This window comes from Serratia sp. M24T3 (assembly GCF_000257645.1).
In the GTDB taxonomy this organism is placed as follows: domain Bacteria; phylum Pseudomonadota; class Gammaproteobacteria; order Enterobacterales; family Enterobacteriaceae; genus Rouxiella.
The window spans coordinates 1-49427 of record NZ_AJHJ01000036.1 but is presented as its reverse complement, the minus strand read 5'-3'; the positions used below and the strand labels follow the sequence as shown (position 1 = coordinate 49427).

Genomic DNA, 49427 nt, shown 5'->3' with positions numbered 1-49427 from the left:
ACTTACCTGTGTAAGCTTCTGGGGATGAACTCGCTTGCTGCCTTGCTCTAATTCGAAATCTCTGCGCTTTGGCAACAGTTTGATCTTTCGAGCTACAGCGGCGTTCGCCTCCCTCGTTCACCCCAGTCACTGACCTGTGTAAGCTCCTGAGGATGAACTTGCTTGCTGCCTTGCTCTAACTCGAAATCTCTGCGCTTTGGCAACAGTTTGATCTTTCGAGCTACAGCGGCGTTCGCCTCCCTCGTTCACCCCAGTCACTGACCTGTGTAAGCTCCTGGGGATGAACTTGGTTGCTGCCTTGCTCTCACTCGAAATCTCTGCGCTTTTGGTGTTGAGAATGAAAATACTCCAAACCTGAGTGACTTATTTCTAAAAGTCGCTCGGGTTTTTGTTTTTAAGCATCTTCAAATCTGACTATCAGATTTATAAGAGACTCAAGCTCTTTGTGCATTTAATAGTGCTGCAAGATCATTAATTTAGCGCTTACAAAGCTGACTGTTGCTATTTAGTTAAAAATAACCCGCATTTTTGTGCGTGAAACGTCCATTTCACGGCAGTTTCACGCACTTTTCATTTAATTAAAGCGCAAAGTTGGCATTGATTGCTCAAATATCATACGTATCATGTGGTGATTTTTTAGCTAAATCCAGTGAATTTTACTGCCCAGCGTTTCAAATCCAGTTTAAGATTCTGCTTTTAGGATCGAGACTTGCCTTCATGCACTATAAAAGCGTACCTTAACGCCGCTGCACTCGCATTCCCCCTGCATAAAAAAGTCATTTTCATATCGTCAGGCAACTTCCTCAAGTTTATGCCGAGTGCCAGCAGCGGACACTTTTATTCATTTTGCACAGGCATCACGACATCATCATGAGTCATCAGTTAAAAACCAAAGATATTCTGGCATTGGGCTTTATGACCTTTGCCTTATTTGTCGGTGCGGGAAATATCATTTTCCCTCCGATGGTAGGATTACAGGCCGGTCACCACGTATGGTGGGCCGCACTCGGTTTTATGATCACTGCCGTCGGTCTACCGGTGATGACCGTGATTGCTCTTGCTCGTGTCGGTGGCGGTATTGATGCGCTGAGCACCCCAATTGGTCGCAAGGCCGGTCTGTTATTGGCGACCGTCTGCTACCTGGCCGTTGGTCCGCTTTTCGCCACGCCGCGTACCGCAACGGTTTCTTTTGAAGTTGGGATTGCACCGTTAACCGGTGACGGCGCAACTCCGCTCTTGGTGTACAGCCTGATTTACTTCGTGCTGGTGATCGGAATTTCGCTTTATCCGGGCCGCCTGCTCGATACTGTAGGCCATATTCTGGCGCCGCTGAAAATTGTTGCGCTGGCAATCCTGGGTATTGCTGCCGTGCTGTGGCCTGCCGGTCAACCGCTGCCAGCCACTCAGGCTTACGAAACCCAGCCGTTCTCCAACGGTTTCGTGAATGGTTATCTGACTATGGATACGCTGGGCGCATTGGTGTTCGGTATTGTCATCGTTAACGCAGCACGTTCTCGCGGAGTAAGCGACGCCAAGCTGTTGACTCGCTACACTGTTTTAGCCGGTTTGATTGCCGGTCTGGGCCTGCTGCTGGTTTACCTGAGCCTGTTCAAGCTCGGCGTTAACACTGCATCGCTGGTGCCACAGGCGCAAAATGGTGCTGTTATTCTGCACACCTACGTACAGCAGACCTTTGGCGGTGTCGGTAGCTTCTTCCTGGCAGCGCTTATCTTCATCGCCTGTATGGTGACTGCGGTTGGCCTGACCTGCGCCTGCGCCGAGTTCTTCTCGCAATATCTGCCGCTGTCTTACAAGACGCTGGTATTTATTCTGGGCCTGTTCTCGATGCTGGTTTCTAACCTTGGCCTGAGCCACCTGATTCAGATTTCAATCCCGATTCTGACCGCTATTTATCCACCGTGCATCGCCTTGGTTGTTCTGAGCTTTACCCTGCGCTGGTGGAATAGCACCGCCCGTATTATCGCGCCGGTGATGCTGGTCAGCCTGATTTTCGGTATTATTGACGGTATCAAAAGCTCCAACTTTGCTGCCAGCCTGCCGGAATGGACTGCTCATTTGCCGCTGGCCGAGCAAGGTTTGTCCTGGCTTCCACCGTCAGTCTTGATGCTGCTGCTGGTTGGGATTTACGACAAAGTGAGTGGTGCGCGCAGCGTTACAGCACACCAGTAATGAAAACGCCAGAAAGGTGCCCTCGGTGAGTGGCACCCGCGTTGATTAAGCATTCGCCAATCAGGGCCACGGACTCGTTTCCGTGGCTTTTTCGTTGGCAGAGGATAGCGGCGACCATTCCGTTATCTCGTTTTTAGACCGCGCTTTATGATTTGGAATTTTTAAATGCAACAATCTCTAGATACACAGTCGGCCGAGAAACCCTCGACTTCGCTTAAACGCGGATTAAGTACCCGACACATTCGCTTTATGGCTCTCGGCTCGGCGATTGGTACCGGCCTGTTTTACGGTTCGGCAGATGCGATAAAAATGGCGGGGCCAAGCGTGCTGCTCGCCTACCTCATTGGCGGGATTATTGCCTTCATCATCATGCGTGCGCTGGGAGAGATGTCGGTAAACAACCCACAGACAGGCTCGTTTTCACGCTATGCACAAGACTATTTAGGACCATTGGCAGGCTATATCACCGGCTGGACCTACTGCTTTGAAATTTTGATCGTTGGTATCGCCGACGTGACAGCGTTCGGCATCTACATGGGCGTCTGGTTCCCCGACGTGCCGCACTGGATGTGGGTTCTGAGCGTGGTGCTTATCATCGGCGGCATTAATATGATGAGCGTTAAAGTGTTCGGCGAGCTGGAATTCTGGTTCTCGTTCTTCAAAGTATTGACCATCATCGTGATGATCCTCGCCGGTTTAGGCATCATCATCTGGGGCATTGGCAACGGCGGACATCCGACCGGCATAAGCAACCTGTGGAGTCACGGCGGCTTCTTTAGTCATGGTTTGATGGGCACCATTCTTTCACTGCAACTGGTGATGTTTGCCTATGGCGGCATCGAGATTATCGGTATTACTGCCGGCGAGGCCGAGGATCCAAAAACCACCATTCCAAAAGCCATTAACTCTGTGCCTTGGCGTATTCTGGTGTTCTACATGGGCACGCTGTTTGTGATCATGTCCATTTTCCCATGGAATCTGGTGGGTACTCAGGGCAGCCCGTTTGTTCTGACTTTCCAGCACATGGGCATTGCCGCTGCTGCAACTATTCTTAATTTTGTAGTGATTACTGCTTCGCTTTCAGCTATTAACGCCGATATCTTTGGCGTCGGCCGCATGCTGCACGGCATGGCCAATCAGGGGCAGGCACCAAAAGTGTTTGCTAAAGTATCCCGTCGCGGCACGCCATTTATGACCGTGATTGTGATGATGGTTGCCCTGCTGATTGCGGTATATCTGAACTACATCATGCCGGAAAACGTGTTCCTGGTCATTGCCTCACTTGCGACCTTTGCCACCGTTTGGGTATGGATTATGATCCTCTTCTCGCAGATTGGTTTCCGCCTCAAGTTAAGCCGCAAACAGATTTCTGAGCTGGAATTCCCGATGCGCGGCGGCATCTTCACCTCGATTGTTGCTATCATTTTCCTGTTCTTTATCATCGGGCTGATTGGCTACTTCCCGGATACCCGCATGTCATTGTATGTTGGGGGAGTATGGATTCTTGCACTGGTGGTCAGCTATTGGATTAAAACCCGCAGGCAGGCCTGATAAGCAATAACCTGCAGCAATAAGAAAGGGAGGTAAGCAAGCGCTCACCTCCCTTTTGATTTCTATTCACTTAATTACTTTATGGGCGAGTATCTCGGTCAACAAGATACACTTTTACAAATGCTCATTATTAGGGGAAACGTTCCGATGAGGCCGTAGCGGCGTTTTTGCCGCCGAAGCGCCTCGCGGGACGGTCGACCCGAGTATCTCGGTCAACAAGGTTTAAATATTAATAACCTTTTGCCGCCCCGGCAGGACGACGAACGTCATTGGCGCCGTAAAGATAGCCCTCACGCACCTTGCCAGATACCGCCGCGTCATTGCCCGAACTTTGCGGAGTAACCCCCACCGCACCCGGCAGGCCTACCATAATCAGCTCCGCCGCGCCCCATGGCGTCTGCTCAACCATTTTGTAACCCATCTTCTGCAACAAATTCAAACTGTCAGCCGACACACCGCGCTGCTCGTAATACACTTCATCCGGCAACCACTGATGGTGAATACGCGGCGCATTTACTGCTTCCTGCGGAGGCATGCCGAAATCGATCACATTCAACGCGGTTTCCAGCGTAATAGTGATGATACGAGACCCCCCCGGCGACCCCAGAACCATAAAGGTTTTGCCGTCTTTAGTGATTAAACTCGGGCTCATCGACGATAGTGGGCGCTTACCGGGGGCGATGGCATTTTTACTGCCCTGCACCAGCCCGTACATGTTTTTCTCGCCGACCTTGCTGGTAAAATCGTCCATCTCATCATTCAAGAAGAACCCTGTACCCGGAGCAATCTCGATGGAACCAAACAGCCCATTGATTGTATAAGTGGTCGAAACTGCATTGCCGTCTTTGTCGACAATAGAATAATGCGTGGTTTCCGGTTTTTCGTGCGGCTCCATACCAGGCTGAACCTGCGAAGAAGGTGTGGCCTTGTCAGCTTCGATTTTCTTACGGATATCAGCAGCGTAGCTCTTGCTCAACAAACGATCCACAGGATTGTCAACAAACGCCGGATCGCCAAGGAAGGTGTTGCGATCCATATAAGCATGGCGCATTGCCTCAGTCAGATAATGAATAGACGCCGCCGAGTTAAAGCCCATGCTCTTCAGGTCATAACCTTCAAGAATATTCAGCGTTTCACACATCGTCACACCGCCCGAGCTTGGCGGAGGCGCAGAAACAAACTTGTAGCCACGGTAACTGCAGGTTACTGGCGCGGTTTCAGTCACCTTATAGTTGGCAAAATCAGCCGCGGTGATAATACCGCCGCCTTTTTTCGAGGCCGCTTCGACCGCAGCAGGAATTTTACCCTTATAGAAAGCATCAGGGCCGTGCTTAGAAATTGCCTCAAGCGTCTTGGCCAGATCCATTTGCACCAGCTTGTCGCCCGGTTGCAGCGGAGTGCCGTCCTTGCGCAGGAAGATTTTCGCCACGTCGGGCTGGTCTTTAAACTTTGCGGTCTTGGTGTCGAGAATGTCGGTGTCGGCGCGAGTCAGCACAAAACCATCGCGAGCCAGCTTGATTGCCGGAGCCATTACCTGAGCGCGAGTCAGCTTGCCGTAAGCGCGCTGAGCGTGATCCAGACCCATCACCGTACCCGGTACGCCTACCGCCAGATAACCATACAGACTGGCACCTTTTTTGATATTACCCTGTGCGTCGAGATACATATTGGCGCTGGCCGCAGCGGGCGCCATCTCGCGGAAATTGATGAAAGTGTCTTTGCCGTTGGCCAGATGCACCGTCATGAAGCCACCGCCGCCAATGTTGCCACAGCATGGGTTGACCACCGCCTCGGCGTAGCCCACCGCTACTGCGGCATCAATCGCGTTACCGCCTTTCTTGAGAATATCGACGCCCACCTGAGAGGCGAGGTATTGGGAGGTCACCACCATGCCGTTTTTGGCTTCTACCGCCGGGTTAGAGGCGGCATATAGAGAACCGCTGACTAGCAGCGCGGCCAAGGTCAGAGGTACGGTTAACGGCTTCGTCCATTGTTTTAAAAACATAAAAGCTCCTGGTTACACCCTGTAGTGTGATTTTTTGTCGCGTTAATAATGCAAAGCGCAGGCCATTTATTGAAACAAAAATTCAAATGCTGCAATAACATACATCAGCTTAGATGTTATTTAACATATGAGATACAAAGGCAGGCAGGAGTATGAGCTTGGTCGAAAAAAAATTGCGTTGGAGAGAGGGTTTAAAGATGCGAGGCAAAAAAAAACGGCCAGCATAGGCTGACCGTCGGGCAATTCTGTTTTAGCTAACGCCAATAATCAAATGTGATTACAGGTTGATAGCATGCTCAGACAGGTATGCAGCAACGCCGTCTGGTGATGCGCTCATGCCTTTTTTGCCTTTTTCCCACTGTGCAGGACAAACTTCGCCGTGCTCTTCGTGGAATTGCAGCGCGTCAACCATACGCAGCATTTCGTCGATGTTACGGCCCAGCGGCAGGTCGTTAACAACCTGGTGGCGCACGATACCTTTATCATCGATCAGGAAAGAACCACGCAGAGCAACACCAGCGTCTGGGTGTTCGATGCCGTAGGCTTTCTGGATTTCACGTTTGATATCAGCAACCATCGCGTATTTCACTTTGCCGATGCCGCCGTTTTCAACAGGGGTGTTACGCCATGCATTGTGAACAAACTCAGAGTCAAAAGAGATACCGACTACTTCAACGCCTTTTGACTGGAAGTCTTCGTAACGCTTGTCGAAAGCGATCAGCTCAGATGGGCACACGAAAGTGAAGTCCATTGGCCAGAAGAAAACAACGGTAGCTTTACCCGCAGTGTGTTTTTTAAAGTTGAAGTTTTCAACAACTTCGCCGCTGCCAAGAACAGCTGCTGCGGTAAAATCTGGGGCCGGACGAGTTACCAGAACCATAAAAACTCCTTTCTAGTATTAGGTAAATGGAGGGATTATCAAATCGCAGCCAGTATAAGTGCAACGACTAGGGGAATAAACCCCATGGGACCAATCGATCAGATAGCATTCGGCTATCAAATGTGATCTAGATCTGCTTATTCTTGGCCTGTTGCATCATTTGCGGGTAAAACTGCCAGAACTGTCGCTCTAAATGCTCGTATTGGAGACTAACGTCGTAAAACGAGCCAGCGAGAGCCGCCAGTCGTGGCCGCCGATTGGCCATACCTTGTAACACATCGCCTATGAAGGGGAGTTCGGCATAACGCTCCATCCATCGTTGAGGCCAAAGATAGGTATTGAGACTTTGAAATCGCTCGGGAGTTTCTGCCAGATGAGGTTCAATCGTTTCACGACACTGATTGATAAACACTGCCAGCGGCATCTCCGGGCAAAGCTTGTCCCAGTGCAGCGACAGGAAGTGATCCCAAACGACGTCGAGCGTTATGGAGGACACTCGTCGAAATTCGGGGCGGAAAAAGTCACGGGCAACTTTTACTTCCGGCAGTGAATCGGTCATCACGTCAACTCGCCGATGCATGCGTATTCCGCTGACTACAGCAGCAGAATACAGGCCCTCGGGATTGCCGCGAACGAAATCCGCCATCAGGTTGCCCATCAGCGAACTGTCGGCCAGTTTGGCCAGATGAAGGTGTGCGAGAAAATTCATTTGCGCAGTATAACGCCTTTATGCCGCAAGTTGCAGCGCCATTGGCTTCGCTGTCCACTTAACGTACCGTCAGGAAGCATCATTTATTAAGGGTAAAACTTGCAGCCACAACGCGCGCACTCTAGACTAAGCCGCCTGTTTTTTTATCCTGCGTGCAGCCGTTCGCGGCAAAAAGCGGGATAAACGATTTTATATCTTAAGTTTAAGTGGAAATATCAGCTATGCGTGTTGCCGATTTTACGTTCGAACTCCCCGAGTCCCTGATTGCCCGCTATCCGCAGAGTCAGCGCAGCGGTTGTCGTTTATTGTCTCTGGACGGGCCGACCGGCGAACTGACTCATGGTATTTTCACCGACGTTTTAGACAAGCTGAACCCGGGCGATCTGCTGGTATTCAACAATACCCGCGTTATTCCTGCCCGCGTATTTGGTCGCAAGGCTAGCGGTGGCAAAATTGAAGTGCTGGTTGAGCGCGTGCTGGATTCAAAACGCGTGCTGGCCCACGTGCGAGCCTCCAAATCACCTAAGCCGGGAGCAGAATTGCTGCTGGGCGACGCCGAAAACATCAAGGCGACCATGGTGGCGCGTCACGATACTTTGTTCGAGCTGGAATTCAATGAAGACCGCGATGTCTTTACTCTACTCGACGAGATCGGCCATATGCCGTTGCCTCCTTATATTGATCGTCCTGACGAAGACGCCGACCGCGAGCTGTATCAAACAGTTTACAGCGAACGCCTGGGGGCAGTTGCTGCACCAACGGCGGGACTGCATTTTGATCAGCCGCTGATGGATGCGTTGCAGGAAAAAGGCATCGAATTTGCGTTTGTGACCCTGCACGTTGGCGCAGGCACCTTCCAGCCGGTACGTGTCGATACTATCGAAGAGCACGTAATGCACGCCGAATACGCCGAAGTACCGCAGGAAGTCGTGGATGCGGTAATCGCCTGTAAAGCGCGCGGTAATCGCGTGGTGGCGGTGGGAACCACCTCGGTTCGTTCGCTGGAAAGCGCGGCCAAGGCCTGTAAAGAAGGGCTGATTGCGCCATTCTTTGGTGACACCAGCATCTTTATTTTCCCTGGCTATGAATATGATGTGATCGACGTGCTTATCACTAATTTCCATCTGCCTGAATCGACGCTGATTATGCTGGTCTCGGCTTTTGCCGGTTATAAAAATACTATCAACGCCTATCATCAGGCGGTGGCAGAGCAGTATCGTTTCTTTAGTTATGGTGATGCGATGTTTATCCACCGTAACCTACTGGCTTCACAGGAAATTGTGGGACAGTAATTTTTGCTGGCTCTTATCGTCCAGGGCCTTACTTTTCAGGTTTAACCTGAATCTTACCAAGCATTGGACTGTTTTTCCGGTGTGGAGAATTGATTGAAAATGAAGTACGAACTATCTACCACTGATGGCCGCGCACGTCGCGGTCGTTTGGTGTTCGAGCGCGGTGTTGTTGAAACTCCAGCCTTTATGCCCGTGGGTACTTACGGCACCGTAAAAGGGATGACCCCGGAAGAAGTCAAAGAAACCGGCGCGCAAATCCTGCTCGGTAACACTTTCCACCTGTGGCTGCGCCCTGGGCAGGAGATCATGAAACTGCACGGCGATCTGCACGATTTCATGAATTGGCATGGCCCGATCCTCACCGATTCAGGCGGCTTTCAGGTGTTCAGTCTGGGAGCGATGCGCAAGATCAAAGAAGAGGGCGTGCATTTCCGCAATCCTATCAACGGCGATCCGGTATTTCTTAGTCCCGAGAAATCCATGGAGATCCAAAACGATCTCGGCTCGGATATCGTGATGATTTTTGACGAATGTACGCCTTATCCTGCCGATTGGGATTACGCTAAGCGTTCGATGGAAATGTCACTGCGTTGGGCCAGGCGCAGCCGCGACCGCCACGACGAACTGAAAAATAACAACGCCTTATTCGGAATTATTCAGGGCAGCGTTTACGAAGATTTACGAGATGTATCGATAAAAGGGCTGGTAGATATTGGCTTTGATGGTTACGCTGTGGGCGGTTTGGCTGTCGGCGAACCAAAAGAAGACATGCATCGTATTCTTGAGCACGTTTGTCCGCAGATTCCAGAGGACAAACCTCGTTATCTGATGGGCGTCGGAAAACCGGAAGACCTGGTTGAAGGCGTTCGTCGCGGCGTTGATATGTTCGACTGCGTTATGCCGACGCGTAACGCGCGTAACGGCCATCTTTTTGTGACCGACGGCGTGGTGAAAATCCGCAATGCCAAGCATAAAGATGATACCTCGACGCTGGATGAGCACTGTGATTGCTATACGTGTCGCAATTATAGCCGTGCCTACTTGCATCATCTCGACCGTTGCAACGAAATACTGGGTGCGCGCTTAAATACGATCCACAACCTGCGTTATTATCAGCGTTTGATGGCCGGTTTACGCCAGGCTATCGAAGAAGGTAAGTTAGAGCAGTTTGTGGCCGATTTTTACGAGCGACAAGGCAAGGCAGTTCCGCCTTTAAACTTCTGATTTTGCAAAAATTAAACGTGGCTCTAAGTCATGTTCAATAATGCGAAATCAAAGATTTTTGTGTTTCAATAACTTGTTTTATAACAACAATGAGGGAATTTAAATGAGTCTTTTCATTTCTGATGCCGTCGCAGCAACTGGCGCCACGTCACAGGGAAGTCCTTACTCTCTGGTTATCATGCTGGTGGTATTTGGTCTGATTTTCTATTTCATGATCCTGCGCCCGCAGCAAAAGCGTTCTAAAGAGCACAAAAAACTGATGGACTCCATCGGTAAAGGTGATGAAGTCATGACAACCGGCGGCCTGATCGGTCGTGTGAGCAAAGTAGCTGATACCGGTTACGTTGTTATCGCACTGAACGAGACCACCGAAGTAATGATCAAGCGTGACTTCGTAGCTGCCGTTCTGCCGAAAGGTACGATGAAGGCGCTTTAATTTTTGATTTTCCCGAAGGGAACTGCCGTGTTAAACCGTTATCCTTTGTGGAAGTATCTGATGCTGATCTTCGTGATCATCGTCGGTCTGCTATATGCGCTTCCCAACCTTTATGGTGAGGATCCGGCTGTTCAAATTACTGGCGCCCGAGGTTCGGACGCCAGTGTTGCAACGCTGGACCAAGTCAGAGATCTACTGAATAAAGATAAACTTGTCAGCAAGTCCATTGCGCTGGAAAACGGCTCAATCCTTGCTCGCTTCAACGACACCGACGTTCAGCTGCGCGCCCGCGATGCTCTGACCGCGGCGCTGGGCGACAAATTTGTTATCGCATTGAACCTGGCTCCTGCGACGCCTTCCTGGCTGACCATGCTGGGTGCCGAGCCTATGAAACTGGGTCTCGACCTGCGCGGCGGCGTGCACTTCCTGATGGAAGTCGACATGGACACTGCGCTGGGCAAACTGCAAGAACAGACCATGGACAACATGCGTAGCGACCTTCGTGACCAGAGCATTCCTTATGCCACGGTTCGCAAGGCTGATAACTACGGCGTTGTACTGAGTTTCCGTGATTCTGCTACCCGCGACAAAGCCTCAAGCTACCTTTCGCCGCGCCATCGTGATCTGGTATTCAGCAACAGCGGTGACACCGATCTTCGTGTCGTGATGACTGACGATCGCATCAGCGAGGCCAAAGAATACGCAGTACAGCAGAACATCAATATTCTGCGTAACCGTGTGAACCAGCTGGGTGTTGCCGAGCCAGTGGTACAGCGTCAGGGTTCTGACCGTATCGTGGTAGAGCTGCCAGGTATTCAGGACACCGCTCGCGCCAAAGAAATTCTGGGTGCAACCGCAACGCTGGAATTCCGCCTGGTTAACACCAACGTTGATGCGACAGCGGCGGCCAGCGGACGTGTTCCTGGCGACAGCGAAGTCAAGAATATGCAGGATGGACAGCCAGTTGTGCTGTACAAGCGCGTGATTCTGACCGGTGACCACATTACCGATTCCACCTCGAGTCAGGACGAATATAACCAACCACAGGTTAATATTTCCCTCGACAGCGCGGGTGGTAACATTATGTCCAACTTCACCAAGGACAACATCGGCAAGCCGATGGCGACCCTGTTTGTGGAGTATAAGGACAGCGGTAAGAAAGATGCCAATGGCCGTGCGATTCTGGCCAAGCAGGAACAGGTTATTAACGTCGCGACCATTCAGTCTCGTCTGGGTAACAGCTTCCGTATTACCGGTGTGAACGATCCAAACCAGGCTCGCCAGCTGTCTCTGCTGCTGCGTGCCGGTGCGCTGATTGCGCCAATTCAGATTGTTGAAGAACGGACCATTGGTCCAACCATGGGAGCTCAAAACATCTCTCAGGGTCTTGAAGCCTGTCTGTTTGGCCTGCTGGCATCGATTCTGTTTATGGTGGTGTTCTACCGTAAGTTTGGTTTGATTGCGACTTCGGCACTGATCGTTAACCTGGTACTGATTGTCGGGATTATGTCCCTGCTTCCGGGTGCAACGCTGACCATGCCAGGTATTGCAGGTATCGTACTGACGCTGGCGGTGGCGGTTGACGCCAACGTACTGATTAACGAGCGTATCAAGGAAGAGCTGCGTAACGGGCGTTCCGTTCAGCAGGCGATCCACGAAGGCTACAGCGGTGCGTTCTCCAGTATCGTCGATGCAAACATCACGACGTTGATCACGGCAATTATTCTGTATGCGGTCGGTACGGGATCGATTAAAGGTTTTGCAATCACCACGGCTATCGGTGTTGCGACCTCTATGTTTACGTCGATCGTCGGTACTCGTGCCATCGTCAACATGCTTTACGGCGGCAAACGCATCAAAAAGCTGTCTATCTGAGGAGTGCGTTGTGGCACAGCAAGAATATACTGTTGAACAACTAAACTACGGCCGTAAAGTCATCGACTTTATGCGCTGGGACAACGTGGCCTTTTGTCTTTCAGGCCTGTTGTTAATCGCCTCCGTGCTGATTATGGGTGTTCGCGGGTTTAACTGGGGTCTGGACTTTACCGGTGGTACGGTCATTGAAATTACCCTGTCTCAGCCTGCCAATCTCGATGATATGCGCGGTTCGCTGGAGAAGGCCGGGTTCCAGGATCCGATCGTCCAGAACTTTGGCAGCAGCCGCGACGTGGTAGTTCGTTTACCACCACCGAAGTCTGACACTGCCGGTCAGGAATTAGGTAACAAGGTTATCAGCCTGATTAACGCCGATGTCGATAAAACCGCTACCGTTAAACGTATCGAGTTTGTTGGTCCAAGCGTGGGGAGCGATCTGGCACAGGCTGGAGGCATGGCGCTGTTGATTGCGCTGATTTGTATCCTGATTTATGTCGGTTTCCGTTTTGAGTGGCGTTTGGCGCTGGGTGCCGTATTGGCATTGGCGCATGACGTTGTCATCACCATGGGCGTGCTGGCACTGTTCAAGATTGAAATTGATTTAACCATCGTCGCCTCTTTGATGTCAGTTATTGGTTATTCACTGAACGACAGTATCGTGGTATCGGACCGTATTCGTGAAAACTTCCGCAAGATTCGTCGCGGTAACTCTTACGAAATCATGAACGTGTCGCTGACCCAGACGCTAAGCCGTACCATCATGACCTCAGCGACCACGCTGATGGTGGTGTTGATGCTCTACATCTTCGGGGGGCCTCTGCTTGCAGGGTTCTCACTGACCATGTTGATTGGTGTCTCAATCGGTACTGTCTCTTCAATCTATGTCGCATCCGCCCTGGCTCTGAAGCTGGGTATGAAGCGCGAACATATGTTGCAGCAGAAGGTCGAGAAGGAAGGGGCGGATCAACCGTCTATCCTGCCTTGAGCCTGATCGGGTGCTCTCTGTAGCGCCCGATTAAGTGAAAAAACCTTATGGAAAAGGCCTCACAGTATTTAGCTGTGAGGCCTTTTTTTACGCCTGCGATCTGCTCTGGATGCTACAAGTGAAGTTACTTCTGTGCGCTAATCGGCGTCAGCTGATGCAGGTGGACAAAGCCCAGCGTTTCAGGAGTGACATGGCTAAACCGCACTTCGGTCGTTTGCTCGCTTGAAGGCAACAGACGCGGTGTAACGGTAATAATTTGAGATTGCATATCCACAGTCAGCGGTTTGCCGGTGACCTGATCCAGCTGTCCCCACTCAACGACTGCGCTAAACGACGGCAGCGGTTTGCCAGAGGTAGCCTTGATTTTCAATATCGCGCTGGTGCCGGTGCTGTCTGGCGAAACTGAGTCCAACTCGAGACTCAACTGACCGAATTCAGTATTCAGCAAGGCTGCCGTTTTAGCCTGTGGCAACAAATAAACGCCGCTGGTGGATTGGCGGTTCAGCAAGGTCTGACGTTCCAGTGCGCCAGCAAGATCCGTCAGCCTGTCGAGTTTCTGATTAAGCTGGCTGACTTCGCTAGTCAGTGCTGGCGTGGCAGGTTTCTGCTGGGCGCAACCCGCCAAACCAAGCAGGGCGGTAACGGCGAAAATAGCGCGAGAATAGGAAGTCATTGACCTGATGTCCTTATAGGTTTTATGAAGAATTAATGCCCAAGTTTATCATGATAGTGCGTTGGTTATCTGACAGCCTTTGTTGTCGGGTCAGTTCGCGGTAAACTACTGTCCAGATAATATCCGAGCAGGAAGTTCTATGCATTGTCCATTTTGTGCAGCCGTTGACACCAAGGTTATCGATTCACGTCTGGTAGGCGATGGATCACAGGTCCGCCGTCGTCGCCAGTGTCTGGTGTGCAGCGAACGTTTCACCACTTTCGAAGTGGCAGAACTGGTTATGCCTCGCGTGATCAAAAGCAATGAAGTCCGTGAGCCATTCAACGAAGACAAACTGCGTAGCGGTTTTTTAAAAGCACTCGAGAAACGCCCTGTCAGTTCCGACGACGTGGAAATGGCGATCAGCCATATTAAATCGCAGCTTCGCGCCACCGGTGAACGTGAAGTTCCCGCCAAAATGATTGGCAATTTGGTGATGGATGCTTTGAAAGGGCTGGATAAAGTGGCGTATATACGTTTTGCGTCGGTGTACCGCAGTTTTGAAGATATCCGTGAGTTCGGTGAAGAAATTGCCCGGCTTCAGGACTAACACTTCTTTCTAACTCCACAGGGAAGGCCATGTTCAGCGACGATTACTACATGGCGCGAGCTTTTGAGCTTGCGCGCAAGGGACGCTTTACCACCACTCCAAATCCTAACGTAGGCTGTGTGATAGTTCGCGACGGCGAGATAGTCGGCGAAGGTTATCATATCAAAGCCGGAGGACCGCACGCCGAGGTTCATGCCCTGCGCATGGCCGGTGAGCAGGCTCGCGGCGCAACTGCCTATGTGACGCTGGAACCCTGTAGCCATCATGGCCGCACGCCGCCCTGTGCTGATGCTTTGCTCAATGCCGGTATTATCCGTGTCGTGGCCGCAATGCAGGACCCAAATCCCGAGGTCGCCGGTCGTGGTCTTTATCGCCTCAGGCAGGCAGGAGTAGAAGTCAGCAATGGTTTAATGCTTAGCCAGGCCGAAGCGGTGAATCTCGGCTTCCTGAAACGTATGCGCACTGGTTTCCCTTACGTGCAGCTTAAGATGGCCGCCTCGCTTGATGGCAGAACCGCAATGGCCTCGGGGGAAAGTCAGTGGATTACTTCCGCTGCCGCGCGTCAGGACGTTCAGCGTTTTCGCGCCGCCAGCTCGGCGATTCTGAGTTCCAGCGCTACCGTCCTGGCCGACGATCCGTCATTAACTGTGCGCTGGAGCGAGCTAGATCAAGATACGCAGGATCAATACAACCAGGCGTTGTCAGCGATTGGCAGTACCGCACCTGATGATCTTCGCCAACCGCTGCGGGTGATTGTCGATAGCAAAAACCGGGTAACCCCGCAGCACAAATTGGTGCATCAGCCGGGCGAGACCCTGCTGGCCCGTTTGCAGGCCGACGGGCAGAGCTGGCCAGAAAATCTCCGGCAGCTCGTGGTGCCAGCAACCGCCGACAACCGCGTTGATCTGGTAATCCTGATGATGCAGCTGGCTAAACAGCAGGTGAATTCTGTCTGGGTCGAAGCCGGATCAGAGCTGGCAGGTGCGCTGTTGCAGGCCGGTTTAGTCGATGAGCTTATTATCTACATGGCACCAAAGTTGCTGGGTGATAACGGTCGTGCGCTTTGTGTATTACCTGGGCTGGAAAGCCTGACCGATGCTCCGGCCTTTGAATTCAGTGATGTCAGGCAGGTCGGCCCGGATCTGCGTTTGCGTATGAAACCGGTCTATTAAGAGCTGAAGAACGGCCAATATTTGGTACTGTCTGAGCAGGTTTACAAAACCGTGTGTCCAGGCAGGTGAATAATATGATAGAATCCGCCCCCCTGCGGCTAAGCATGGGCTGGGTCGATGCTTTAACTTAAAAGCTTTGTCATAAAAAACATAACGATTTAACCCATTCTAAGGAAACTTTATGAACGTTATTGAAGGTGTTGTAGCAACTCCTAACGCGAAAGTAGCCATCGCGATTGCCCGTTTTAACAATTTCATCAACGACAGCCTGCTTTCCGGCGCGATTGATGCGTTGAAACGTATTGGCCAGGTTGCAGACGACAACATCACCGTTGTATGGGTTCCTGGTGCTTATGAGCTGCCTCTCGCGGCTCGCGCGTTGGCTAACAGCAAGAAATATGATGCTGTTATCGCGCTGGGCACCGTTATCCGTGGGGGTACCGCCCATTTTGAATTCGTTGCTGGCGAATGCAGCTCTGGCCTGTCCAGCGTTGCGATGAACAGTGAAATCCCGGTTGCCTTTGGTGTGCTGACAACAGAAAGCATTGAACAAGCCATCGAACGCGCGGGAACCAAAGCCGGTAATAAAGGTGCAGAAGCTGCCCTGACCGCGCTTGAAATGATCAATGTTATCAAGGCCATCAAGGCCTGAATCTAGTTAAGGGGAATTCCGTGAAACCTGCTGCTCGTCGCCGCGCCCGTGAATGTGCCGTACAGGCGCTTTACTCTTGGCAGTTGTCTAAAAACGACATCGCCGATGTTGAATTACAGTTCCTGACCGAGCAGGATGTCAAAGATGTCGACATTACCTATTTCCGTGAGCTGCTGTCAGGTGTTGCCACCTCGGCCGACAAGCTCGACGCGCTGATGGCTCCGTATTTGTCTCGTCAGCTCGAAGAATTGGGTCAGGTTGAACGTGCGATCTTGCGTCTGGCTCTTTTTGAGCTGAGCAAGCGCCAGGACGTCCCTTACAAAGTGGCTATCAACGAAGCAATCGAATTGGCGAAAACCTTCGGTGCCGAAGACAGCCACAAGTTTGTTAACGGTGTGCTGGATAAAGCAGGCCCGCACATTCGTAAGAAGTAACGTTCCTTGTTAAAGAACGCGTTTCATTAAGGCCGGATCTCCGGCCTTAATGCATTGTGAAACGCAGGATCGTCAATTTTTGGAATAATACTATGGCATGCGGCGAATTTGATTTAATTGCGCGCTATTTTAATCGCTACAGAACGGCTCGTCAGGACGTTCAGTTAGGCATTGGCGACGATTGCGCCCTGCTGACTGTTGCCGACAAACAGCAGATAGCGGTGAGTACTGACACCCTTGTCGAAGGCATACACTTCCTAAAAACGATTTCACCTGCCGACCTCGGCTATAAAGCACTGGCGGTCAATCTCAGTGATTTAGCCGCTATGGGGGCAGATCCTGCCTGGGTTTCCCTGGCGTTAACATTGCCGGAAGTGAATACCGACTGGTTAGAGGCGTTTAGTGACAGCCTGTTTGAGCAGCTTGATTATTATGGCATGCAGCTGATTGGCGGCGACACCACGCGCGGTCCGTTGAGTATGACTTTAACGATTCAGGGGCTTATCCCCGCAGGTCGCGCCTTGTTGCGTAGCGGCGCAAAGGTAGGGGACTGGATCTATGTCACCGGGACTTTGGGTGACAGCGCGGCGGGTCTGGCTATCTTGCAGGACCGCCTTATCATTGATGACGAAAAGGCCTCTGAGGTATTGTGCAAGCGCCATCTCCGTCCCAAGCCGCGTGTGTTACAGGGACAGGCGCTGCGCCAACTTGCCACTTCGGCGATTGATATTTCCGATGGCCTGATTTCCGACCTTAGACACGTTCTCAAGGCCAGCGAATGCGGTGCACGTCTGGATCTCGATTTGCTGCCATACTCCTCTGAGTTGCAACAGCACGTCGAGCCGGAGCAGGCGCTGAAGTGGGCGCTTACCGGGGGGGAGGATTATGAGCTGTGCTTCACGGTTCCAGAAATCAATCGCGGGGCATTAGACGTTGCCTTGGGCCATTTAGGCGCGCAGTTTACCTGTATCGGCCAAATCGCACCGCTTTCTGAAGGCATCAAATATCAGCGTTCAGGCGAGACCATTGAGCTTGAATGGCAGGGATTCGATCATTTCGCACAGGAGAATGGCTCGTGACCATCGAGAACAATACCCGCGGTAATGCAGGAAACAAAAAACGGCCGATGCGCCACAAAGGCAGAACAGGTAACGATGCTGCCGATATGGCGGCGGCGAAGAAGCGACTTGACTTGCGTAATCCGTGGCACCTGCTGGCAACTGGCTTCGGCAGCGGATTATTTCCAGTCGGACCAGGCACCGCAGGCTCTATCGCCGCGATCCCTTTCTGGATAGTGCTGACTTATCTGCCGTGGCAGGTCTATTCGCTGGTGGTAATGTTCTCCATCTGTATCGGGGTTTATCTCTGCCGCCAGACGGCAAAAGATATGCGCGTACACGATCACGGCAGTATCGTGTGGGACGAATTTGTCGGCATGTGGATAACCCTGATGGCGTTGCCGACCAATGACTGGCAGTGGGTAGTTATCGGCTTCGTGGTGTTCCGTATTTTAGATATCTGGAAGCCGTGGCCTATCCGCTGGTTTGACCGCAACGTGCAGGGCGGCATGGGTATCATGATTGATGACGTAGTGGCCGGGGTATTTGGCGCGGCGATTATCTATCTGATTGGTCATCACTGGCCGACCGGGCTGTTCTGATAGATGTAAATGTGATCCGATTGGCAAAGCCAATCCGCGATTCGAGCATTCTAAGCTAGACCACGAAAAAACGGGCGTCAGGGAGAATATCCCGACGCCCGTTTTATATTTCAGCAACTTATCAGATTACTTCACAGTTCCCGTAGCAAAAATCAGGAAAAAATCAGGTGACTTCAGGGAAACTGCCTTACTTGAAGCCGGTGGCCTGATGAGGAACATAGGCCATTTCCAACTCGGCAATCTCTTCAATGCTCAATCTGATATCCAGAGCGGCAATCGCATCTTCTAGGTGCCCAGCCCGCGAGGCGCCAATAATCGGCGCAGTCACCGCCGGTTTGCTCAAGATCCACGCCAGCGCAATTTGCGCGCGCGGCACATTGTGGTCTTCGGCGATTTTAGCCACGCGTTCGGCAATTTTGGCATCTGCCTCTTCGGTTTCACCATAAAGTGCCGGGATCACCTCGTCAGAAACCGAGCGTGCAGTCGTTTCACCCCAAGGACGAGTCAGGCGGCCGCGCGCCAATGGGCTCCACGGCAACACAGCAATATTCTTTTCCAGGCAAAGCGGGTGCATCTCTTTTTCTTCTTCGCGTTGGATCAGGTTGTACTGGTCCTGCATTGAGACAAACGGGGCAAAGCCGTGCTGTTTCTGCAAATCCAGCGCCTGTTTAAACTGTGAGGCGTGCATGGAAGAAGCGCCTATAAAGCGCGCCTTGCCGGCGGTAACCACTTCATTCAATGCCTCTAACGTTTCCTCGATCGGCGTTTCATAATCCCAACGATGGATTTGCAGCAAATCTACATAATCGGTGCCGAGGCGGTTCAGGCTGTCATCGATAGATTGTAGAATCGAGGCGCGAGAAAGGCCCCCTTTGAGGTTCGACAGCGGGAAAAATACCTTGGTTGCCAGCACGAACTGGTCGCGTGGCAGAAATTCGCGCAGTACTTTGCCGACGATTTCTTCGCTGCTGCCGTCAGAATAGCTGTTGGCAGTATCGAAAAAGTTAATTCCGGCGTCGACAGCCTGCTTAATCAGTGGGCGGCTGCTCTCTTCGGGCAGTGTCCAGGCGTGTTTCCCCCGCGATGGCTCACCATAGGTCATACAGCCGAGGCACAGGCGTGACACTTTCAGCCCGGTAGTTCCTAATTGGGTATATTGCATGATTTCTCCGGCATCAGCTTATTGAACAGAAGTTCGCTATCTCCGCGACGAGCGCAAAGTGAACTTCTTAAAAACGTGGGTAACGTTAACTGTAGCTCAGTCTGGAACGGGAAAATGTAGCTGAAGAGGACTGGAGAGATAAATCCCCCTTTTTGCTAAAGAAAAAGGGGGAGACAAGGCAGATTACTGTGGAATATCAGGCAAGCCAGTCATTGATTTGACGCTCGATACCGGCGGCATCAAGACCCAAATCGCTGCGCACTTCTTCCTGTGTGCCCTGAGGCACAAACAGGTCAGGCAGGCCGATGTTAAGCACTGGAACCCTAACGCGTTTCGACATTAGCAATTCGTTCACGCCGCTGCCCGCACCGCCCATAATGGCGTTTTCTTCAACCGTAACCAGTGAGTCATGGCTGGCAGCCAGAGACAGAATTAACTCGTTATCCAGAGGTTTCACAAAGCGCATATCAACCAGCGTTGCGTTGAGATTCTCTGCTGCCGCTTTGGCTTCTGGCAGTAAAGTACCGAAGTTGAGAATAGCTATTTTTTCGCCTTCGCGACGCACCACGCCCTTACCGATTGGCAAGGAAATCAGCGGCTCGCAGGTCGCGCCAGTGCCGGTACCGCGCGGATAACGCACGGCAACCGGGCCCTGATTGTGGTGATAACCGGTATGCAGCATCTGGCGACATTCGTTTTCATCACTTGGCGTCATGATAATCATATTCGGAATACAGCGCAGGAACGACAGGTCGAACGCACCCTGGTGAGTTTGCCCGTCAGCGCCGACAATGCCACCACGGTCGATGGCAAACAGCACCGGCAGGTTCTGAATGGCCACGTCATGGATGACCTGATCGTAGGCGCGTTGCAGGAAGGTAGAATAAATCGCCACCACCGGCTTGTAACCGCCAATCGCCAGACCTGCGGCGAAGGTAACTGCGTGCTGTTCGGCAATCGCGACGTCAAAGTACTGCTGCGGGTAAGTTTTTGAGAATTTGACCATCCCCGAACCTTCGCGCATTGCAGGCGTGACGGCCATCAGCTTGCTGTCACCCGCTGCGGTTTCGCACAGCCAGTCACCAAACACTTTCGAATAGCTCGGCAGACCTTCTTTGCTTTTTGGCAACGTGCCGCTGGCCGGATCGAATTTTGGCACCGCGTGGAAACTGATGGGATCGTTTTCTGCCGGCGCGTAGCCTTTGCCCTTGCGGGTCATGACGTGCAGCAGCTGTGGACCTTGCAGGTCGCGCATGTTTTTCAGGGTTTGCGCCAGCGCCACCACGTCGTGTCCGTCAACCGGGCCGATGTAGTTAAAGCCCAGCTCTTCAAACAGCGTACCCGGCACGACCATGCCTTTCAAATGCTCTTCGGTGCGGCGGATCAGTTCCTTGATTGGCGGAACGCCTGACAACACTTTTTTGCTGCCTTCACGCAGGCGGGAATAAAGTTTGCCCGACAGCAGCTGCGCCAGGTGATTATTCAGCGCACCAACGTTTTCGGAAATCGACATCTCGTTATCGTTGAGCACCACCAGCATATCGGATTTGATATCACCGGCGTGGTTCATCGCTTCAAACGCCATACCGGCAGTGATGGCACCGTCGCCAATGACGCAGATAGTACGGCGGCCTTTGCCTTCACGCTCGGCGGCAACGGCCATGCCCAGACCGGCGCTTATCGAGGTCGAAGAGTGGCCGACAGAAAGCACGTCGTACTCGCTTTCATCACGCCACGGGAACGGATGCAGACCATTTTTTTGACGAATTGTAGAAATTCTGTCACGGCGACCGGTCAGAATTTTGTGCGGATAGGCCTGATGCCCTACGTCCCAGATCAAATGATCAAAAGGTGTGTTGTAGACGTAATGCATGGCAACCGTCAGCTCAACGGTACCCAGACCGGAAGCAAAATGTCCGCTGGACTTACTGACGCTGTCCAGCAGGTACTGGCGCAGCTCGTCGCAAAGCTTGGGTAAGCTTTCTTTAGGAAGCGAGCGGAGTTCCCGAGGGTTCTCCGCCAGTGCCAGCGTTGGGTATTTGGCTATATCAAGACTCATTGGTTACTCATATAAGAGGCTCATCCAATTAATTTGGAAATATCGCGACGACAGCGTTTGGGGCAAATCAGCTATCACGCTCGATAACAAAGCGGGCTAACGCCAGCAATGGGGCCGTGTTGTAAGAATGTGTGGCCAGCTCATCCAGGGCGGCTACGGCTTCCAGATAAAGGTCTTTGGCCTTGGCCTGTGCGCCTTCCAGACCCAAAAGGGCAGGGTAGGTGCTTTTACCAAGCTGTTGATCCGCGCCTTGGCGTTTGCCCAGCGTTTGGGTATCGCCAATAACATCCAGAATATCGTCCTGTACCTGGAAGGCGAGACCAATGGCCTCAGCATAGCGGTCAAGCATTGGCAGTGCATCGCGCCCTGGTTTACCGGCAGCCAGTGCACCAATGCGCACGGCTGCACGGATCAGTGCGCCGGTTTTATGACGATGGATTAGCTCCAGCGCATTTAAATCAATCTGTTGGCCTTCTGCGGCGAGGTCCAGGGCCTGTCCGGCACACATTCCGGCGACGCCACTGGCTCGAGCCAACTCAGAAATCATCGACAGGCGATCGTTAACCGCCACGTCGGGCATTTCGACATCCGCCAGTATGGAAAACGCCAGCGTTTGCAGCGCATCACCGGCCAAAACGGCGTTGGCCTCACCAAATTTGATGTGGCAGGTTGGTTGTCCGCGGCGCAGGTCATCGTCGTCCATGGCCGGAAGATCGTCATGAATCAAAGAATAGGCGTGAATGCATTCAATGGCGGCGGCAGGCGCGTCCAGATTGCTCGGATTCAGACCAAAAAGTTGTCCACTGGCATACACTAAATAAGGGCGTAGTCGTTTTCCGCCCAGCAGCGAACCGTGGCGCATCGCCTGAACCAGCGGTGTATCGGCAAAAGGCAACACCGTCATGTAGGCTTCAAGCACGCCATCGACACGTTGTTGCATGTCGCGGAGCTGATGGCTGAAGCTTTTCGCTTCGAATTGTTGTTCTGTTTGGGACATCAGGTATTACTCAGCTTCCGGTGTAAAAGGTTGCAAAGGGGCGTCATTATCGCTGTCGAGCAGAATTTGTACCCGCTGTTCAGCCTGCTGTAATTTTTGCTGCCCCTGACGAGCAAGCTGTACGCCCTGTTCAAACTCATTCAGCGCGTCTTCCAGTGGCAGTTCCCCTGATTCAAGGCGTGCGACGATTTGTTCAAGTTCAGCCAATGCAGTTTCGAAATTGGCAGGTGGTGCAGCTTTTTTTGGCATAATTCTCTTTCAATATCGAAGGTCGGGGAGTCGTAAGCTCTTTTCAGAAACCTATGACGCGAATAACCGGACAGTATGATGCATCCTTTTGCGCGCAAAGTACCCGATTAAAGTGCTATACTTCGCGCCGCAGAATCTATTGGTAAGGGCAGTTTCGTTGAAGCATACCTTTACCAATAGTAGATTCTAGATCCTTATTCATACACTTACGACCCAGTATTCTCACCAGCCAACAAAAGAATGCCATGAAGTTTATCATTAAATTGTTTCCAGAAATCACCATCAAGAGCCAATCTGTGCGTTTGCGCTTCATTAAGATACTTGCAAGCAGCATTCGTAACGTTGTGAAGCCTAGCGATGAGACTTTGGCCGTGGTTCGCCATTGGGATCATATCGAAGTTCGCAGCAAAGACGAAAGCAAACATGATCAGATTGTTGAAATGCTTTGCCGAATTCCAGGTATTAATCACGTACTCGAGGTTGAAGACCGTCCGTACAACGATGTGCACCACATCTTTGAGCAGACTCTTGAAGCCTATCGTGAAGAGCTGGAAGGCAAAACCTTCTGCGTGCGCGTTAAACGCCGCGGCAAGCACAGCTTCAGCTCTGGTGACGTTGAACGCTACGTCGGTGGCGGTCTAAATCAGAATATTGCCTCGGCGTCAGTGAATCTCACTAACCCTGAAGTAACCGTTAAGCTTGAAATCAACGACGACCAGCTGGTCCTGATTAAGAGTCGCTATAAAGGCCTGAGCGGATACCCAATCGGCACCCAGGAAGACGTGCTGTCGCTGATTTCCGGCGGTTTTGACTCGGGTGTTTCCAGCTACATGCTGATGCGTCGCGGCAGCCGTGTACATTATTGCTTCTTCAATCTCGGCGGTTCGGCCCATGAAATTGGTGTAAAACAGGTCGCTTATTATCTGTGGAACCGTTTTGGCAGTTCGCATCGGGTACGTTTTATCGCCATTGATTTTGAGCCAGTGGTGGGTGAAATCCTCGAGAAAATCGAAGACGGCCAGATGGGCGTGGTATTAAAACGCATGATGGTTCGTGCCGCTTCGACCATTGCCGAGCGCTACGGCGTGCAGGCGTTGGTGACCGGTGAAGCCTTGGGTCAGGTATCCAGCCAGACGCTGTCGAACCTGCGCCTGATTGACAATGCCACCGACACCCTGATTCTTCGCCCGCTGATTTCTCATGACAAGCAGCACATCATCGATATTGCGCGTGAAATCGGCACCGAAGACTTTGCTAAAACTATGCCAGAATACTGCGGTGTGATTTCCAAAAGCCCGACGGTCAAGGCAATTAAAGCCAAGATTGAAGCGGAAGAACAACAGTTTGATTTCTCGATTCTGGAAAAAGTTATTTCCGAAGCCAGAAATCAGGACATCCGCACCATTGCCGAAGAAACCGAGCAGGAAGTTGCCGAAGTTGAAACCGTGGCTGAATTTGCTGCAACCGATGTGGTGCTGGATATCCGTGCCCCTGACGAGCAGGAAGAGAAGCCTCTGCAGCTTGAAGGCGTTGAGGTTGAGGTGTTGCCGTTTTATAAACTCGGCGGCGTGTTTGGCTCGTTCGACCAGAGCAAAACCTACCTGCTGTACTGCGATCGCGGTGTAATGAGTCGCTTGCAGGCGCTGTATCTGCACGAGCAAGGCTATAAAAACGTTAAGGTTTATCGCCCTTAGTCGTTAAGCATTGCGCATGAAAAAGGGATTGCTTCGGCAGTCCCTTTTTTACTTAAGTGGCCGCTTATTTATTGGCTGACTGCATTTTGGAAATTTCTTCTTTAGCTTTTTCCAACTGGCTGACGAACTGCGGATTACTGTGCAATCTAGCCACGACAGCCGATGAAACCACCCGCGCCGCGTCCACATCGCTTTGCCAATGATACCCGCAAATTACTCGGCTTTGCCCCAGTTCAAAACCGCGCTTGAGGATCTCGTTCTGGCGCAGCGGGTTGATCTCGGCCAGCACCAGAGCGATCGACCAACCAATTGCAGTATGACCTGATGGATAAGAGCCGTTTTTGGCTAATTTACTTTCATCTTCCGGGCGGCAGGTCGGCTCATGAAAGAAAGCGAACGGGCGAATACGGTTGTACTTTTCCTTCGCCGATTTGGTGGCGTAATCGCCCGCATCTTCTTTCATCGTTGAAATCAGTTCATAGGTCGCAGGCGTATTTTTTGCATCAATATCAAAGCCAAAAGGCTTCGAGAAGTTTTTAGTCACGTTATCGGCAGTGGAGTCGGCATCGCTGTAGGCAATTTCGCCGCGTGGCGTATTGCGCAAATATTTTCCCTGCTCATAAGCAGCCTTATCGGCCAGAAACGCCACACTGTCAAAAGCGGGAGGCGGCGGCAGAAGCTGCACGCTGTCTGCTGTGTCTTGCAGTGTGAGGTAATGTTTATCTGCTGAATGAGCGTAACCGGTTAATACTAAACTGATTAATAAGGCAGAGGTTAATTTCTTCACGCTTGATTTCCCTATGGTGATTGCAATGAGTTCTATTACTTTATGAAATATTTAGACATAAAATCATAACAACCACTGATAGGACTGCAACGAGCATGGCACGCTATTGTGACCACGGTCGCGCAAAGCTCTGAGTTGCCTCAAAACTTTGGCGACTGGGGAAAAGCCAGTGCATTAACTAATTTGCGTAAGCGTATCCCTGACAAGATCAAGGTTCATAGTTAACAGTCGAGTTCTTACCTGATCCATTGGGGTAGGGATTGCTGCATGCAACTCTGCAAATTTTGAGGATTCATAGATTTTATCCATTCGCCTAGTTAATTTTGCTACTGCAACAGCGGCGCACTTACTGTCTGGATATTTAACTATTTTATCTAACGATCTGAGTGCCTTATTACATTTTTTATTGAACGCAGAAGTATTGCTTTCGAGCATTTTTGACGCGCTTTTTAATCCATTGATTTGTTTAACCATTTGTTGGGCAGTGCTTTGGTTTGTGGGATTGGCACTCGGAGGCTGATTAACATGAGAGGGATAAAACACCGCATTGGCGGTAGAGGGCTTTATTGATGTCATCGGGTTCTCGGCTCAAAAATGAGATTTTAGAGCCGTTGCAACGCAAAAACTTATACTTTTCGCTTAAATCTAGTAAGAAACGAAAGCGAAGCAATTAGTCTTGATAGTTGTGTACCCCTGGATACAGCACTAACTGTGAGGCAACCTCGGCGGCTTTTTCTTTACCTATCAACAGGTCAATCATCTTAAGGGCAAATTCGATAGCAGTTCCTGGCCCCTGACTGGTCAACAGATTAACCCGAGGATCAAACATCACGCGTTTTTCCATCCATTTATTGACAGAAATTTTGTCTTTCAACGAAGGAGAGCCGGTCATATTCGCCACCGGAAAAAGATCGTGATATTCAAGAACCAGACCCGGAGCCGCGCATATTGCTGCTACCAACTTGCCCGTCACGTTGAGATGACGGACTTTTTCTACTAATAGCGGACTATCGCGAAAGCATTCTGCGCCTTTCAGGCCGCCGGGTAACACGATGACGTCAAAATCTTCATCAGCTACATCCACTAGCGCCACATCGGCGAGTATTTTTACTCCGCGCGAACACAGAATCTCAAGATTGCCATCCCCGGCAACGCTGGCGGTCGTGACGTTGACACCGGCGCGCACCAGCAGGTCTATCGCCGTGACGGCTTCCAGTTCTTCACTGCCAGGTGCCAGACATACCAGAGCCGAAACGCTCATAATCATTTTCCTTTCTTTTAATTTTTTCAAATAAAGCGGTGTTAACTGGCAGTTGCAGGCCATGATTACGCCCACGGCGCAGCACATATCCGGTAATGTAATCTATCTCGGTGTGACGCTGATTGCGAATATCCTGCAGCATTGAAGAATGGTTGGCCGAAGTTGTGTCGATCACCTGATAAACAAAGTTTAGCAGCGAATCTTTATGCGTCTGATAACCTTCGAAATCCATCACTTCGGCCACTTCTGCGCAGATTTTTTCAATCTGATCCCCATAGGCCAGCAGATCGCCGTTGGTACAGTTATACAGCGCGGTCAGCGGGTTAATCACGCAGTTCACCGTGAGTTTGTTCCACAGCGAAGGCAAAATATTGTCGTGCCAGGCCACGTCGGGTAAGGCTTCGTGCAACATGTCGGCAATGTGACTCGCCCCGGTGCCGCGAGTATTGCCTGGGCCGATATGTGTAATGCCCGCGGCAACGTGAACAATCGCGTTGCCTTCGTGGCGGGCCGCGTGCGTTGTTGCGCCCAAAAGAATCGGCTGGCGGTGACGTGGCAGTTCGTCAATCGTGCCCATGCCGTTGTGCAACAACAATATTACGCAGTTTTCGTTAATCTGCGGTAGCAATGCGCCGAGGGCGCTCGAGACCTGCCAGGCTTTTAGCGTGACTAGCAATAGTTCACTGTCGGCCAAATGCTGTGGATCATTAGTGGGCAAGTTGCGATTAAACGCCTGTCCGTCAGGAAAGATGACGTTCACTGCGCAAAACGGCTGGGGAATGCGCACCCAACCTTGCACATCATGTCCTTGCTGATACAGCGTGGAGAGCCAGAGCTGGCCCAGTGCTCCGCAGCCTAAAACAGTAACCTTCATTTTTGCTCCTATATACCCCGCATCTTTCGTACAGTAACTGTATTCACATCCCTCGCTAACCCTGGTCACTGACTTGAGGGATTAACGTGTTCGCTGCTTTGTTACAGCACTAAACCTACAGGGGTATAGATTGTGTCTCAAAAGCTTAAAGCCATTTAGATAAAACGCAGATGTTGCCAGAATGTAAAATCTATATTTCAAGTATAGCCTTTTGAGGCCCAGATCACACTTTTATGCCAAGTGTTAATTCTGTTCCAAGACCATAACCGCATGGGTATCGGGTTCCAATGCTTTGAAAACGTGGGGTTGATCGCCGGGATAGCAAATGTAATCGCCGGGATTTAATTCTACCGGATTGTCTTCGGGGCCAATTAAAGCACGGCCTTTTGTCACGATGATGTGTTCTACGGCACCCGGTGAGTGCGGGTGTGAATGGCGGTCATCGCCCGGCTGTGTGATCAACATGTAGATATCTCTTCTGGCGCCGGGCGGGCAGGTGGCGAGCAGGATGGCTTTGTAATGGGCCATTTCGGCCGTTACTGACGGGCCTTCACCAAAGCGAATGACTTGTGAGGAGTCCACCTGCGGTTCCATCAGGCGAGCAAAGGGGATATCCAACGCCACGCAAAGCGACCACAGGGTTTCAATGCTTGGATTGCCGTTGCCGGATTCCAATTGCGACAGCGTCGATTTAGCGACTCCCGCGCGACGTGAAATTTCAGCCAAAGACAGCCCCGTTCTTTGCCGTTCTCTCACCAGTGCTTTGGCAATAATACTAATAGGTTGAGTCATCGTGGCTTCCATCGTTTTATATATCGAACGATCGTTCGACTTGAAAGTCTATTGCAGATTGTTCATTATAACAGTCTACGCGTTCGATATGGGATAGGAATTATGCGTTCATCATGGATTTCGCCTCTGGGGGGCGATGTTATTAGAGCCATCGCTCTGGTCTGTCTGGCTGACGGGGTTGTTGGGTTATCTTACGGATCGTTGGCCACGGCCAGCGGTTTTCCACTTTGGGTGCCGATGACATTGTCGCTGCTGGTGATGGCGGGTGCCTCAGAGTTTTTGTTTGTCAGCATTGTGGCGGGTGGCGGCAGCCCGTTTGCCGGGGCGGCGGCGGGGCTATTGGTTAATGCGCGTCATCTGCCGTTTGGTATGGCGGTTAACGAATTAATCGGAAAAAATAATCAAGCCAGTCAGCTGTTTGGTTGCCACATTATGAATGATGAAAGCGTGGTATTCGGCGTTTCACAAAAAAGCCCGGCCAAGGCGCGTATTGCCTATTGGCTGTGCGGGCTTGGTATAGCCGTTTGCTGGCCGGTCAGCGTATTGATTGGCGGATCTTTGGGGAAATTCATTCCAGATATCAATGTGATTGGTCTGGATGCCGTATTCCCCGCCATTATCATGGCGCTGACAGTTTCCGCATTGAGGCAGCGCCAAACATTGCGCCGGGCGCTGAGTGGAATGCTGATTTCATTGGCAGCGGTGCCTTGGTTACCTACCGGGCTACCGGTGTTGTTCTCGCTGCTGGGGCTGGCGGCCTGGGGGAGGAATAAATGAGTCATCAAGCATTGATCATCTCGGGCATTGCGTTGCTGGCATTGGGCACCTACGCATTCCGTTTTGCCGGTTTCAAACTCGGCGGTCGCCTGACACTTTCAGCCAACGCGACGGCATTGCTCGCCGATGCAGCAACCACTTTGCTGTTGGCCGTCGCCGCGATTGCAACTTTTTATCAGGGGGAGGACTTTGCCGGTTTTGCTCGCCCGACTGGCGTCGCGGTAGCGGCATTTCTTGCTTGGCGCAAGCGGCCTCTAATTGTCGTCATTCTTGTTGCAGCGGCTTTAACGGCTGGGCTAAGACTATTGGGGCTAAAATAGTCTTAAAAGCAGGCAGAAGCTTCAGTTTGTACGGCCGGTCTTTGGAAATGGGCAGCTAAGAAGGTATTATGATGGCCATCGAAGAGTTACGTACAAATAAATTTAAGGGAGAAGCGACAATGCCATCTTTCGATATTGTTTCTGAAATTGATATGCAGGAAGTTCGCAACGCGGTAGAGAATGCTACCCGTGATTTGGCCAACCGTTTCGATTTTCGCAACGTTGAGGCTAGTTTTGAACTGAACGAAAAAGACGAAAGCATCAAAGTTGCCAGCGTTTCAGATTTTCAGGTCGAGCAGCTGCTGGATATCCTGCGTTCTGCCTTGCTCAAGCGCAACATTGAAGGCGGCGCACTGGAAATTCCTAAAGAGATGGAGCACAGCGGTAAAACCTTTAGCGTCAACGCCAAGCTGCATTCAGGCATTGAGAGCGCGCTGGCCAAGAAGATTGTGAAGCTGATTAAAGACAGTAAATTGAAAGTGCAGGCGCAGATCCAGGGCGATGAAGTGCGTGTAACCGGCAAGGCTCGCGACGATTTGCAGGCTGTAATGGCGCTGGTGCGCGGTGGCGATCTCGGACAACCGTTCCAGTTCAAGAACTTCCGCGACTAAAAAATAATCTTCCTTTCTAAAAGGATGACAAAAAAGGGGACAAACGACTCAGCCGTAGTCCCCTTTTTTCTACCTACTTCAATCAGGCCTGACTAACAAACGCCTCAAGCGCCTGACGATTAGTCTGTTTGGTATCAACTTTCACATAAGCACTCAGTTCGCTCGCCACCACAACGACATCGGCAACGCCAGGTTGCGATTTCATGCGTGATTCCAGCGACGCGTCTTTAGCCACTTCTTCAGAAAGAGTAATGCGCAGGCTGCTGACATAAGGCGGCTCGGACATGGTCGCACTGACAAAGAACCAAACCAGGGCAATGGCCGCACACACCAGGAATACCGCCCCGGCTCCTGCATGACCAAAAATAAATCCGCCCAGACTGCCGCCGATCGCCACGCCAATAAACTGGCTGGTGGAGTAAAGGCCCATCGCCGTGCCTTTATAGCCTGCTGGAGATTCTTTACTGATTAGCGAAGGCAGAATCGCTTCCATCACGTTAAACGCCAGGAAGAACAGCTGGATACCTGCAATAATTACCCAGAAATGCAGACCGGCAAACCACAGCACCAGTTCCGCAAGCAGGAGAACCGCCACGCAACCCATAAAGACCTGCTTCATGTGGCGTTTTTTCTCGGCATAGATAATAACCGGGATCACCGCGATAAATGACGTCAGCATGGTGATCAGATAAACGCGCCAGTGTTCACTTGGTGGGAAACCGGCACTCTCCATCACTCGAGGTAAGACCACAAAGCTCGACATCAGCAGAATGTGCAGGCAAAGGATACCAAAGTTGAGTTTCAGTAATTTGCTGTTGGTCAACACTTTACTGAAGCTACCTTTTACCATGCTCGATTCACGATTGAGAATATGCGTAGCAGGGGAGGGGACCACGGTTAAAGTGATCACGATGCCGGCAAGTGTCAGGACGGCAATCGCCCAAAACAGCGCGTGCAAACCCCAGGCGTGGGTGATGATTGGGCCTAATACCATCGCGATGGCGAAAGTAATACCGAAGCTGATTCCGATAAAGGCCATAGCCTTGGTGCGGTTCTGCTCGCGAGTCAGGTCTGACATTAGCGCCATGACCGCTGCGGCAATGGCACCCGAGCCTTGCAGCGCACGACCAATAATCACGCCCCAAATGGAATCGGTACTGGCGGCAACGACACTACCTGCCGTGAAGATCAGCAGTCCGAAGACAATAAGCGGTTTACGCCCCATGCGGTCAGAGAGCAGGCCGAACGGGATCTGGAAAATGGCCTGAGCCAGGCCGTAAATACCGATGGCGATACCGATGAGGGTTTCGCTGGCCCCGGATAAAGACATACCGTAAGTGGTTAGAACCGGCAAAACCATGAACATGCCGAGCATGCGTAATGAAAATACCGTCCCTAGTCCCCAGGTTGCCCGACTTTCCTGCCGAGTCATTTGATTATCGTTCATTGCTACCTCAAAATTACAAACAGCGTCATTGTAGTGTTTTCTTTGCGCGCAGGTAAATCGCTGGATGTTTAGCAGATATTTCAGATTTCTCAAGATTGACGAGAATGTTTTTTAAACTGGGGTATTTCAGGCGAGAGATCCAAAAAAAATGGCCGGTAGCGATACCGGCCATTTAACCTTTAACTCAATAGCTTACCAAACGTAGGCCAGCAAGTGATTCGGTGCTGCTGCTGCATTAAAGTCGACAGACATCATGACACTCAGTGAAGTGATGGCAACGATGGAGAAAACAAACAGCTTTCTTGCCCAAACGATGTCATTTTCAGTTTTGTATCCGCGCAGAGCCATGCCCAACCACCAAACGCTCACTGCCGCTGCGACGATCAGGTATTTATAACCTGCGTAACCGCTGAGTGTCAGCATCAAAGTGGCGATCATAAAGGCCAGGATCCAGACCGTAATATGATGCTTGGCGACTGCAACGCCTTTAACTACCGGCAGAACCGGAATGTTGGCTGCCTGATAATCTTTAAAGCGGAAGATGGCTATCGCATAGGAATGCGGCATCTGCCACAGGCTGAAGATCAGCAACAGGATCAACGCACCGGTATCGAACTGGCCGCTTACGGCACAGTATCCGATAACCGGCGGCGCTGCGCCGGATAAGCTACCAATCAGCGTGCCGTAGACTGAGTGGCGTTTCATGTACAGGCTATAAATCCCGACATAAACCACAAAGCCCATTACCGCCAACCACATAGACAATGGGTTGGCGCCAACGTACAGCAGTGCGAAGCCTAAAATACCCAGGATAGTAGCGTAAACCAGGGTGGTTTTCGGCGGTATAAGTCCTTTTACCAGGACTCGGTTCTTCGTTCTTTCCATTACCTTGTCGATGTCGCGGTCTATGTAGTTGTTAAACACACAGCCTGAAGCGACAACCAACGAGACGCCAACAAACGCAGCGAGAAAGAGAGGGAAATCGATGCTTCCTTTGGAAGCAAGGAGGAATCCCCCGACGACAGAAATTAAATTACCGAAAATAATTCCTGGCTTAGTTACTTGCAGGTATTTCTTAATCATCACATGCAGCTCGGCTTTTAACTGACCATCATATTGAGGTTGAGGTTATACATAATCCACAGTGAGCCCACAACAACGATAAAGATAATCACAGCGGTGAACAGGAACGCAATCAGGTTCCAGCGTCCTTCCGATGATGTATTCATATGCAGGAAATACACCAGATGGACCACGATCTGGATTATCGCTGAAGCAATGACTGTTCCCAGAATTAACGAGTGTGATGCAGTGTTGCTCATCACCATCGCAAACGGGATAACCGTCAGGATAATCGATAGAACGAAGCCAATCATGTAAGACTTGAAGCTGCCGTGGCTTGCGCCGCCGTGGGAAGTTGCTGAATGACTCATCCCAGGACCCCCATCAGATAAACAACGGTGAATACACAAATCCATACAACATCAAGGAAGTGCCAGAACAGGCTCAGACACATCAGACGTGTTTGGTTAGTCGGGGTCAAGCCACGACGGCTGATTTGAACGATCATGGTGATGATCCAAATCAGGCCGCAGGTTACGTGCAGACCGTGAGTAGCAACCAGTGCAAAGAATGCAGACAGGAAGCCACTGCGATCCGGACCGAAACCTTCGCTAATCAGGTGATGGAACTCATAGAGTTCCATGCCGATGAAGCCGAGACCGAACAGGAAGGTAACGAACAGCCAGCCTTTGACAGCGCCCGCGTTACCTTTGCTCATACCCAACATTGCGAAGCCGTAAGTAATAGAACTAAACAGCAGGCAGAAGGTTTCTACCAATACAAACGGCAGTTCGAAAATGTCTTTACCAGAGGGACCACCAGCGGTCCCGTGTACCAGTACTGCGAAGGTTGCAAACAGGCTTGCAAACAACACGCAGTCGCTCATCAGGTAAATCCAGAAGCCAAAGACTTTGGTCTCACCCGCGTCGTGGTGACCATGATCTTCATCATGGACCGCGCTATGGGGATTCAGGGAATCAATTGCCATGTTTCACACCCGCTTTGCTGATATTTTCATAATGTTGGTTTTCGATACGTTCAACTTCTTCAACTGAAACGTAGTAGTCAACATCCTCGTCGAAGCTTTTCCAGATCCAGGTGATAACAACACCGGCGAATCCAGCGATCACTAACCACCACATGTCCCAGATAGCTGCGAAACCGAAGGCCAGGCTGCACACGGCAATTACAAAGCCCGCGCCGCTGTTTTTAGGCATATGAATTTTTTCATATTTAGCCGGTTTCTTGTAAGCAGTACCTTTCTCTTTCATGTCCCAGAACTCATCGCGGTCGTGGATATGTGGCACGATAGCGAAGTTGTAGAACGGAGGAGGAGAAGAAGTTGACCACTCCAGAGTACGAGCACCCCATGGGTCACCGGTCAGGTCGCGATTCAGTTCACGGTCACGTACAGAAACCCAGAACATGATGAAGATACACGCGATACCACAGGCAATCAGGAAGGCACCGAACGCGGCAACACACAGCAAGGTGTGGAACTGCGGGTCAATGTTCTGGCTGATACGACGAGTCATACCCATAAAGCCCAGAGCATACAGCGGCATAAATGCTACGAAGAAGCCGATGATCCAGAACCAGAAGGCACGCACGCCCCATTTTTCGTTCAGCGTAAAGCCGAATGATTTAGGGAACCAGTAAGTCAGACCTGCGAAGCAACCAAATACCACACCGCCGATAATAACGTTATGGAAGTGGGCAATCAGGAACAGACTGTTGTGCAGTACGAAGTCAGCACCTGGAACCGCCAGCAGAACGCCGGTCATACCACCCACGGAGAAGGTGATGATGAAGCCGATGGTCCACAGCATTGCTGCGTTCAGGGTGATACGACCCTGATACATGGTGAACAGCCAGTTGAAGATTTTTACCCCGGTAGGGATAGAAATGATCATCGTCATGATGCCGAAGAAGGCGTTGACGTTTGCGCCTGAACCCATGGTGAAGAAGTGGTGCAGCCAAACAATGAACGCCAGCACGGTGATGGCAATCGTTGCCCATACCAGTGAGGTATAGCCAAACAGGCGTTTCTTGGAGAAGGTTGCGGTAACTTCCGAGAACACACCGAACACTGGCAGGATAAGAATGTACACTTCCGGATGGCCCCAGGCCCAAATCAGGTTGATGTACATCATCATGTTGCCGCCCATATCATTGGTGAAGAAATGGGTGCCCAGATAGCGGTCGAGAGTCAGCAGTGCAATAGTAACGGTCAGGATCGGGAAGGAAATAATGATCAGGACGTTAGTACACAGTGCAGCCCAGGTAAATACCGGCATTTTCATCAGCGGCATACCAGGCGCACGCATCTTCATGATGGTTGCGAAGAAGTTAACACCGGTCAGCAAGGTACCAATACCGGATATCTGTAGACTCCATATCCAGTAATCGACCCCCACCCCAGGGCTATACAGCTTACCTGACAACGGCGGATAGGCCAGCCAACCTGTCTGTGCGAACTCACCAATACCCAGAGAGATATTGATCAGTACCACAGCAACGGCGGTGAACCAGAAGCTGATGTTGTTCAGGAATGGGAAGGCAACGTCACGCGCACCGATTTGCAACGGTACAACTACGTTCATCAGACCGATAACGAAAGGCATCGCCATGAAGAAGATCATGATTACGCCGTGCGCGGTGAAGATCTGGTCGTAGTGGTGCGGTGGCAGGAAGCCGGGACTACCGTCCGATGCCATAACCTGTTGGGTACGCATCATAACGGCATCGGCGAAGCCGCGGATAAGCATGACAATCGCAAGGATGATGTACATGATACCCAGTTTTTTATGGTCAACAGAGGTAATCCACTCTGACCACAGATATTTCCATTTACCGAAATAGGTAATTGCCGCTAACAGGGCGATACCGCCCAAAATGATAGCGCCAACGGTAACCATGACGATAGGTACATCAAATGGAATGTCGTTTAACGTTAGTTTTCCGAACATCTTTTATTCCCCGGCTCCGGCAGTGTGAGACTTGTCACCCATATCCATACCTTTCATGTCTGTACCGGCTGGCATAGACATTGTCTGGCCTGCTGGCATATTCATGTCATGCGAGTACTGATCAATGATTGATTTAAACAAGTCTGGTTGAACGGTAGAGAAGTATTCGACTGGGTTGTCGATACTGTCCGCGGCCAGTTTCTTGAAATCACCCATTGTTGCGAGCTGATTCGGAGCTTGCTTAACTTTAGCAACCCACGTATCAAAATCGGCACGCGTAGGTGTTGCAATAGCGTTGAACTTCATACCAGAGAAGCCGCGACCACTGTAGTTTGCCGAGATGCCTTTATATGTACCAGCTTCATTTGCAATCAAGTGCAATTGAGTCTGCATACCGGCCATCGCGTAAATCTGCCCACCTAACTGCGGGATAAAGAAGGAGTTCATGACAGTGTCAGAAGTCACTTTGAACTGCACAGGAACATCTTTAGGGATCACCAGTTCATTAACCGTCGCGATACCTTGCTCTGGATAAATAAACAACCATTTCCAGTCGAGTGAAACAACTTCGACGGTCATTGGCTTTTCATTGGTAACGATAGGTTTGAACGGATCAAGCTGGTGAGTGGTTTTCCAGGTTATTGTTGCCAGGATGGCGATAATAATAATTGGAATGGTCCATACCACAGCTTCTACTTTGTTGGAGTGTGACCAATTTGGACTGTACTTAGCGTTTGTATTAGAAGCGCGATACTTCCATGCAAAAGCAAAAGCCATAATGATTACTGGTATAACGACGATTAGCATTAAACCAATCGCTGTCAGTATCAGCGTTCTTTGCTCAAGTCCAATTGCTCCCTTGGGATCCAATATTGCCGAATTACAGCCACTCAGTAGAACAGTAGATGCAAATATAGACAACATCCCAATACTTTTATTGTATTTCTTAAGTCTCATCTAACGACCTCAATAACAGGGCTCTATTGTCGCTCATGTGTGCGGGCATTTTACGGGAAGGTTACGGTACTGTAAACACGCTTAAAGCTGTGTAAATGCACGTCCCACACTTTATGTTAACGTTGTCACACATGTTACGGTAAGTGACAATTTCTTTGTGGCAACAGTACCTTGCGCTATTAACCATCACTATGGTGAGGAAAAACAAGGCCTAGCAACGGTATGGATATTTAGTGCTTTTTTTAAATGTTTTATATAGGTAGAAATTATGTAAACAGGATGTTGTAATTTGGTTTAAATAAGATTAAAAAAAACGCTGAAAAAAAAAGGTGGTTGAAACAAGTTGTAAACAGGAAATATTTTTTTAATGTTGTTAAAGCATTAATTGATCCAGATCAGAGTAAATCAAGATATTAACCAAATAACAACAATGATTCCCCAGGATACACAACAATTGTGTATCCCGGAAATTAAGTTAATGAAGGCGAAGTAACCGCAAATGCTAATGAGAGTGTAGAAGGGATTATCAATCGCGCCAGAATTTCGCTAAATTCTTTGCTGTCGGCGCAGGGCGAGGAAATCGAGCGTGCTGCCCAGTAAGATGCCCACCACGGCAAATAAGGCTCCTGCCTGCATAATTTTAACCGCCAGTGACGATGCATGGGTCCAGTTAAGCCCATCGGTAATCAGCATTAATACCCACAGTGCCAGCATTAAACTGCCGATTAACAGCAAACGCAGCGCCCAGCGATACGACACGGGGAAATGAATGCGCGGTAAAAAGGAGTCAGTTTTTTGTGCGTGCTCAAGGGTTTGGCGGCACAGCGCCAGCAGCAGCAAGCCAGGTACGGAAGCTACGATAGAGAACAGGTAGAACAGTGGCCAGCCGTGAGCCTCGACAAACCAGCCCGCTATTGGCCCGACATAGACTCTGCCCACCGCCGAAAGCGCCGAAAGCAGTGCAAACTGGGTTGCCGAGAATGATTTGTTGCACAGCGCCATCAGCAGCGCGACAAACGCCGCCGTTCCCATCCCGCCGCACAGGTTTTCAAAGAAGATAGCCGTGCCCATCGAATAAAGGTGTTTGTCGGTAATCGCCAAAATCCAGTAACCGGCGTTTGATATTCCCTGCAAGATGCCGAACAGCATCAACGCGCGAAACAGGCTCAGGCGCTGCATTAATACCCCGCCGAGCAGTGCGCCGACGATGGTGGCCAACAGCCCCAATGTTTTATTTACCAGCCCGACTTCACCGGCATCAAAGCCAACGCCGCGGATCAAAAAGGTGGTGCTCAGGCTGCCTGCGAAGGCATCGCCGAGTTTGTACATTACGATTAACAGTAAAATCAGCCACGCATTGTTGCGACCAAAAAAATCTTTCAACGGTGCTACCACCGCCATTTCCAGCGTAGCGGGAGCAGGTTGATGGATATCAGGTTCGGGGGCAAACAGCGTTGCAGCCACGCCTATAAGCATCAACACGGCCATCAGCCAGTAAGTATGTTGCCAGCCGAGATAGCGGTCGGCCAGCCACAGCGCCAATCCACCTGATACCAACATCGCCAGACGATAGCCCAGTACTGAAACCGCTGCACCGTTACCGCGCTCCTCGGCGCTAAGTAGATCGGTTTTATAGGCGTCGAATACGATGTCTTGAGAAGCAGAGGCAAAGGCTATGAGCACTGCCAGCGCTGCGAGCCAGAATAAATTACGCGTAGGGTCCATAAATCCCATGGCAAAAATCGCGACTACCAGCAACAGCTGCGTAACGACCAGCCAGCCTCGGCGGCGTCCAAGAAAGCTTGGCGTATAGCGGTCCATCATCGGCGACCAGAGGAATTTAAACACGTAGGCCTGACCGACTAGCGAGAAGATACCGATGGTTTTGAGATCCAGATTATCGACTGTCATCCAGGCCTGTAGCGTGCCGGAGGTCAGCGCCAGAGGTAAGCCGGAAGCAAAGCCCAAAAGCAGCAGGATCGCGGTATTACGTTGGGTAAAAATTGAAAAGTACTGTTTTAGCATGGCATCCGTATTCCCGCAGGCCGTTGAAAAGGGGGCTCAAGGGCATGATAAAGGATAAACGCGGATAATAAAGGAGGGAATCGATGGGGAATGCCAAAGGGAACCGTAAAATCAAAGTCTTCTGCCCGACAGTTGCCGGGCAGAAGCGGGCAGGAATTAGTGTGAGTTCGCCTTGATAAAGTCGCTCACGCTGGTGTCCTGTGCCATATCAGAGATAACGTCACCCAGCGCAGTATTGACTACGTTGGTGATTTTGGAATCGGTCGCGGTGAATGCGCCCTGAACGTTATAGCTGGTGTTGTAGTTCTTGACCTGCTTGTTGCCGTTTTTCGCAGTAGCGATGATAGAGATATCGGCTTTGGTGGTGATGTTGTAACGCAGGTTGCCTTCCTGGACGTCGGCATACAGTTTGTTAACCACGATTTGCAAGTCAACGGCGCCGTCAGGACCAATCATATAGCCGCGAGCGGTCATCTGTTTTTCCAGCGCTTCTTGCAGCAGGAAACGCATGTCACGAGAAGGGGTCAGTGAGACCAGTTGTCCGTCGCGATTAACTTTGGCCAGCGCTTTGTCCTGACGCACGTCGGCACCATTGATGCTAATGGTCACGCCCATCAGGGATGGGTCCTGTGTAGGCAAGGCGATTTTAGGCGAAATGTTCAGGGTGTTGCTGCTGGTAGCACAGCCTGCAAGCATAAAGAGTGCCAGTGCAGGGAAAAGGATTTTTTTCAACATATTCATGTTCTCAATTTTCCATCTTTTCAAAGTCAGGATTTGACGTTTTTTGATTGTAGAATGGGCAGCATCATAGCATTGCGGATATTCGGCTTGCCATGAGATTGGACCGCTAAAACGATGAATTTATCGCGGAGAAGCAAAAAATTAGCCCTATGGCGTACTAAATTGTGTCTCAAACTACCTTTTTGTTCACATAAGTAATATTTTCTTTTTGAAAGAAAGAATAAAACAGAAAACCGCCTACTATTTAAGGTAAGACGGCGAAATAGTTGGGCGCAGTTCTCTGTAAAACGTGTTTTTAAGGAGATGGCTATGATTCGCGAGCAAATAGAAGCAAAGTTGGCAGCTGCGTTTGAACCCACGCATCTGGATGTCACAGACGAAAGTTATCGCCACAACGTGCCTGCTGGGTCAGAGAGCCATTTCAAGGTGGTGTTGGTAAGCGATAAGTTTGTAGGCGAGCGTTTTTTACAACGTCACCGCTCAATTTATTCTGTGCTGTCGGAAGAATTGGCAGGAAGCGTGCACGCTCTGGCATTGCACACTTACACGCTTAAGGAATGGGAAGGGTTACAGGATACGGTTCCGGCATCTCCGCCGTGCCGTGGTGCAGGAACTCTTGCATAAAACAGAGATCTTTCTGCAAAAATCACCCTAAATCGCTATTAATCGACGGTATCTCTGGAACTTTCCCCCCGAGTTGCTGTATTAGTAGAAGCGAATTTTGAAACGGCCTGCGGGCCGTTTTTGTTTTTAAGGCGATGATGTCGCGTTTTTTTGATTTCAAGACACGCATCCTCGACGTGCCGCCGTTGCGCCGCTATAATGTCGCGTCTTATTTTTCCGGAATGGTTTCGGGACTTCCTCGAACACTGAGCCAGGGATCTGCTTAGTGCAGTGCATCCCGGTTCGGGGTTGACCGAGCACTTTGATTTTTTTGAGGTAACAAGATGCAAGTTTCTGTTGAAACCACTCAAGGCCTTGGTCGCCGTATCGCTATTACTGTTCCTGCTGAAAGCATTGAAAAAGCAGTAAAAAGCGAGCTGGCAAAAGCGTCTAAAACTGTACGTATCGACGGCTTCCGTAAGGGCAAAGTTCCACACAACGTTATCGAACAGCGTTACGGCGCAAGCGTTCGCCAGGACGTGTTGGGCGATATGATGCAACGCAGCTTTGTTGATGCGATCATCAAAGAAAAAATCAACCCAGCTGGCGCGCCGAACTATGTTCCAGGCGAATACAAGCAGGGCGAAGATTTCAACTTCACCGTTGAATTCGAAGTTTACCCAGAAGTAGAACTGAAAGATCTGGAAAACATCGAAGTAGAAAAACCGGTTGTTGAAGTTAACGAAGCAGATGTTGACACCATGCTGGAAACCCTGCGCAAGCAACAGGCTGACTGGAAAGACTCTGAAGCTGCTGTTGAAGCTGAAGATCGCGTGACTGTAGATTTCTCTGGTTCTATCGACGGTGAAGAATTCGAAGGCGGCAAAGCTTCTGATTTCGTACTGGCTATGGGCCAGGGCCGCATGATCCCAGGCTTCGAAGAAGGTCTGGTCGGTCACAAAGCCGGTGAAGAATTCACCATCGACGTAAACTTCCCGGAAGATTACCACGCTGAAAACCTGAAAGGTAAAGAAGCCAAGTTCGCTATCGTTCTGAAGAAAGTTGAAACCCGCGTTCTGCCAGAACTGACTGAAGAATTCATCAAACGTTTCGGCGTGGCTGATGGTTCTGTAGACGGTCTGCGTGCTGAAGTGCGTAAAAATATGGATCGTGAGCTGAAAGGCGCGGTGCGTAACCGTATCAAGACTCAGGCCATCGAAGGCTTGGTTAAAGCTAACGAAATCGACGTGCCGGCTGCCCTGATTGACAGCGAAGTTGACGTTCTGCGTCAGCAGGCTGCACAGCGTTTCGGCGGCAACGAGAAGCAAGCCCTGGAACTGCCACGTGAGCTGTTCGAAGAGCAAGCCAAGCGTCGCGTTGTTGTTGGTCTGTTGCTGGGCGAAGTTATCAGCCAGCACGAACTGAAAGCTGACGAAGATCGCGTTAAAGCGCTGATCGAAGAAATGGCTTCCGCTTACGAAGATCCATCAGAAGTTGTTGAGTTCTACAGCAAAAATAAAGAGCTGATGAACAACATGCGTAACGTCGCGCTGGAAGAACAAGCCGTCGAAACCCTGCTGTCCAAAGCTAAAGTGACTGAAAAAGCCACGACCTTTACCGAGCTGATGAACCAGACCACTCAGGCTTAATTGTCCAGAGATCATCCCCCGTCCCTTTAATGGAGCGAGTCGATGAGGTCTTGAAAGCCCGTAGTTTGCGCTACGGGCTTTTTTATTTTGCCTATTCTGGCTTTGGACTGGTTTTTTAGATAGCGACTGCTCTATATTTAAGGGACGTTGCGCTATATTTATCAGAGTGATAACCGAAAAAAGCCGGTCAGCACAATAAGTGAGCTATTTGCTGACTTAATGGTTAAGGTAAGCAAAAGAATTCGTCGCAAGGCTTGAAATCTTGCGCTCTCTCCCCAATTGTCTAGTGCTACAAGGGTAACTTTGCTGTTAGCTTCTGACTGATAACCACCGTCAGCCGTGTATGTGGCGACTTGGCCGCTTGAGCATAGTCATCATCGCTTATCTCAAGTAGAATCGGTTTCAACTCGCGCTAAAGAGAATTCTATTAGGAGACGGTTATGTCATACAGTGGTGAAAGAGAACAATTTGCGCCAAACATGGCCTTAGTACCGATGGTTGTAGAGCAGACTTCACGCGGTGAGCGCTCTTACGATATTTTTTCCCGCCTGTTAAAGGAACGTATCATCTTCCTGACTGGCCAGGTTGAAGACCATATGGCTAACCTGATTGTGGCCCAGATGCTGTTTCTGGAAGCCGAAAACCCAGAGAAAGATATCTATCTTTATATCAACTCTCCGGGCGGTGTGATCACCGCAGGGATGTCAATCTATGACACCATGCAGTTCATCAAGCCTGATGTCAGCACTATTTGTATGGGCCAGGCCTGTTCAATGGGCTCATTCCTGCTGACCGCCGGTGCTAAAGGCAAACGTTACGCGCTGCCAAACTCACGCGTGATGATTCACCAGCCGCTGGGCGGTTTCCAGGGCCAGGCAACCGATATCGACATTCACGCCAGAGAAATCCTGAAAGTGAAAAACCGCATGAACACGCTGATGGCGCAACATACGGGCAAATCTCTTGAAGAAATAGAGCGTGACACTGAGCGAGATCGTTTCCTGTCAGCCAGTGAAGCTGTAGAGTATGGCTTAGTGGATAAAGTAATGACTCATCGCGGCGAACTCTAACAGGCAATTTTCTGCTGGCGCGATGGTCTATAGTTAAACTCATACCGACGTTTTTGTGCGGCGGCGATAAATCGCCGCCCAATGCTTTACCCAAGGCACAATGTATGAGTGAATTGTTCAATAGACATCAGCATGTGTGCGTCAGTGAGTGACATGTCTGTTGGGTTAAATGGTCGTACCGCCGTGAGTTGTCCGCGGGACAAAGATTAAAGAAGAGGTTTACTGATGACAGATAAGCGCAAAGACGGTTCAGGAAAGCTGCTGTACTGCTCTTTTTGCGGCAAAAGCCAGCATGAAGTGCGAAAGCTGATTGCCGGGCCGTCAGTGTATATCTGCGATGAATGTGTCGATTTATGTAATGACATTATTCGCGAAGAGATTAAAGAGGTCGCACCGCATCGCGAACGCAGCGCGCTGCCGACTCCACACGAAATCCGCGAACACCTCGATGACTATGTTATCGGTCAGGAACCTGCGAAGAAAGTTCTGGCTGTTGCGGTTTATAACCACTACAAACGCTTGCGCAATGGCGACTCCAGCAATGGTATCGAACTTGGCAAGAGCAACATTCTGCTGATCGGCCCGACCGGTAGCGGTAAAACGCTGTTGGCTGAAACGCTGGCTCGTTTCCTGGATGTGCCATTTACCATGGCCGATGCCACCACGCTGACCGAAGCCGGTTACGTGGGTGAAGACGTCGAAAACATCATTCAGAAGCTGTTGCAGAAATGTGATTACGACGTACAGAAAGCTCAGCGCGGCATTGTCTATATCGATGAAATTGATAAGATTTCTCGTAAGTCTGACAACCCGTCTATCACCCGTGACGTTTCGGGCGAGGGCGTGCAGCAGGCGCTGTTGAAACTGATCGAAGGTACTGTGGCTGCCGTTCCTCCTCAGGGCGGACGTAAGCATCCACAGCAGGAGTTCTTGCAGGTTGATACCTCAAAAATCCTGTTTATCTGCGGCGGCGCATTTGCTGGTTTGGATAAAGTTATCGGCCAACGTCTGAATACCAGCACCGGTATCGGTTTTGGCGCAGTGGTTAAAGGCAAGTCAGAGAAAGCAACGGAAGGGCAGTTGCTGGCTCAGGCAGAACCTGAGGATTTGATCAAGTTTGGTCTGATCCCTGAGTTCATTGGTCGTCTGCCCGTCGTGGCAACGCTGAGCGAACTGAGTGAAGACGCGCTGATTCAAATCTTGAAAGAACCAAAAAATGCCCTGACTAAACAATATCAGGCATTGTTCAACCTTGAAGGCGTTGAGCTTGAGTTCCGCGATGAAGCATTGATTGCAATCGCGAAAAAGGCGATGGATCGCAAAACAGGTGCTCGTGGTCTGCGTTCTATTGTTGAAGCTGCTTTACTGGATACGATGTACGATCTGCCATCTCTTGACAGTGTGGACAAAGTCGTTGTTGATGAGTCCGTCATTGCGGGGCAATCTGAACCTCTGATGATTTATGGCAAACCTGAGGCGCAACAAGCTTCTGGTGAATAAATAGCCAGCTTTACAGACGTTTAGTGGAGAAATGGGGGATTTTTTCCCCCATTTTTTTTCCTCGCATTCTTGTCGTTGAATGTCAGATATTCATCCCCATATACTCAGTTAACTACTTGCTGAAACCCGCTGACTCGTGTTTCACGAGATTTCCTTAACCTGGCGGAAGCTAAACTAAGAGAGAGCTCTATGAACCCTGAGCGTTCCGAACGCATAGAAATCCCCGTATTGCCTCTGCGCGATGTGGTGGTTTATCCGCACATGGTGATCCCGCTGTTCGTTGGCCGGGAGAAATCGATTCGCTGTCTTGAAGCGGCAATGGACAATGATAAAAAAATCATGCTCGTTGCGCAAAAAGAGGCCTCGACGGATGAGCCTGGTATCAACGATTTGTTCTCAGTGGGCACCGTAGCCTCTATTTTACAGATGCTTAAACTTCCAGATGGAACCGTCAAAGTTCTGGTTGAAGGTTTACAGCGCGCCCGCATCACGACACTGTCCGACAGCGGTGAACACTTTGCTGCCCAGGCCGAATACCTGGAATCGCCAGCGGTTGACGAGCGTGAGCAGGAAGTTCTGGTACGTACGGCTATTAATCAGTTTGAAGGTTATATCAAGCTGAACAAAAAAATCCCGCCGGAAGTCCTGACTTCACTGAACAGCATCGAAGACGCGGCACGCCTGGCGGATACTATCGCTGCGCATATGCCATTGAAGCTGGTCGACAAACAGTCGGTGCTCGAGATGTTCGATATTACCGAACGTCTGGAATACCTGATGGCGATGATGGAATCGGAAATCGACCTGTTACAGGTTGAGAAACGTATCCGCAATCGCGTCAAAAAACAGATGGAAAAAAGCCAGCGCGAGTACTATCTGAATGAGCAAATGAAAGCTATTCAGAAAGAGTTGGGCGAGATGGACGACGCGCCCGACGAGCATGAAGCGCTGAAACGCAAAATCGATGCGGCAAAAATGCCAAAAGACGCGCGTGAAAAAACAGAAGCCGAGCTGCAAAAGCTGAAAATGATGTCACCAATGTCCGCCGAAGCCACAGTAGTCCGTGGTTACATCGACTGGATGCTTCAGGTGCCATGGAACGCGCGCAGTAAAGTGAAAAAAGACCTGCGTAAGGCGCAGGAGGTACTGGATACCGACCACTTTGGTCTGGAGCGGGTGAAAGACCGTATCCTCGAGTACCTCGCAGTGCAGACGCGCGTCAGCAAAATCAAAGGGCCGATCCTTTGTCTGGTAGGGCCTCCGGGTGTGGGTAAAACCTCTCTGGGGCAGTCCATTGCTCGCGCAACCGGTCGTGAATATGTGCGTATGGCACTGGGTGGCGTGCGTGACGAAGCGGAAATTCGCGGTCACCGTCGTACCTATATCGGTTCTATGCCAGGCAAACTGATCCAGAAAATGGCGAAAGTTGGCGTTAAGAACCCACTGTTCCTGCTTGATGAAATCGACAAAATGTCTTCCGACATGCGTGGCGATCCGGCATCGGCTTTACTGGAAGTACTTGATCCAGAACAGAACGTGGCCTTTAACGACCACTATCTGGAAGTCGACTACGATTTGTCGGACGTGATGTTTGTCGCGACCTCTAACTCGATGAACATACCGGCACCGCTGCTTGACCGTATGGAAGTCATTCGTTTGTCGGGCTACACCGAAGACGAAAAGCTGAACATTGCCAAACAGCACCTGTTGCCAAAACAGATCGAGCGTAACGCGCTGAAGAAAAACGAGCTGACGGTTGAAGACAGCGCGATTATCGGCATTATTCGCTTCTACACCCGTGAAGCCGGCGTGCGTAGCCTGGAACGTGAAATTTCCAAGCTGTGCCGCAAAGCAGTTAAACAACTGCTGCTGGACAAGACCCTGAAGCACATCGTCATTAATGGCGATAACCTTAAAGACTATCTGGGCGTGCAGAAGGTTGATTACGGCCGTGCTGACACTGAAAACCGCGTAGGACAGGTCACTGGCCTGGCGTGGACCGAAGTGGGCGGCGAGTTACTGACCATTGAAACCGCCTGTGTTCCGGGCAAAGGCAAGCTGACCTACACCGGTTCATTGGGTGAAGTGATGCAAGAGTCGATTCAGGCTGCCTTGACAGTGGTTCGCGCGCGTGCAGACAAGCTGGGTATTAACCCTGACTTCTACGAAAAACGTGATATTCACGTTCACGTACCAGAAGGGGCGACGCCGAAAGACGGTCCAAGTGCCGGTATTGCAATGTGTACCGCGCTGGTTTCTTGCCTGACCGGTAACCCGGTGCGTGCCGATGTTGCAATGACTGGCGAGATAACCTTGCGTGGTTTGGTATTGCCAATCGGTGGCCTGAAAGAAAAACTGTTGGCCGCACATCGCGGTGGTATCAAAGTGGTGTTGATCCCGGACGATAACAAACGCGATCTGGAAGAGATCCCAGACAACGTATTAGCAGATCTGGAGATTCATCCGGTCAAGCGTATCGATGACGTATTGAACTTTGCGCTGCAAAATCCAGCGTTTGGTGCACTGCCTGTCGCTGCGAAATAGTGACCTGATGCATAAAGTGTAAGTAAAACTGAGGCTGGCAAGTGAATTCCTACTTGCCAGCTTTTTTTTGTGCCGTTAAGTTAGTAAGCCATGTCAGACGGGGGCAACGGTTTCTGGGTAGCTTGCATACCCCTGACAAGCTTGATATAACAGCTGCGCTGTCACGTCCGTAGGGAAATTTCGGCGTGACGATAGAATTTTAAGAGGGGATGAAAACGTGAATAAGTCACAACTGATCGACAAAATTGCAGCCGGTGCGGATATTTCTAAAGCGGCCGCTGGACGTGTGCTGGACGCGGTGCTTGCATCGGTAACTGATTCTCTGAAAGCCGGGGAAGAAGTTGCACTGGTAGGATTCGGTACTTTTGCAGTTCGTGAGCGCTCTGCTCGCACTGGCCGTAACCCGCAAACCGGTAAAGAAATCAGTATTCCGGCTGCCAAAGTACCTGGCTTCCGCGCAGGTAAATCTTTGAAAGATGCGGTAAACGGATAATTACTAACAATAACCTGACGTCACAGGGTTGGTAAGGTAATATATAAGGCGCATCTTGGAGATGCGCTTTTTTTACTTTTGCGAGCCAGCACGCAGAGTGGCTCATGTTTTAGACATTGCCTGTTAACAGTGATTCTTTTGAACACCACTCGAAACGAAGTGTCAGTGTAAACACGCAGTTTATTGTGCAACACCCTGAAGGGTGTCACAGGGATCGTTGGTATCATCCACGCAGCCCAAGTTTTAAACCCCAAATACAGCGGAGTGTTGCTTCACTATGATGGACAACTTACGCGCGGCAGCTAATCACGTCGTGCTCAAAATCATTCTTGGTCTGATCGTTTTATCTTTTGTTTTGACCGGTGTTGGCAATTACTTAATCGGTGGGTCTAGCGACTATGCGGCGAAAGTAAACGGCCAGGAAATCAGCCGTGCACAGCTTGACGACGCTGTTCAGAATCAGCGCAGCCGTTTGCAGCAGCAGCTTGGTGACCAGTTCGCTGCGCTAGCCGGTAGCGAAGGTTACATGCAGCAACTGCGTCAGCAGTCACTTAACAACCTGATTGACGTCACCCTTCTCGAGCAGTACTCACAAAAATTGGGCGTGACCGTGAGTGATCAGCAAATCAAAGATGCGATTCTGGCCACTCCTCAGTTCCAGACCAACAATCGTTTTGATAATGCCAAATATCTGCAAACCGTGCAGGGTATGGGTTATACCGCGGATAACTTCGCACAGCTGATGAAGAAGCAGCTGGTCAGCCAACAGTTAGCTCAGGCTTATGGCGATTCTGATTTCGTGCTGCCGGTTGAAACCAAATCCATGGCCGAGCTGGTGCTGCAGGAGCGCGATGTCCACACGGCAACTTTCGACACTGACACTCTCGCTGCCAAACAGCAGGCGAGCGACAGCGAATTACAGGCTTTCTACGACCAGCACAAAGAGCAGTTTGTTGCTCCAGAACAAATGAAAGTTAGCTACATCGAAATGGATGCGGCAGCGATGCAGGGCAAGATTCAGGTCACCGATGCGGATGTCGAGGCTTACTATGACCAGCATAAAAGCGAATTTGGCCAGCCGGAACGCCGTCGTTACAGCGTTATTGTGGCTAAAGATCAGGCCGATGCCCAGGCTATCGACACTCAGCTGAAAAGTGGTGCCGATTTTGCCGAGCTGGCAAAAACCAAGTCTATCGATACCCTTAGTGGCAAGAAGGGCGGTGATTTGGGTTGGATGGAGCCAGAAACCACGCTGCCAGAATTCAAAAGCGCTAACTTGACCACCAAAGGCCAGACCGCTGGTGTAATCAAATCCGACAGCGGTTACTTCATTCTGCGTCTGGTTGATATCGTGCCAGAGCAGGTAAAACCGCTGGCTCAGGTGCACGACGGTATTGTAGACAAGCTCAAGCAAGAGAAAGCGCTGGATGCTTACTATGCACTTCAGCAGAAAGTTAGCGATGCTGCGAGCAACGACAACGAATCTCTGGCATCTGCCGAGAAAGCCGCCGGAACTCAGGCTGCGCATACCGACTGGTTTACTCAGCAGAATATCCCTGCAGCTATTAACTTCAAGCCAGTAGATCAGGTGCTATTTGACGGTTCACTGCTCGGCCATGACAACGCGCCAGGCAGCAATTCCGACGTCATTACCGTTGATGGTGACCGTGCCTTCGTCGTTCGCGTTGACTCTCATAAAGCGGCCGGTATCAAGCCATTCGCCGAAGTGAAAGATCAGGTAGCGACCTTGGTGAAACGCCAGAAAGCAGCCGATCAGGCTCGTATCGATGCGCAAAAATTGTTGGTGGCACTGAAAGAAGGCAAAGGCGATGATGCACTGAAAGCCGCCGGTGTCAGTTTCGGCGGCGTACAAAAAGTACAGCGTACTGCCCAGCCGTCAGATTTCGAGCAAAATGTTTATGCATTGCCACAGGCGACTGCAGACAAACCAAGCTACGGAATTTCTCAGGACAACAATGGCAATACGGTTCTGATTAAGTTGACGGCAGTCACTCAGGGCAAATTACCTGATGCTGAAGCCAGTCAATTTGCTCAGCAGTTGCAACAGACTTCTTCCAACAATACCTTTGATGCGCTGTTAGCTAGTCTGCGCCATCAGGCAAAAGTGAAGTATGGTGCTGCCGCGCAGAATCAGTAAATTTGCGAGGCTTCACGGAGCCTGAGTGCAACACTCTGCAATACCTAAAGGCCGCTTTCGCGGCCTTTTCCATTTCTGACTTCTGCCGTTTGTTATTCAATTCCCATTGCGACACTCTGTCCGTGCTGTCAACAACACGGAGGATTACAGCATGAAAAAACTATCAATCACTACCCTGACACTAGCTTTGGGACTCGCAGTTATGCCGTTAAGCGTGCAGGCTGCGACAGAAAGCGCGGCTAAAGCTACGACCTCGACCAGTGTCGAAAAATCGGTAAGCAAAGACAAAAAAGCCGCTA

General features: G+C 50.7%; 45 protein-coding genes. 24 read left to right on the top strand and 21 right to left on the bottom strand.

Annotation, left to right across the window (positions count from 1 at the left end; genetic code table 11):
- Window positions 1–870: 870 nt before the first annotated feature.
- Together brnQ and proY are read left to right on the top strand one after the other, a co-directional pair.
- Window positions 871–2190, top strand: coding sequence for a branched-chain amino acid transport system II carrier protein (brnQ, locus tag SPM24T3_RS20185; RefSeq protein ID WP_009638672.1), 1320 nt, complete (start codon window positions 871–873; stop codon window positions 2188–2190).
- A gap of 165 nt (window positions 2191–2355) precedes the next feature.
- Window positions 2356–3741, top strand: coding sequence for a proline-specific permease ProY (gene proY, locus SPM24T3_RS20180; RefSeq protein WP_009638671.1), 1386 nt, complete (start codon window positions 2356–2358; stop codon window positions 3739–3741).
- 229 nt (window positions 3742–3970) lie between these two features.
- On the opposite strand, the gene ggt is transcribed toward proY, so the two are convergent.
- The 3 genes from ggt to SPM24T3_RS20165 all read right to left on the bottom strand — a co-directional run bounded on the left by ggt (window position 3971) and on the right by SPM24T3_RS20165 (window position 7335).
- Window positions 3971–5746, bottom strand: coding sequence for a gamma-glutamyltransferase (ggt, locus tag SPM24T3_RS20175; protein ID WP_009638670.1), 1776 nt, complete (start codon window positions 5744–5746; stop codon window positions 3971–3973).
- Window positions 5747–6023: 277 nt separating this feature from the next.
- On the bottom strand, window positions 6024–6626 hold the full coding sequence (locus SPM24T3_RS20170) for a peroxiredoxin C (RefSeq protein ID WP_009638669.1): 603 nt from the start codon (window positions 6624–6626) through the stop codon (window positions 6024–6026).
- A gap of 127 nt (window positions 6627–6753) precedes the next feature.
- A complete protein-coding gene (locus SPM24T3_RS20165; RefSeq protein ID WP_009638668.1) occupies window positions 6754–7335 on the bottom strand; it encodes an ACP phosphodiesterase in 582 nt (193 codons plus the stop codon).
- Between the two features lie 221 nt (window positions 7336–7556).
- Here SPM24T3_RS20165 and queA point away from each other — a divergent pair, with 221 nt between their 5' ends.
- From queA to secF, 5 genes are all read left to right on the top strand, one after another.
- Window positions 7557–8627 (top strand): tRNA preQ1(34) S-adenosylmethionine ribosyltransferase-isomerase QueA, encoded by a 1071-nt coding sequence (queA, locus tag SPM24T3_RS20160; protein WP_009638667.1) that lies wholly within the window; start codon window positions 7557–7559, stop codon window positions 8625–8627.
- Between the two features lie 99 nt (window positions 8628–8726).
- Window positions 8727–9851 carry a tRNA guanosine(34) transglycosylase Tgt gene (gene tgt / locus SPM24T3_RS20155; protein ID WP_009638665.1) on the top strand — a complete coding sequence of 375 codons (1125 nt, stop codon included), beginning with the start codon at window positions 8727–8729 and terminating at the stop codon, window positions 9849–9851.
- Between the two features lie 103 nt (window positions 9852–9954).
- The gene (gene yajC, locus SPM24T3_RS20150; protein WP_009638664.1) at window positions 9955–10287 is read left to right on the top strand and encodes a preprotein translocase subunit YajC; all 333 of its coding nucleotides are present in this window, start codon (window positions 9955–9957) and stop codon (window positions 10285–10287) included.
- Window positions 10288–10314: 27 nt separating this feature from the next.
- A complete protein-coding gene (gene secD / locus SPM24T3_RS20145; protein ID WP_009638663.1) occupies window positions 10315–12162 on the top strand; it encodes a protein translocase subunit SecD in 1848 nt (615 codons plus the stop codon).
- 70 nt (window positions 12163–12232) lie between these two features.
- Window positions 12233–13147 (top strand): protein translocase subunit SecF, encoded by a 915-nt coding sequence (gene secF / locus SPM24T3_RS20140; RefSeq protein WP_050956193.1) that lies wholly within the window; start codon window positions 12233–12235, stop codon window positions 13145–13147.
- 124 nt (window positions 13148–13271) lie between these two features.
- Here secF and SPM24T3_RS20135 read toward each other — a convergent pair whose 3' ends face one another.
- Window positions 13272–13820, bottom strand: a complete 549-nt coding sequence (locus SPM24T3_RS20135; RefSeq protein ID WP_009638661.1) for a DUF3251 domain-containing protein — start codon at window positions 13818–13820, stop codon at window positions 13272–13274.
- Between the two features lie 139 nt (window positions 13821–13959).
- On the opposite strand from SPM24T3_RS20135, the gene nrdR reads away from it, so the two are divergent.
- The 6 genes from nrdR to pgpA all read left to right on the top strand — a co-directional run bounded on the left by nrdR (window position 13960) and on the right by pgpA (window position 18327).
- A complete protein-coding gene (gene nrdR, locus SPM24T3_RS20130; protein WP_009638660.1) occupies window positions 13960–14409 on the top strand; it encodes a transcriptional regulator NrdR in 450 nt (149 codons plus the stop codon).
- A gap of 29 nt (window positions 14410–14438) precedes the next feature.
- Window positions 14439–15581 carry a bifunctional diaminohydroxyphosphoribosylaminopyrimidine deaminase/5-amino-6-(5-phosphoribosylamino)uracil reductase RibD gene (gene ribD / locus SPM24T3_RS20125; protein ID WP_009638659.1) on the top strand — a complete coding sequence of 381 codons (1143 nt, stop codon included), beginning with the start codon at window positions 14439–14441 and terminating at the stop codon, window positions 15579–15581.
- Between the two features lie 181 nt (window positions 15582–15762).
- Window positions 15763–16233 (top strand): 6,7-dimethyl-8-ribityllumazine synthase, encoded by a 471-nt coding sequence (gene ribE / locus SPM24T3_RS20120; protein ID WP_009638658.1) that lies wholly within the window; start codon window positions 15763–15765, stop codon window positions 16231–16233.
- A 20-nt stretch (window positions 16234–16253) separates the two neighbouring features.
- The gene (nusB, locus tag SPM24T3_RS20115) at window positions 16254–16667 is read left to right on the top strand and encodes a transcription antitermination factor NusB (protein WP_009638657.1); all 414 of its coding nucleotides are present in this window, start codon (window positions 16254–16256) and stop codon (window positions 16665–16667) included.
- Window positions 16668–16759: 92 nt separating this feature from the next.
- Window positions 16760–17746, top strand: coding sequence for a thiamine-phosphate kinase (gene thiL, locus SPM24T3_RS20110; RefSeq protein WP_009638656.1), 987 nt, complete (start codon window positions 16760–16762; stop codon window positions 17744–17746).
- Between the two features lie 86 nt (window positions 17747–17832).
- Complete coding sequence (pgpA, locus tag SPM24T3_RS20105; protein ID WP_009638655.1) at window positions 17833–18327, top strand: phosphatidylglycerophosphatase A; 495 nt, start codon at window positions 17833–17835, stop codon at window positions 18325–18327.
- A gap of 187 nt (window positions 18328–18514) precedes the next feature.
- On the opposite strand, the gene SPM24T3_RS20100 is transcribed toward pgpA, so the two are convergent.
- The 4 genes from SPM24T3_RS20100 to xseB all read right to left on the bottom strand — a co-directional run bounded on the left by SPM24T3_RS20100 (window position 18515) and on the right by xseB (window position 22794).
- On the bottom strand, window positions 18515–19489 hold the full coding sequence (locus SPM24T3_RS20100; protein ID WP_009638654.1) for an aldo/keto reductase: 975 nt from the start codon (window positions 19487–19489) through the stop codon (window positions 18515–18517).
- A 196-nt stretch (window positions 19490–19685) separates the two neighbouring features.
- Window positions 19686–21548 (bottom strand): 1-deoxy-D-xylulose-5-phosphate synthase, encoded by a 1863-nt coding sequence (dxs, locus tag SPM24T3_RS20095; protein WP_009638653.1) that lies wholly within the window; start codon window positions 21546–21548, stop codon window positions 19686–19688.
- Window positions 21549–21615: 67 nt separating this feature from the next.
- Entirely contained in the window at window positions 21616–22545 is a 930-nt protein-coding gene (ispA, locus tag SPM24T3_RS20090; RefSeq protein WP_009638652.1) for a (2E,6E)-farnesyl diphosphate synthase, read from the bottom strand.
- A 6-nt stretch (window positions 22546–22551) separates the two neighbouring features.
- The gene (xseB, locus tag SPM24T3_RS20085) at window positions 22552–22794 is read right to left on the bottom strand and encodes an exodeoxyribonuclease VII small subunit (protein ID WP_009638651.1); all 243 of its coding nucleotides are present in this window, start codon (window positions 22792–22794) and stop codon (window positions 22552–22554) included.
- Between the two features lie 245 nt (window positions 22795–23039).
- Between xseB and thiI the strand changes: the two genes are divergently transcribed.
- Window positions 23040–24488 carry a tRNA uracil 4-sulfurtransferase ThiI gene (gene thiI, locus SPM24T3_RS20080; RefSeq protein ID WP_009638650.1) on the top strand — a complete coding sequence of 483 codons (1449 nt, stop codon included), beginning with the start codon at window positions 23040–23042 and terminating at the stop codon, window positions 24486–24488.
- Between the two features lie 64 nt (window positions 24489–24552).
- Here thiI and SPM24T3_RS20075 read toward each other — a convergent pair whose 3' ends face one another.
- The 5 genes from SPM24T3_RS20075 to SPM24T3_RS20055 form a co-directional block, all read right to left on the bottom strand.
- A complete protein-coding gene (locus SPM24T3_RS20075) occupies window positions 24553–25275 on the bottom strand; it encodes a phosphatase PAP2 family protein (RefSeq protein ID WP_009638649.1) in 723 nt (240 codons plus the stop codon).
- Between the two features lie 174 nt (window positions 25276–25449).
- Window positions 25450–25851 carry a hypothetical protein gene (locus SPM24T3_RS20070; protein ID WP_009638648.1) on the bottom strand — a complete coding sequence of 134 codons (402 nt, stop codon included), beginning with the start codon at window positions 25849–25851 and terminating at the stop codon, window positions 25450–25452.
- A gap of 94 nt (window positions 25852–25945) precedes the next feature.
- The gene (gene yajL / locus SPM24T3_RS20065) at window positions 25946–26536 is read right to left on the bottom strand and encodes a protein deglycase YajL (RefSeq protein WP_009638647.1); all 591 of its coding nucleotides are present in this window, start codon (window positions 26534–26536) and stop codon (window positions 25946–25948) included.
- Entirely contained in the window at window positions 26496–27410 is a 915-nt protein-coding gene (panE, locus tag SPM24T3_RS20060) for a 2-dehydropantoate 2-reductase (protein WP_009638646.1), read from the bottom strand. The genes yajL and panE overlap by 41 nt, the downstream gene beginning before the upstream one ends.
- A gap of 243 nt (window positions 27411–27653) precedes the next feature.
- The gene (locus SPM24T3_RS20055; protein ID WP_009638645.1) at window positions 27654–28202 is read right to left on the bottom strand and encodes a helix-turn-helix domain-containing protein; all 549 of its coding nucleotides are present in this window, start codon (window positions 28200–28202) and stop codon (window positions 27654–27656) included.
- Window positions 28203–28304: 102 nt separating this feature from the next.
- On the opposite strand from SPM24T3_RS20055, the gene SPM24T3_RS20050 reads away from it, so the two are divergent.
- The 3 genes from SPM24T3_RS20050 to SPM24T3_RS20040 all read left to right on the top strand — a co-directional run bounded on the left by SPM24T3_RS20050 (window position 28305) and on the right by SPM24T3_RS20040 (window position 29910).
- Window positions 28305–28979 carry an AzlC family ABC transporter permease gene (locus tag SPM24T3_RS20050; RefSeq protein WP_009638644.1) on the top strand — a complete coding sequence of 225 codons (675 nt, stop codon included), beginning with the start codon at window positions 28305–28307 and terminating at the stop codon, window positions 28977–28979.
- Complete coding sequence (locus SPM24T3_RS20045; RefSeq protein WP_009638643.1) at window positions 28976–29299, top strand: AzlD domain-containing protein; 324 nt, start codon at window positions 28976–28978, stop codon at window positions 29297–29299. Before SPM24T3_RS20050 ends, SPM24T3_RS20045 begins: the two co-directional genes overlap by 4 nt.
- 119 nt (window positions 29300–29418) lie before the next feature.
- A complete protein-coding gene (locus SPM24T3_RS20040) occupies window positions 29419–29910 on the top strand; it encodes a YajQ family cyclic di-GMP-binding protein (protein WP_009638642.1) in 492 nt (163 codons plus the stop codon).
- Between the two features lie 82 nt (window positions 29911–29992).
- Here the strand turns inward: SPM24T3_RS20040 and SPM24T3_RS20035 are convergent, their stop codons facing one another.
- The 8 genes from SPM24T3_RS20035 to SPM24T3_RS20000 all read right to left on the bottom strand — a co-directional run bounded on the left by SPM24T3_RS20035 (window position 29993) and on the right by SPM24T3_RS20000 (window position 39105).
- Entirely contained in the window at window positions 29993–31357 is a 1365-nt protein-coding gene (locus SPM24T3_RS20035) for an MFS transporter (protein ID WP_009638641.1), read from the bottom strand.
- 192 nt (window positions 31358–31549) lie between these two features.
- The gene (gene cyoE / locus SPM24T3_RS20030; RefSeq protein WP_037379263.1) at window positions 31550–32440 is read right to left on the bottom strand and encodes a heme o synthase; all 891 of its coding nucleotides are present in this window, start codon (window positions 32438–32440) and stop codon (window positions 31550–31552) included.
- A 17-nt stretch (window positions 32441–32457) separates the two neighbouring features.
- Window positions 32458–32790 carry a cytochrome o ubiquinol oxidase subunit IV gene (locus SPM24T3_RS20025; RefSeq protein WP_009638639.1) on the bottom strand — a complete coding sequence of 111 codons (333 nt, stop codon included), beginning with the start codon at window positions 32788–32790 and terminating at the stop codon, window positions 32458–32460.
- On the bottom strand, window positions 32787–33407 hold the full coding sequence (locus SPM24T3_RS20020; protein WP_009638638.1) for a cytochrome o ubiquinol oxidase subunit III: 621 nt from the start codon (window positions 33405–33407) through the stop codon (window positions 32787–32789). The genes SPM24T3_RS20025 and SPM24T3_RS20020 overlap by 4 nt, the downstream gene beginning before the upstream one ends.
- Complete coding sequence (cyoB, locus tag SPM24T3_RS20015) at window positions 33397–35388, bottom strand: cytochrome o ubiquinol oxidase subunit I (protein ID WP_009638637.1); 1992 nt, start codon at window positions 35386–35388, stop codon at window positions 33397–33399. The genes SPM24T3_RS20020 and cyoB overlap by 11 nt, the downstream gene beginning before the upstream one ends.
- 3 nt (window positions 35389–35391) lie before the next feature.
- Complete coding sequence (gene cyoA, locus SPM24T3_RS20010) at window positions 35392–36345, bottom strand: cytochrome o ubiquinol oxidase subunit II (protein WP_009638636.1); 954 nt, start codon at window positions 36343–36345, stop codon at window positions 35392–35394.
- A gap of 546 nt (window positions 36346–36891) precedes the next feature.
- Complete coding sequence (gene ampG / locus SPM24T3_RS20005) at window positions 36892–38370, bottom strand: muropeptide MFS transporter AmpG (RefSeq protein WP_009638635.1); 1479 nt, start codon at window positions 38368–38370, stop codon at window positions 36892–36894.
- A 156-nt stretch (window positions 38371–38526) separates the two neighbouring features.
- Window positions 38527–39105 carry a lipoprotein gene (locus SPM24T3_RS20000; protein ID WP_009638634.1) on the bottom strand — a complete coding sequence of 193 codons (579 nt, stop codon included), beginning with the start codon at window positions 39103–39105 and terminating at the stop codon, window positions 38527–38529.
- Window positions 39106–39420: 315 nt separating this feature from the next.
- Here SPM24T3_RS20000 and bolA point away from each other — a divergent pair, with 315 nt between their 5' ends.
- The 7 genes from bolA (at window position 39421) to ppiD (ending at window position 49128) form a co-directional block, all read left to right on the top strand.
- Window positions 39421–39735 (top strand): transcriptional regulator BolA, encoded by a 315-nt coding sequence (gene bolA, locus SPM24T3_RS19995; RefSeq protein ID WP_009638633.1) that lies wholly within the window; start codon window positions 39421–39423, stop codon window positions 39733–39735.
- A 323-nt stretch (window positions 39736–40058) separates the two neighbouring features.
- Complete coding sequence (gene tig, locus SPM24T3_RS19990) at window positions 40059–41363, top strand: trigger factor (RefSeq protein WP_009638632.1); 1305 nt, start codon at window positions 40059–40061, stop codon at window positions 41361–41363.
- 440 nt (window positions 41364–41803) lie between these two features.
- Window positions 41804–42433 carry an ATP-dependent Clp endopeptidase proteolytic subunit ClpP gene (gene clpP, locus SPM24T3_RS19985; protein ID WP_009638631.1) on the top strand — a complete coding sequence of 210 codons (630 nt, stop codon included), beginning with the start codon at window positions 41804–41806 and terminating at the stop codon, window positions 42431–42433.
- 225 nt (window positions 42434–42658) lie between these two features.
- The gene (clpX, locus tag SPM24T3_RS19980) at window positions 42659–43933 is read left to right on the top strand and encodes an ATP-dependent protease ATP-binding subunit ClpX (protein WP_009638630.1); all 1275 of its coding nucleotides are present in this window, start codon (window positions 42659–42661) and stop codon (window positions 43931–43933) included.
- A gap of 189 nt (window positions 43934–44122) precedes the next feature.
- Complete coding sequence (lon, locus tag SPM24T3_RS19975) at window positions 44123–46477, top strand: endopeptidase La (RefSeq protein WP_009638629.1); 2355 nt, start codon at window positions 44123–44125, stop codon at window positions 46475–46477.
- Window positions 46478–46694: 217 nt separating this feature from the next.
- Complete coding sequence (gene hupB / locus SPM24T3_RS19970) at window positions 46695–46970, top strand: nucleoid-associated protein HU-beta (protein WP_009638628.1); 276 nt, start codon at window positions 46695–46697, stop codon at window positions 46968–46970.
- A gap of 277 nt (window positions 46971–47247) precedes the next feature.
- The gene (gene ppiD / locus SPM24T3_RS19965) at window positions 47248–49128 is read left to right on the top strand and encodes a peptidylprolyl isomerase (RefSeq protein WP_009638627.1); all 1881 of its coding nucleotides are present in this window, start codon (window positions 47248–47250) and stop codon (window positions 49126–49128) included.
- The last annotated feature ends 299 nt before the right edge of the window (window positions 49129–49427 follow it).

Bases quoted from the DNA above. Each gene is read 5' to 3' on its own strand.
- pgpA (WP_009638655.1), top strand. From the start codon at position 17,833: ATGGCGGCGGCGAAGAAGCGACTTGACTTGCGTAATCCGTGGCACCTG.
- SPM24T3_RS20000 (WP_009638634.1), bottom strand. From the start codon at position 39,105: ATGTTGAAAAAAATCCTTTTCCCTGCACTGGCACTCTTTATGCTTGCA.
- SPM24T3_RS20170 (WP_009638669.1), bottom strand. From the start codon at position 6,626: ATGGTTCTGGTAACTCGTCCGGCCCCAGATTTTACCGCAGCAGCTGTT.
- SPM24T3_RS20025 (WP_009638639.1), bottom strand. From the start codon at position 32,790: ATGAGTCATTCAGCAACTTCCCACGGCGGCGCAAGCCACGGCAGCTTC.
- ppiD (WP_009638627.1), top strand. From the start codon at position 47,248: ATGATGGACAACTTACGCGCGGCAGCTAATCACGTCGTGCTCAAAATC.
- SPM24T3_RS20070 (WP_009638648.1), bottom strand. From the start codon at position 25,851: ATGACATCAATAAAGCCCTCTACCGCCAATGCGGTGTTTTATCCCTCT.
- secF (WP_050956193.1), top strand. From the start codon at position 12,233: ATGCGCTGGGACAACGTGGCCTTTTGTCTTTCAGGCCTGTTGTTAATC.
- SPM24T3_RS20040 (WP_009638642.1), top strand. From the start codon at position 29,419: ATGCCATCTTTCGATATTGTTTCTGAAATTGATATGCAGGAAGTTCGC.
- xseB (WP_009638651.1), bottom strand. From the start codon at position 22,794: ATGCCAAAAAAAGCTGCACCACCTGCCAATTTCGAAACTGCATTGGCT.
- thiI (WP_009638650.1), top strand. From the start codon at position 23,040: ATGAAGTTTATCATTAAATTGTTTCCAGAAATCACCATCAAGAGCCAA.
- yajL (WP_009638647.1), bottom strand. From the start codon at position 26,536: ATGAGCGTTTCGGCTCTGGTATGTCTGGCACCTGGCAGTGAAGAACTG.
- ispA (WP_009638652.1), bottom strand. From the start codon at position 22,545: ATGTCCCAAACAGAACAACAATTCGAAGCGAAAAGCTTCAGCCATCAG.
- cyoA (WP_009638636.1), bottom strand. From the start codon at position 36,345: ATGAGACTTAAGAAATACAATAAAAGTATTGGGATGTTGTCTATATTT.
- panE (WP_009638646.1), bottom strand. From the start codon at position 27,410: ATGAAGGTTACTGTTTTAGGCTGCGGAGCACTGGGCCAGCTCTGGCTC.
- thiL (WP_009638656.1), top strand. From the start codon at position 16,760: ATGGCATGCGGCGAATTTGATTTAATTGCGCGCTATTTTAATCGCTAC.
- SPM24T3_RS20165 (WP_009638668.1), bottom strand. From the start codon at position 7,335: ATGAATTTTCTCGCACACCTTCATCTGGCCAAACTGGCCGACAGTTCG.
- SPM24T3_RS20100 (WP_009638654.1), bottom strand. From the start codon at position 19,489: ATGCAATATACCCAATTAGGAACTACCGGGCTGAAAGTGTCACGCCTG.
- SPM24T3_RS20035 (WP_009638641.1), bottom strand. From the start codon at position 31,357: ATGAACGATAATCAAATGACTCGGCAGGAAAGTCGGGCAACCTGGGGA.
- clpP (WP_009638631.1), top strand. From the start codon at position 41,804: ATGTCATACAGTGGTGAAAGAGAACAATTTGCGCCAAACATGGCCTTA.
- ggt (WP_009638670.1), bottom strand. From the start codon at position 5,746: ATGTTTTTAAAACAATGGACGAAGCCGTTAACCGTACCTCTGACCTTG.
- SPM24T3_RS20045 (WP_009638643.1), top strand. From the start codon at position 28,976: ATGAGTCATCAAGCATTGATCATCTCGGGCATTGCGTTGCTGGCATTG.
- SPM24T3_RS20050 (WP_009638644.1), top strand. From the start codon at position 28,305: ATGCGTTCATCATGGATTTCGCCTCTGGGGGGCGATGTTATTAGAGCC.
- ampG (WP_009638635.1), bottom strand. From the start codon at position 38,370: ATGCTAAAACAGTACTTTTCAATTTTTACCCAACGTAATACCGCGATC.
- tig (WP_009638632.1), top strand. From the start codon at position 40,059: ATGCAAGTTTCTGTTGAAACCACTCAAGGCCTTGGTCGCCGTATCGCT.
- yajC (WP_009638664.1), top strand. From the start codon at position 9,955: ATGAGTCTTTTCATTTCTGATGCCGTCGCAGCAACTGGCGCCACGTCA.
- tgt (WP_009638665.1), top strand. From the start codon at position 8,727: ATGAAGTACGAACTATCTACCACTGATGGCCGCGCACGTCGCGGTCGT.
- ribE (WP_009638658.1), top strand. From the start codon at position 15,763: ATGAACGTTATTGAAGGTGTTGTAGCAACTCCTAACGCGAAAGTAGCC.
- SPM24T3_RS20135 (WP_009638661.1), bottom strand. From the start codon at position 13,820: ATGACTTCCTATTCTCGCGCTATTTTCGCCGTTACCGCCCTGCTTGGT.
- cyoB (WP_009638637.1), bottom strand. From the start codon at position 35,388: ATGTTCGGAAAACTAACGTTAAACGACATTCCATTTGATGTACCTATC.
- ribD (WP_009638659.1), top strand. From the start codon at position 14,439: ATGTTCAGCGACGATTACTACATGGCGCGAGCTTTTGAGCTTGCGCGC.
- SPM24T3_RS20020 (WP_009638638.1), bottom strand. From the start codon at position 33,407: ATGGCAATTGATTCCCTGAATCCCCATAGCGCGGTCCATGATGAAGAT.
- cyoE (WP_037379263.1), bottom strand. From the start codon at position 32,440: ATGATTAAGAAATACCTGCAAGTAACTAAGCCAGGAATTATTTTCGGT.
- bolA (WP_009638633.1), top strand. From the start codon at position 39,421: ATGATTCGCGAGCAAATAGAAGCAAAGTTGGCAGCTGCGTTTGAACCC.
- lon (WP_009638629.1), top strand. From the start codon at position 44,123: ATGAACCCTGAGCGTTCCGAACGCATAGAAATCCCCGTATTGCCTCTG.
- nrdR (WP_009638660.1), top strand. From the start codon at position 13,960: ATGCATTGTCCATTTTGTGCAGCCGTTGACACCAAGGTTATCGATTCA.
- brnQ (WP_009638672.1), top strand. From the start codon at position 871: ATGAGTCATCAGTTAAAAACCAAAGATATTCTGGCATTGGGCTTTATG.
- SPM24T3_RS20055 (WP_009638645.1), bottom strand. From the start codon at position 28,202: ATGACTCAACCTATTAGTATTATTGCCAAAGCACTGGTGAGAGAACGG.
- clpX (WP_009638630.1), top strand. From the start codon at position 42,659: ATGACAGATAAGCGCAAAGACGGTTCAGGAAAGCTGCTGTACTGCTCT.
- proY (WP_009638671.1), top strand. From the start codon at position 2,356: ATGCAACAATCTCTAGATACACAGTCGGCCGAGAAACCCTCGACTTCG.
- queA (WP_009638667.1), top strand. From the start codon at position 7,557: ATGCGTGTTGCCGATTTTACGTTCGAACTCCCCGAGTCCCTGATTGCC.
- dxs (WP_009638653.1), bottom strand. From the start codon at position 21,548: ATGAGTCTTGATATAGCCAAATACCCAACGCTGGCACTGGCGGAGAAC.